This is a genomic window from Gimesia algae, from assembly GCF_007746795.1.
Lineage (GTDB): Bacteria > Planctomycetota > Planctomycetia > Planctomycetales > Planctomycetaceae > Gimesia > Gimesia algae.
The window spans coordinates 1,005,851-1,058,333 of record NZ_CP036343.1; the positions used below are offsets into that span (position 1 = coordinate 1,005,851).

50 protein-coding genes and 1 tRNA gene (1 of these 51 only partly in view) are annotated in these 52,483 nt (G+C 50.0%); 34 read left to right on the forward strand and 17 right to left on the reverse strand.

All coding sequences use genetic code 11. The annotated features are described in order from the left end of the window. The 4 genes from Pan161_RS03690 to Pan161_RS03705 form a co-directional block, all read right to left on the reverse strand. Positions 1–2,113: the 5' portion of a M16 family metallopeptidase gene (locus Pan161_RS03690; RefSeq protein WP_145224240.1), read on the reverse strand. Its footprint begins 578 nt before the window's first position; 2,113 of the gene's 2,691 nt are visible here — the first part of the coding sequence; the start codon lies at positions 2,111–2,113; its stop codon lies off the left edge, out of view. Between the two features lie 181 nt (positions 2,114–2,294). After that, the gene (locus tag Pan161_RS03695; protein WP_197995680.1) at positions 2,295–3,206 is read right to left on the reverse strand and encodes a rhomboid family intramembrane serine protease; all 912 of its coding nucleotides are present in this window, start codon (positions 3,204–3,206) and stop codon (positions 2,295–2,297) included. A gap of 80 nt (positions 3,207–3,286) precedes the next feature. After that, a complete protein-coding gene (locus Pan161_RS03700; RefSeq protein WP_145224242.1) occupies positions 3,287–4,294 on the reverse strand; it encodes a hypothetical protein in 1,008 nt (335 codons plus the stop codon). Positions 4,295–4,345: 51 nt separating this feature from the next. Further along, a complete protein-coding gene (locus Pan161_RS03705; protein WP_145224243.1) occupies positions 4,346–6,658 on the reverse strand; it encodes a transglutaminase family protein in 2,313 nt (770 codons plus the stop codon). A 631-nt stretch (positions 6,659–7,289) separates the two neighbouring features. Here Pan161_RS03705 and csrA point away from each other — a divergent pair. The 21 genes from csrA (at position 7,290) to Pan161_RS03810 (ending at position 23,525) form a co-directional block, all read left to right on the forward strand. Then, positions 7,290–7,523, forward strand: a complete 234-nt coding sequence (csrA, locus tag Pan161_RS03710; RefSeq protein WP_145224244.1) for a carbon storage regulator CsrA — start codon at positions 7,290–7,292, stop codon at positions 7,521–7,523. 369 nt (positions 7,524–7,892) lie between these two features. Further along, positions 7,893–9,293: a DUF1501 domain-containing protein gene (locus Pan161_RS03715; RefSeq protein WP_145224245.1), complete on the forward strand. Its 1,401-nt coding sequence runs from the start codon at positions 7,893–7,895 to the stop codon at positions 9,291–9,293. A gap of 433 nt (positions 9,294–9,726) precedes the next feature. Then, positions 9,727–10,515 (forward strand): hypothetical protein, encoded by a 789-nt coding sequence (locus Pan161_RS03720; protein ID WP_145224246.1) that lies wholly within the window; start codon positions 9,727–9,729, stop codon positions 10,513–10,515. Between the two features lie 188 nt (positions 10,516–10,703). After that, positions 10,704–10,937 carry a helix-turn-helix domain-containing protein gene (locus Pan161_RS03725; RefSeq protein ID WP_145224247.1) on the forward strand — a complete coding sequence of 78 codons (234 nt, stop codon included), beginning with the start codon at positions 10,704–10,706 and terminating at the stop codon, positions 10,935–10,937. Positions 10,938–11,097: 160 nt separating this feature from the next. Continuing rightward, positions 11,098–13,770 carry a DUF3987 domain-containing protein gene (locus Pan161_RS03730; protein WP_145224248.1) on the forward strand — a complete coding sequence of 891 codons (2,673 nt, stop codon included), beginning with the start codon at positions 11,098–11,100 and terminating at the stop codon, positions 13,768–13,770. Positions 13,771–13,847: 77 nt separating this feature from the next. Then, the gene (locus Pan161_RS03735; RefSeq protein ID WP_145224249.1) at positions 13,848–14,222 is read left to right on the forward strand and encodes a hypothetical protein; all 375 of its coding nucleotides are present in this window, start codon (positions 13,848–13,850) and stop codon (positions 14,220–14,222) included. 54 nt (positions 14,223–14,276) lie between these two features. Then, entirely contained in the window at positions 14,277–14,531 is a 255-nt protein-coding gene (locus Pan161_RS03740) for a hypothetical protein (RefSeq protein ID WP_145224250.1), read from the forward strand. A 195-nt stretch (positions 14,532–14,726) separates the two neighbouring features. Next, positions 14,727–15,185: a terminase small subunit gene (locus tag Pan161_RS03745; RefSeq protein ID WP_145224251.1), complete on the forward strand. Its 459-nt coding sequence runs from the start codon at positions 14,727–14,729 to the stop codon at positions 15,183–15,185. Between the two features lie 183 nt (positions 15,186–15,368). Then, a complete protein-coding gene (locus tag Pan161_RS03750) occupies positions 15,369–15,794 on the forward strand; it encodes a helix-turn-helix domain-containing protein (protein WP_145224252.1) in 426 nt (141 codons plus the stop codon). Between the two features lie 116 nt (positions 15,795–15,910). Further along, a complete protein-coding gene (locus Pan161_RS03755) occupies positions 15,911–16,195 on the forward strand; it encodes a hypothetical protein (RefSeq protein ID WP_145224253.1) in 285 nt (94 codons plus the stop codon). A 6-nt stretch (positions 16,196–16,201) separates the two neighbouring features. Then, the gene (locus Pan161_RS03760) at positions 16,202–16,399 is read left to right on the forward strand and encodes a MerR family transcriptional regulator (protein ID WP_145224254.1); all 198 of its coding nucleotides are present in this window, start codon (positions 16,202–16,204) and stop codon (positions 16,397–16,399) included. Positions 16,400–16,485: 86 nt separating this feature from the next. Next, positions 16,486–17,028, forward strand: a complete 543-nt coding sequence (locus tag Pan161_RS03765) for a hypothetical protein (protein ID WP_145224255.1) — start codon at positions 16,486–16,488, stop codon at positions 17,026–17,028. Positions 17,029–17,039: 11 nt separating this feature from the next. After that, positions 17,040–17,495: a hypothetical protein gene (locus Pan161_RS03770; RefSeq protein WP_145224256.1), complete on the forward strand. Its 456-nt coding sequence runs from the start codon at positions 17,040–17,042 to the stop codon at positions 17,493–17,495. A gap of 112 nt (positions 17,496–17,607) precedes the next feature. Continuing rightward, complete coding sequence (locus Pan161_RS03775) at positions 17,608–18,087, forward strand: hypothetical protein (RefSeq protein WP_145224257.1); 480 nt, start codon at positions 17,608–17,610, stop codon at positions 18,085–18,087. Positions 18,088–18,343: 256 nt separating this feature from the next. Then, entirely contained in the window at positions 18,344–19,663 is a 1,320-nt protein-coding gene (locus Pan161_RS03780; protein ID WP_145224258.1) for a S49 family peptidase, read from the forward strand. 47 nt (positions 19,664–19,710) lie between these two features. Next, a complete protein-coding gene (locus Pan161_RS03785) occupies positions 19,711–19,899 on the forward strand; it encodes a hypothetical protein (RefSeq protein ID WP_145224259.1) in 189 nt (62 codons plus the stop codon). A 2-nt stretch (positions 19,900–19,901) separates the two neighbouring features. Further along, positions 19,902–20,144: a hypothetical protein gene (locus tag Pan161_RS03790; protein WP_145224260.1), complete on the forward strand. Its 243-nt coding sequence runs from the start codon at positions 19,902–19,904 to the stop codon at positions 20,142–20,144. A 76-nt stretch (positions 20,145–20,220) separates the two neighbouring features. Continuing rightward, positions 20,221–20,625 (forward strand): hypothetical protein, encoded by a 405-nt coding sequence (locus tag Pan161_RS03795; RefSeq protein ID WP_145224261.1) that lies wholly within the window; start codon positions 20,221–20,223, stop codon positions 20,623–20,625. 89 nt (positions 20,626–20,714) lie between these two features. Beyond that, a complete protein-coding gene (locus Pan161_RS03800) occupies positions 20,715–21,380 on the forward strand; it encodes a hypothetical protein (RefSeq protein WP_145224262.1) in 666 nt (221 codons plus the stop codon). Then, on the forward strand, positions 21,370–23,100 hold the full coding sequence (locus Pan161_RS03805) for a hypothetical protein (RefSeq protein WP_145224263.1): 1,731 nt from the start codon (positions 21,370–21,372) through the stop codon (positions 23,098–23,100). The genes Pan161_RS03800 and Pan161_RS03805 overlap by 11 nt, the downstream gene beginning before the upstream one ends. After that, complete coding sequence (locus Pan161_RS03810) at positions 23,100–23,525, forward strand: hypothetical protein (protein WP_145224264.1); 426 nt, start codon at positions 23,100–23,102, stop codon at positions 23,523–23,525. Before Pan161_RS03805 ends, Pan161_RS03810 begins: the two co-directional genes overlap by 1 nt. A gap of 1 nt (position 23,526) precedes the next feature. On the opposite strand, the gene Pan161_RS03815 is transcribed toward Pan161_RS03810, so the two are convergent. Continuing rightward, positions 23,527–23,727 (reverse strand): hypothetical protein, encoded by a 201-nt coding sequence (locus Pan161_RS03815; protein WP_145224265.1) that lies wholly within the window; start codon positions 23,725–23,727, stop codon positions 23,527–23,529. Positions 23,728–24,008: 281 nt separating this feature from the next. On the opposite strand from Pan161_RS03815, the gene Pan161_RS03820 reads away from it, so the two are divergent. The 4 genes from Pan161_RS03820 to Pan161_RS03835 all read left to right on the forward strand — a co-directional run bounded on the left by Pan161_RS03820 (position 24,009) and on the right by Pan161_RS03835 (position 27,561). Beyond that, entirely contained in the window at positions 24,009–24,839 is an 831-nt protein-coding gene (locus tag Pan161_RS03820; protein WP_145224266.1) for a hypothetical protein, read from the forward strand. A 73-nt stretch (positions 24,840–24,912) separates the two neighbouring features. Next, on the forward strand, positions 24,913–25,680 hold the full coding sequence (locus tag Pan161_RS03825; protein ID WP_145224267.1) for a hypothetical protein: 768 nt from the start codon (positions 24,913–24,915) through the stop codon (positions 25,678–25,680). Positions 25,681–25,847: 167 nt separating this feature from the next. Then, positions 25,848–26,240 carry a hypothetical protein gene (locus Pan161_RS03830; protein ID WP_145224268.1) on the forward strand — a complete coding sequence of 131 codons (393 nt, stop codon included), beginning with the start codon at positions 25,848–25,850 and terminating at the stop codon, positions 26,238–26,240. A gap of 157 nt (positions 26,241–26,397) precedes the next feature. Continuing rightward, positions 26,398–27,561 carry a tyrosine-type recombinase/integrase gene (locus Pan161_RS03835; protein ID WP_145224269.1) on the forward strand — a complete coding sequence of 388 codons (1,164 nt, stop codon included), beginning with the start codon at positions 26,398–26,400 and terminating at the stop codon, positions 27,559–27,561. Positions 27,562–27,641: 80 nt separating this feature from the next. On the opposite strand, the gene Pan161_RS03840 is transcribed toward Pan161_RS03835, so the two are convergent. Then, positions 27,642–27,715: transfer RNA gene (locus Pan161_RS03840), tRNA-Arg, on the reverse strand. Between the two features lie 300 nt (positions 27,716–28,015). On the opposite strand from Pan161_RS03840, the gene Pan161_RS03845 reads away from it, so the two are divergent. Continuing rightward, positions 28,016–29,671: a Na/Pi cotransporter family protein gene (locus tag Pan161_RS03845; protein ID WP_232103610.1), complete on the forward strand. Its 1,656-nt coding sequence runs from the start codon at positions 28,016–28,018 to the stop codon at positions 29,669–29,671. A gap of 22 nt (positions 29,672–29,693) precedes the next feature. Here the strand turns inward: Pan161_RS03845 and Pan161_RS03850 are convergent, their stop codons facing one another. Continuing rightward, the gene (locus Pan161_RS03850; RefSeq protein ID WP_145224271.1) at positions 29,694–30,794 is read right to left on the reverse strand and encodes an acyl-CoA dehydrogenase family protein; all 1,101 of its coding nucleotides are present in this window, start codon (positions 30,792–30,794) and stop codon (positions 29,694–29,696) included. Between the two features lie 129 nt (positions 30,795–30,923). Continuing rightward, complete coding sequence (locus tag Pan161_RS03855; protein ID WP_145224272.1) at positions 30,924–32,246, reverse strand: hypothetical protein; 1,323 nt, start codon at positions 32,244–32,246, stop codon at positions 30,924–30,926. A gap of 205 nt (positions 32,247–32,451) precedes the next feature. Here Pan161_RS03855 and Pan161_RS03860 point away from each other — a divergent pair, with 205 nt between their 5' ends. From Pan161_RS03860 to Pan161_RS03870, 3 genes are all read left to right on the forward strand, one after another. Continuing rightward, positions 32,452–33,546, forward strand: coding sequence for a tetratricopeptide repeat protein (locus Pan161_RS03860; protein ID WP_145224273.1), 1,095 nt, complete (start codon positions 32,452–32,454; stop codon positions 33,544–33,546). 567 nt (positions 33,547–34,113) lie between these two features. Then, the gene (locus Pan161_RS03865) at positions 34,114–35,292 is read left to right on the forward strand and encodes a trypsin-like peptidase domain-containing protein (protein WP_232103611.1); all 1,179 of its coding nucleotides are present in this window, start codon (positions 34,114–34,116) and stop codon (positions 35,290–35,292) included. 224 nt (positions 35,293–35,516) lie between these two features. Further along, positions 35,517–36,440: a thiamine-phosphate kinase gene (locus Pan161_RS03870; RefSeq protein ID WP_145224274.1), complete on the forward strand. Its 924-nt coding sequence runs from the start codon at positions 35,517–35,519 to the stop codon at positions 36,438–36,440. A 21-nt stretch (positions 36,441–36,461) separates the two neighbouring features. Here Pan161_RS03870 and rpoN read toward each other — a convergent pair whose 3' ends face one another. From rpoN to dnaX, 4 genes are all read right to left on the reverse strand, one after another. Continuing rightward, positions 36,462–37,952, reverse strand: a complete 1,491-nt coding sequence (gene rpoN, locus Pan161_RS03875) for an RNA polymerase factor sigma-54 (protein ID WP_145224275.1) — start codon at positions 37,950–37,952, stop codon at positions 36,462–36,464. A gap of 64 nt (positions 37,953–38,016) precedes the next feature. Further along, complete coding sequence (recR, locus tag Pan161_RS03880) at positions 38,017–38,643, reverse strand: recombination mediator RecR (protein ID WP_145224276.1); 627 nt, start codon at positions 38,641–38,643, stop codon at positions 38,017–38,019. A gap of 80 nt (positions 38,644–38,723) precedes the next feature. Beyond that, positions 38,724–39,077, reverse strand: a complete 354-nt coding sequence (locus Pan161_RS03885) for a YbaB/EbfC family nucleoid-associated protein (protein WP_145224277.1) — start codon at positions 39,075–39,077, stop codon at positions 38,724–38,726. 2 nt (positions 39,078–39,079) lie between these two features. After that, the gene (dnaX, locus tag Pan161_RS03890) at positions 39,080–40,873 is read right to left on the reverse strand and encodes a DNA polymerase III subunit gamma/tau (protein ID WP_197995681.1); all 1,794 of its coding nucleotides are present in this window, start codon (positions 40,871–40,873) and stop codon (positions 39,080–39,082) included. A 512-nt stretch (positions 40,874–41,385) separates the two neighbouring features. On the opposite strand from dnaX, the gene Pan161_RS03895 reads away from it, so the two are divergent. Beyond that, complete coding sequence (locus Pan161_RS03895; RefSeq protein ID WP_145224278.1) at positions 41,386–42,711, forward strand: amidase; 1,326 nt, start codon at positions 41,386–41,388, stop codon at positions 42,709–42,711. Positions 42,712–42,802: 91 nt separating this feature from the next. Here the strand turns inward: Pan161_RS03895 and Pan161_RS03900 are convergent, their stop codons facing one another. The 3 genes from Pan161_RS03900 to Pan161_RS03910 all read right to left on the reverse strand — a co-directional run bounded on the left by Pan161_RS03900 (position 42,803) and on the right by Pan161_RS03910 (position 45,768). Next, the gene (locus Pan161_RS03900; RefSeq protein WP_145224279.1) at positions 42,803–43,810 is read right to left on the reverse strand and encodes an acyl-CoA desaturase; all 1,008 of its coding nucleotides are present in this window, start codon (positions 43,808–43,810) and stop codon (positions 42,803–42,805) included. A gap of 225 nt (positions 43,811–44,035) precedes the next feature. Further along, the gene (locus tag Pan161_RS03905; protein WP_145224280.1) at positions 44,036–44,770 is read right to left on the reverse strand and encodes a response regulator transcription factor; all 735 of its coding nucleotides are present in this window, start codon (positions 44,768–44,770) and stop codon (positions 44,036–44,038) included. Beyond that, on the reverse strand, positions 44,767–45,768 hold the full coding sequence (locus tag Pan161_RS03910) for a sensor histidine kinase (protein ID WP_145224281.1): 1,002 nt from the start codon (positions 45,766–45,768) through the stop codon (positions 44,767–44,769). Before Pan161_RS03910 ends, Pan161_RS03905 begins: the two co-directional genes overlap by 4 nt. Positions 45,769–46,082: 314 nt before the next feature. Here Pan161_RS03910 and Pan161_RS03915 point away from each other — a divergent pair, with 314 nt between their 5' ends. From Pan161_RS03915 to Pan161_RS03925, 3 genes are all read left to right on the forward strand, one after another. Further along, the gene (locus tag Pan161_RS03915; protein WP_145224282.1) at positions 46,083–46,526 is read left to right on the forward strand and encodes a DUF2784 domain-containing protein; all 444 of its coding nucleotides are present in this window, start codon (positions 46,083–46,085) and stop codon (positions 46,524–46,526) included. A gap of 132 nt (positions 46,527–46,658) precedes the next feature. Next, on the forward strand, positions 46,659–47,387 hold the full coding sequence (locus tag Pan161_RS03920; protein WP_145224283.1) for an SDR family oxidoreductase: 729 nt from the start codon (positions 46,659–46,661) through the stop codon (positions 47,385–47,387). A gap of 38 nt (positions 47,388–47,425) precedes the next feature. After that, entirely contained in the window at positions 47,426–48,481 is a 1,056-nt protein-coding gene (locus Pan161_RS03925) for a YheT family hydrolase (RefSeq protein WP_145224284.1), read from the forward strand. 27 nt (positions 48,482–48,508) lie between these two features. Here the strand turns inward: Pan161_RS03925 and Pan161_RS03930 are convergent, their stop codons facing one another. Then, complete coding sequence (locus Pan161_RS03930; protein WP_145224285.1) at positions 48,509–49,945, reverse strand: aldehyde dehydrogenase family protein; 1,437 nt, start codon at positions 49,943–49,945, stop codon at positions 48,509–48,511. A 141-nt stretch (positions 49,946–50,086) separates the two neighbouring features. Continuing rightward, positions 50,087–51,163, reverse strand: a complete 1,077-nt coding sequence (locus Pan161_RS03935) for a phenylacetate--CoA ligase family protein (RefSeq protein ID WP_145232494.1) — start codon at positions 51,161–51,163, stop codon at positions 50,087–50,089. Between the two features lie 497 nt (positions 51,164–51,660). Here Pan161_RS03935 and Pan161_RS03940 point away from each other — a divergent pair, with 497 nt between their 5' ends. After that, the gene (locus Pan161_RS03940; RefSeq protein ID WP_145224286.1) at positions 51,661–52,200 is read left to right on the forward strand and encodes a GNAT family N-acetyltransferase; all 540 of its coding nucleotides are present in this window, start codon (positions 51,661–51,663) and stop codon (positions 52,198–52,200) included. The last annotated feature ends 283 nt before the right edge of the window (positions 52,201–52,483 follow it).

The following is a 52,483-nucleotide window of genomic DNA, read 5'->3' on the forward strand; positions in this document are numbered from 1 at the left end:
TCTTATGTGGTTCTGAAGGAATATGCTTGTAAGCAGCGGGGGACTTCCAGTCATCCAGTATGGATCCCAGCTGGGTATACACTTCGTCTTCAGAGAAGTCACCTACAACAGCAATTTCCCCTGCAGAGCCACCGATGAAATTTTCATACAGCGACTGCAGATCACTCTGTGACAGCGCTTTGATCCGTTCAATTTCCTGTTCGATCGTCGGCACATAGCGGGGATCCGCTTCCGGGTAGGGACGCAGTTGACTTCGCACCGAAAGAATGGCCCGTGACTGGGGATCGGTTTTCTGTTTTTCCAGAGTCGCAATCTGCTGTGATTTCAGCACATCCAGTTCGGTTTCCGGCAAGGTTGGCTCGCGGAGAATTTCCTTGAGAATGCTTAATACTTTCGGAAGACTCTCGCTGCGGGTTTTGATCCCGATATTTAATTCTCCGGGTGAACCGGAAATGCTCAGCTGGGCACGCAGTTTATTGAGTTCGTCTTCTATCTGCTGACGTGTCCGATTTTTAGTGCCCCGCTTCATGACAGCAGGCAGAAACTCACAGGCTGTCTTTTTCTCCTGCAGGCTTTCCAGGTCTCCGTAGCGGAGCGTCATCTTCAGATTGACTTCTTCGCCGCGGGTCTTTTTGGAGAGCAATGCCACTTTCACGCCACTGGCCAGCGTTTTGACAGTCGTGCGTTTATTGATATTCTCGGGCGAAACATCAAAATCTTCTCCCATCGCAACCGTTTCGCGTCCCTGGTAGTCGCCAATCATTTTGGCAACATCGTCGATCTGCGGAATCGTAACCTTCTGGCTTTCTTCAACGGGAACAAATATTCCCACGGTCCGATTGTTCTCTTTCAGGTATTCGTCCGCGACGCGTTTGACATCTTCGGGAGTCACTTTTTCCAGAGCATCGCGATACAGGAATCGCAGACGCCAGTCGCCCATCGAAACCCACTCTGAAAGCTCCACAGCCAGCCGCGAACTGTTATTCTCGGCCTGCTCATACTGTTTCAGAAGTTTTTCTTTAGCGCGTGTCACATCTTCGGCGGGGATTCCTTTTTCTCTGACGGTCTGCAGCGTATCAAACATGATTCCCAGAATGACCTGTGGATCATTGCCTTTGACAACTTCCACCATCAGTCGCAGTACGCCGGGATCGTGTAATGCAAACAGCGATCCGGAAACGCTGGAGGCCTTTTTTGTCTTCACGAGGGCCTGATACAAGACGCCTGAAGGATCATCAGTCAGCGTCGATTCCAATACGTCAATGGCAGCCATGTCTTTGTGAGCAGCTGCCGGGATGTGATAAACCACTCCCACAGCGGGGACTTCACCAATCCGCCGCAGCGTTACGATGCGTTCCCCTTCCTGTGGAGGCTCTTCGGTATAGGTTTTATCCAGTTTTCGTTCCGGGCGGGGAATAGTACCAAAATACTGATTGATCAGCTTCAGTGCTTCTTCCTGCTCGAATTTTCCTGCGACAATCAACACGGCGTTATCGGGCTGATAATATTTTTTGTAGAAGCTTTTCAGACGGTCTATGGGCACTCGCTCGATATCAGCCCGGTTACCAATGGTCGATTTCCCGTAATTATGCCATTCAAAGGCGGAGGACATCACTTTCTGCATCAGCATGCGTGAGGGGCTGTTTTCGCCCCGTTCGAATTCGTTGCGGACCACTGTCATCTCCGAGGCCAGATCTTCGGCTTTCACATAACTGTTCATCATGCGATCGGCTTCCATCTTCAGCGCGAATTCCAGGTTGTCCTCAGTCGCCGGCAGCGTTTCGTAGTAATTCGTGCGGTCGTACCAGGTGGTTCCGTTGAACTGGGCACCGCGGGCCTGCAAGTCTTTGGGAATATTCTGATGGGTGGGCGTTCCCTTGAACAACATATGCTCCAGCAGGTGCGCCATCCCGGTTTCGCCGTAGCCTTCATGCCGGGAACCAACGAGTAATGTCAGATTCACGGTCACTTTGGGGCTGGAGGCATCCGGAAACAGCAGTACTTTCATGCCGTTGGCCAGGGAATATTCGGTAATGCCTTCTACGGTCCGAATTTTTTCCGGTGGGGCAGGGGCATCAGCGGCTGCCAGAAATGATTGGGAAGCAAAGCTCATTACGAAAAGTACCCCTGCGGTTAAACTCCATTTTTGTCGATTCATCATCCGATATTTCGCTCCACTAGAGAGGGTCAGCAATTTAGTCAGTCCTTAACTCAACAGCATCTTCAATTCATTGTTCGAATTATAGGCGATTCCCGAAAGGGCAACAATCACTGACTCCGAGAATTCACCGAGTTCACGTCGATTTACGTGCCTGCTTTAAAAAGGTTGTCCCCACACCAAGCAGCATGCCCATCCCGAGGCCCCCCGCGTGAGCCATGTTAGCCACGGGCCCCATCACACCTGTCATACAGAGAAAAAACCAGCCAATGAGAATCACCACCATGTTGGGAGGGATAAAAAATGAAGACTGCGGGTCAAACTGGCTCTTCATCCACATATAGCCAAACATGCCATAGACCACGCCTGATAGACCTCCAAAGGAAGGGCCCGACCAGTAAAACTGAGCCACATTAGACGGAATTGCCGTCAACAACACGAGTAAGGCCAGCTTGACACTGCCCCGGTTGAATTCTATCGCACCCCCCAGTTGGTAACACATCATGCAGTTAAACAGAATATGTAAGATCGAAAAATGCAGGAAAATCGGAGTCACGAGACGCCAGACTTCCCCTTCGCGAATATCCAGCAGGTAAGGGCTGTAGCGGATCATATTACCTGAAACCTGAAATGAGCTGATGCTCAATTCCTGCCTGATCTCGCTGTTAAATTCATTCGACTGCATCAGTAGGAACACGACCACAGACACGCCGATCAGCATCGATGTGACCGGACAGCGGCTGGTGAAAGGCTGATTCCAGGTATCGCGGACATTGACCTGTTTACGGGCAGTATCTGCGGCTTTTTTGATTTTCGATTCACGAATGGCATCCGCCTTTCGCGCGGCGCCCTGGAATTTTTCGGCATCAGGATTCGCAGAAAATTCCTGCAATTCCTGTTTGGCGTGTTCGATCTGATCTTCATCGAAGACCCAGATCGACCATTGGTCGACTGACTGTTCCACCTTGATTTCCACGCCTGTGGTAAGCAGATAGTCTTCGAACTGTTTTGCCTGCTGCCCGGAAGGAAGGGAGCCGATTTTTCTCATTCTATTTTCAATCCATGCCTGATAAGTACAAGACTGGCTCCATCCTGAAACCAGACGATCCCCTGAAACGCCAGAGATCATTAATCTTGTGCTAAAGCAGATAAATGTTTTTGAACCGATTTTTGTAACGTTGCATGATCAGACCACGGAGCATAATGCACCCGCATCACAAACCCATAAGCTTCGCCTGGCTGATAGTCAGGAATAAACCACTGAAAGTCCCAGGCAGGATTTTTGCCTCCGCCTCCGGTGGGCGACTGCGCCAACCAGATCTGATCACGGTCTCTGAAGAGTTGAGTATAGGAATAATTATCACGAATGCCATAGTACCACGGCTGGGAATACCGGTAAGCAGACGGATGATTCACCAGGGTCAAAGGGAAATCTGCAGCCAGTTCAGGAAAGAAGGTCGCGTGGTCAGGAGGATGCGTGCTGTCTACACCATGCGCGGGAGTTCGCGCGTGCAGCAGCGTTTCGGGCTGATTCAATTGCTTCGCCGGTTTCCCATAAAAGTGGATGCGACGATCTTCCGGAGCCTGTATATAACTGGCCCAGAACAGTCCAATGTATCCATTCTTGAACAGATCTGCGTGCGGGATACACTCGAACGTATACTCCAGAGCCCCATCTTCCAGTATCTGATAGCGACCGCAGCTTTCCAGCTTCCAGTTCGCGGTCGGAGGCTGATACAACTCCACGGTGTCTGCAGAAATAATCCGCAGTTCCATCGGAAATTTGCGTGGCTCAAACTTTTCCTTCAGTTCAGGGGTGCCATCATGTATGTGCTCAAAATTCAAGCCCGCCAGGGCAGGAACGAACAGATTCTCATCCTGCCCTGCGTACTTTAGTGAAGCCACTCCATTATATCCGGCGCGATGGCCGGGTAACGCTTTTGTATTAACGGCAGCATTATCGACAATGATCGCCGTCACGTTTCCCCGTTTGAGCATTACCGTATGCTGATCTGTCAGCTGATATTTGATTTGCGGATTGGTGAGGCTCGTTCGCTTTGGTGCAGCCAGTGGATGCGTGGCAAAGAGCAGAGGAACCTCGACCATCAACGCTAACAGGCATAATCCCAGTTTCATCCAGCTCAATTCACATCTCCGATCTTCTCTCAAACAGCCTGACCATTCAGATTATTCCGTTGGCTTCACGGTCTCCAGATAATTGCGAAACTCATGGATGCGGCGCAGGTCAAATCCTTCGGGAGATTTTTCCAGCAGGAAATCCGCATCGGCCATCGCTTCGGTAATCCGTCCTGTCTGATATCGCAAAACCGCCCGCAACCAGCGTTCCTGCAACAGATCTTCATCGATGGCAATCATCGTTTCGACATACCGCAACATGGACTGGATGTCTTCATCATCCCGCGCCAGATTTAACAGATTCCGCAGCATGCGTTTGATGATTTCTTTTTTGGGCTGAGCCTTCAGAAACTCTTCGTCAAACTGCCCACTGTTGGCAGAAACAATAATGGCTCTGGCAGCTTCCTCACTCACCACTTCGCCACGTTCAAAGACATCAACCAGCTCTCCTTTTTCGGCGGTGGAGTTCACGCGAACCACGAAATGCCCGGGGAGGCCCACACCTTCAATATCGAGTCCCAGCTTGCGTCCGAGTTCCATGTACAAGATCGCCAGGGTAATCGGCAGCCCCTCACGATCTTCGATTGTTTCGTTGATATAACTGTTGGAACGGCTGTAATAATTTGTTCGGCTTCCATGAAAACCGGTTTCACGGAACAGATAATCATTGAGGGCTTTCAGCTTTGCTTTGGGATTCGCATCTGCCGGCAGCGTTGACTGGATTTCATTTACCATAGCGGCGATCTGGTTGAGATAGGTTTTGACTTCCACTTCTGCATTATCCAGTCGCGCGATCAGCAGGGCAGCAGTCAGTAAATCGATTTCCGATTCTTTCTGCTTTTTTAACAGTTGCTGTAGATCATCCCGAACGGCTCGCTCATGGATCGACTGAGCCATCTGCTGTAGACGCTCCGCCTGCTTCTTGAGTAAACGCGCCCGCTCCTGCAACGCCTGTTGTGCCTGTTTCTCATCCGTTTCTTTGACGACTTCTGCAATCAGAGCAGCATGAGGCGGACGATCTACGCGCAGATCTTCGGTCAGATCGAGAATTTTCTGTGCGGTTTCTTTGGAAGGGCGATAGGGGGCGATCTCGCGGGCCACCTGAAATCCTCGAAACGCGGCCACCGTATTACGGAACTTGGCCAGACCTGCTTTTCCTTGTGTATAGCGCTGGTCTTTAATTTCGAATACCTGCTCATCGTTCACAAAACATAACACCCGCTCCGCTTCGAGACGCACCTTGAGCTGATTCCATTCTCCTTCGCGATACGAGTTGGATTTCTTCTCTTCCAGAACCCGCCATAAAAACACATCGGAACCGTCAAAGCGGCTGATTCTCAAACTCTGGTTGCTGGGATAAAAGCCATAATGCTTCGTGTTTTCATCGGAATAAAAAATCAGTCCCGCAGCACCCGACTCATCATCCAGTTTGACCTCGACTGCAATTTCATAAGGAAGCTCGGGCAGGGCTTCCTGCGAGACACACAAAGAACGACTGCCTAAACCGCTTCCGAAACCTTCCACCATGATTCGACCGGCACGCTGTCGCCAGCGCGATCCGAACAGTGGTTTCCAGAGTCGCTCGTCGAGTGTACCGATTGTCAGCCAGCGGTTCATCGGCACGGGGTTCGGTTTTTCCAGCAGCACTTTGAGCGCACTGATATTCACAGCGTAACCCAGATTCCGCGTGACTGCAGATTTCAATGTCACAATCCCCTGGACGTATCCCTGTGCATCCAGAACCGGCCCACCACTGTTTCCCGGTTCAATCGGAATCGCCAGTTGAATCATCGGTTTGCCATCGATTTCACGGGTTCCGGAGTTCACTCCTTTCACAACGCTGTAACGTAACCCCTGAGGATTACCCAGCGCAATGACTTCCGCCCCCTGTTTCAGAGAATCGGGTTCTGCCAGAGGTAATGGCGTCAAACCTTCGGCGTCTACCTTGAGGACCGCCAGATCCATCTGGCGATCGGTCGCGTGTACTTCGTTGACGTCGTATTTCTTTCCGTCTGTAAACTGCACAGAAATAGGACGGGCCTCGCCAATCACATGCAGGTTCGTGGCGATCAGACCATCAGCGCTGATCACAAAGCCGGTTCCCAGCCCTGCCTGCTGACCATCGCGGCCTGCAAATGAGACGGCAACCACAGATGACTTCGCCTGCTCTGCGAGCGCTTCTGCTGACAGCGTCTGTGCGGTGTCAAAGCCTGAGACCTCAGGGCGGCGCGCAGCGATCGGCTCTTCGGAATCAGAACCCGCTGAAATGACCGGCGGCATCAACAAAAGCAGCATCAAACCAGACAGGATAAACATAACCCGTCTGTAACAGAACCTGGCGGTTCCTTTCTGGCATCCGATCATTTCTTATTTCCCTTCAAAAGGAATTACATCAGCCTGGATCCGGTTCCTGCTGTACAGCCGCCTGCAGATGCATGTCATTGCAGGCAGTTAAATTCTGTGCTCCAGAAACCAGAAGCGCTGAGTCAGGCTCAGTTGTTCTCTGCATTGTATTTCCCCCGGGTCGAGAATGCAAAAAAGAACAGACAGATTCAATTTATTCTAAAATGCTTTCAGGAAATCACTTTCGCACTGTCGACGAAGAGTGACTTGTGTGAAACCTGTACCAGAACCAATAATTTTGTAAAAAAGTAAAAACTGGTATTGCATTAAAAATGAGTAAGAGCTAAATTTAGCGCCAGCAATCAACTACTTGCCCGGCAGGTGCCGGCCGCATGCTCGCCGCTGGAGGTGCGAGCGCATAGTCATACATTGAGAGACACAACAGCAAATTACTGCTGAATTGAGTTGAACAACTAGCTCAATAATGCCCTTGGTTGCCTGATTCTACCCACCGAACCTGAGAAAATTTCGGTGACAAGCGGAACGACCCCACGATTGCAAAATCGAACCGTTTCGAGCCCCACTGCAGGCGATCTACAAGATTGTTTCACACACACACTACAATTCCACATTCATTAGAAGGAGTCTACAAATGTTGGTCTTATCCCGCAAAATCAACGAAACGATTCAAATTGGAGACAACATCCAGATCACCATTCTGGAAACCAAAAAAGGAGCCGTTCGTATCGGCATCGCAGCGCCTCGGGAGATTCAGATTTCCCGTCCCGAGCAGGCCAAGCAAACGGTAACTCAGGAAGACTCTACTCAGGAAACAGCGCGGAAAAACTCGCAGTTTTCTCTCGCCTTTTGTGGCACGATTTCCTGATCGGTTCCGCAGATCGGACAGCCAGAGGAAGCGCTCCCGCGCTTTCCTGCTCCTGTCCGGGCGGAGCCCATCCCAAAACCTCCTGATATCCCACCACGACTGAATACACCCGCCGACACCTGGAAATCACTTTCTGAATACGTTCCCGTACTCCCTGTCAGGCCCAAATTGCGCGCCTGCGGGGAAGGGCCAGCGCAGCAAATCTGCTGGAAACCTGTGGACGCATCAATTTTTGCTTGTGTGTATCCTGTAAACCGGCTAGAATCTAAACTTAACAATCCTGTGAAATTCCTGAACCAAAAGCTCCTCCAGGATCTCCCTGAAGTCATTTGATTTTCCTGCCCGTTTCCGCTTGCCAGAGGTAACTCAATGAGTGCTGATCGTTCCGTCTACTGTCCCGGCCCGATGTCACGACGCAGTTTTCTGGAAGCGGGTTACATGGCGCTGGGGGGACTGGGACTCGCCGACCTGCTGCGAACGCGCGCTCTGGCAAATACCGCAGGAACCTCCTCGCACAGCAACGATGATACTGCCGTGATTTTCATCTGGCTGCTCGGCGGTCCCAGTCATATGGAAACGTATGACATGAAACCGAACGCTCCCAGCGACTACCGCGGTCAGCTCAATCCGATCGCAACGAACACACCAGGCATGGAGATTTGCGAGTTGCTGCCTCATCATGCGAAGGTCGCCGACAAATTTTCGATTATCCGTTCGATTTCACATGAAGATTCGCAGCATGCGCGTGGTTCGGTCCGCTTTCTCAGTGGCCGCAAAACAAAGAGTGTCAGTCCCATTTCAGAATTTCCGACAGTCGGGCCCGTTGTTGCCAAAATGCGCGAGCATCGAAAAGTGGGAGTTCCCAACTACGTCGCCAGTTCCGCTCGCGCTTATGGCGGCGGTAGTGCTTATCTTGGTGAATCAGCGATGCCCTTTGTAGTCGGAGGCAATCCGGGTGCCCCGGGCTACAAGGTACCGAATCTGTCCGTTTCAAATACATTGAAAGATCGTCTTGATGATCGACTCGGACTGCTGAAAGCATTTGACAGTTTCCGCCGAGACGTCGATCTGAATGGTTCCATGCAGGCGATGGACAATATCAATCAGCAGGCACTGGGCATGCTGACCAGTGACAAAGCCCGCGCAGCCTTCGATCTATCACAGGAGAGTGACGCCACCCGCGACCGTTACGGTCGGCATAAATGGGGCCAGCGTGCGTTACTCGCGCGACGACTGGTTGAAGCGGGCAGCAGTGTTGTCACCATGTTTATGAATAACCCGGATGTACCCGGCACCCAGAAAAACCGCATCCATGGTAACTGGGATATCCACGCGATCAACGGTGACCTGTATTATGATCTGGGCGTGCGGATGCCCCATTTTGACCGGGCCGTTGCAGCTTTAATAGAAGATATTTATAGTCGCGGTCTCGACAAAAAAGTCATGCTCGTCGTCTCAGGAGAATTCGGCCGGACGCCCCGCATCACAGTCCAACCAGGAACGAAAAGCAAGGTCATGCAGCCAGGCCGCGATCACTGGCCAGGTGCGATGTCCGTTCTGGTCTCCGGCGGCGGTGCTCCCATGGGTCAGGTGATCGGCTCAACGACTGCCAAAGGGGAATACGCCAAAGACAACAAGCTTGATCCGAATGACCTGCTGGCGACCGTCTACCGCTTCCTGGGCATCGACCAGAACCACGAGTTCCTCGACCTCAGCGGCCGCCCCATGCCCATCCTGCCTCACGGCGCACCGATCAAAGAGCTGATCTGAAACACGTAGCATCGCTTGTTGCATCGCTTGTTTCTGAAATACCCCCGGCTGGGCTACTGTTGTTTCACCTAACCATTTTACCTATAATACGTTATGGTAAATTGATTATTGAGGCGACGCATATTCCGACGAATATTCATTTTCACTTTACCGGGTTCAGGGTAGCTCCCTGTTCAGGCTGGTTTATATTGCGTTCTGTTGTCCCGTGATATCGATCAGCCTGCCCGGTGCTTTTAAGGACAGCAGACCGATGAACGATGCAGAGAAACTAGGGAAGCGAGACCAGGCATTCGACGACATTACCCGGGCTGATTTATGGGCGCGTGAATGTATCGGACGTATCAACCAGATCACGCGACACTTCAAATTTCTGACCACAGAATTCTCAGACCCTGACAAAATCTTTTATGGCCCGGTTTACCCGGCAGGAAAGATGTTTGTATCAGAAACAATTGCCGTTAATCGGTTGAAGGAACTATTTGAGAAAGACCATCTTAAACCGATCGGTCTGGAACAGTCGCTAAAGGACTTCAGCAGAGAAGATATCTTTAAGGCCCTGCGACATTACGAGCTAGCAAACGCGCACGACTTGAAGCCTGTTGAATTCCGTGGTGCTTCTCACGTTACTGCCTTGGCTGCGGTCTTTGAGGTTGGCAAGTTTATTGCAAACGAGGTTCTAGGGCATATTCAGTTGCTGTCTGCTTACTGGAAACAGGAAGAAACCAGCGAGGAGCTGGTCAGGCATAACATAACCCAAATTCAAGCAATCGCAAAAATTGCGGCCATGGTTGACGATCCGCTATTAAGGCGGCTTTTATCCCAGATGGAAATGGAGTCAATCCGGGCTGAAAGATGGCTATATGACGTCTACGGGTACGATGGGTACGAGTCTGCAGAACCAGACACAAATCAGACAGAATACACGGTTGATAATGGCCGGTTCATTACATCAACCACTATCAGAAAGACAGTCAGGGAGTTGCGGCAACTGGACCCAGATAACCCCGGCTACAGTTGGTTTCACAGTAAGAAGAAAGGATGGCCCGATCCATCCATAAAACATGGTGAGGGCAACCCTGATGTGTGGAGACTGGAAGACATTCTCGATCATTTAACCCAGACATTCAGCGACGTTGATAAACAGACTTGGATTAACCTCTCGGAGAGTCTGCCGGAAATCGTGGAGAATGATTCAGATTGCACTGAAACAGACGACGAATAAGCAATCTGTAAATAAATTCACCTTCACGAAACCCTTCATTACCCCTTCACTTTTTAATGAAGGGTTCAAACTTAAATGTAAATTGTTGGTGCTGTTGTCTTTGTGTGGTAATGATTGAAATCGCAAGCAGTAAGTTTCTGTATTGCGTTATCTCATACCGTATTTAACCACATATTGAAGGAGAAGCCATGACAACCACACTGCAGGATCAGCCGTTGTTACTCACAGAACGCCAGGTGGCACAGTTACTCAACTGCTGCGAAAAAACAGTCTACACGCTACGCAAAACCGGAAAACTTAATTGTGTCCGTCTTATGAAATCGGTTCGGTATTCACGTGAGGACGTAATGAGTTTCATCGAGGCTCAGACCGAGACAGCAGAAGAAACCCCAGATAATAAAAATAGCCCTGAAGCGGTCTAGACTTCAGGGCTATTGTTTTTCCGTTCGGCAACAAACAGAAAGGAAGCAAGGTATTGATGATAATATCATATGCGCGGAGTAATTCAAGGTCGATTTATGGCATGATGGCCATGAACGGTCTTCAAGTTGTTATCTCTCCTGATTGGATCGGGGGGAAACAATGATAACACCACACTACGACAAAACAGAAGTTGAGGTAAAATCCAGGGGTAGAGGCAGGGAGATTCTGACTCACTTCGGACTATCCCCAGAAGCCTTAGACGGTAAGCATGGCGAGTGTCCCCATTGCGGCGGTAAAGACCGATTCAGGGCAATCGATCCTGATAACGGCGTTCTGTACTGCAATCAGTGTTTCTATGAAAAGAATGGTGATCTGCCTGCAGCGGTTCAATGGATGCTCGGGTGTTCCTTCAGTGAAGCCGTTAATAAAATCGGTGAGTATCTGAACGCGACACCAGCAGCGAAACGGAAGCAGGCAGCACCAAAGAAACCGCCAACCCCGTTTAATGATCAGATCAGGTTCTTAGATCCAGATCCGGCAAAGTTTGCAGAGTGGGCAGACCATAAGTCGCCAGTGTCAGTGGAAGCAATGCAGGATGCAGGTGTGAGGCTTGTTAGCTGGCCGGCAAAGGCTCTGGTGAAGTATCAGCAGGAATGTGTTGCTATTCCTGCCTATCGAACCTCAGACGATCCGTCAGGCTGGATCCTGTACCGTGTTGACGGTCAACCATTTCCAGCCATGAAGGACGGACCGGGCGAACGTAAGACGCATTTACTGCGGGGTTCAAATGATGGTTGGGTGTATCTGGGTGGTCGATCTGCTGTTGAGGCAGCTCATACCATTATCAAGTGTGAGGGGGCAGCTGACATGTTTTCTATCGCTCCCTATCTCCCTGAAGGCGTTATCGCGGTAACAAATACCCATGGGGCAAAGTCTGCTAAGAATTGCCCGATTGATATCTTCACTGGTAAACGCGTTATTGTGATCGGTGACACTGACAAGTCAGGCGTTGACGGTGCTTATTCTCTGGCCGGTGAGGTTCTCCCATATGCCGATGAAGTCAAAGTGATATTCCCTTATGGTGAAATCACAGAATCAAACGGTAGAGATATCAGAGATGAGATGAACGACAACCAGCAGGCCGGTATTGATTATCAGGAGACTGTTGACAGGTTCATTCAGCAGGCAGCAGAGGCCCCAGTCTTTCGACTGCCACAGGATGAACCACAGCAGGACGACACCAGCGACCACAGCGAGGATGACGACCAGGAAGAGTATCAGCCGTTTCCAGTCGACTGTCTGCCTGCCCCAATGCGCGACTATGTGAAAGCGGGTAGGGAATCCCTTAAATGCGATCTGTCTTTTATTGCAGGCCCGCTATTGGTGGTGATTGCTTCCCTGATTGGTGCCTCTCGAGTTCTGAGAATAACGGACGAATGGCGAGTACCGGCTATTCTCTGGCTGGTTACGATTGCCGACAGTGGCAGCATGAAAACACCAACGCAGAGCCTTGCAACAAAACCCCTTTACAAACTGCAGGCCAGAGCACATGCCCAAAACCGGGAAACACTTGAAACCTATAAATTGAACATGGAAATCTACGAAGCCAGACGGAAAGAGTATATCAAGGAACTGGCGAAGGCAGACGGCCCCCCACCAGACGAACCGATAAGGCCAGACGATCCTAAAATCATCAATAAGGTGGCAGGAGATGTGACTATCGAGGCGGTAGCGCCGATGATGAAGAATAACCCGAAGTGCGTAACAATTGTAAATGATGAGTTGTCTAAAATGATCGGGAATCTGAATAAATACAGCGGTGCAAAAGGATCTGACGAAGCCGTTCTATTAGAGGGCTACAACCTAGGCACAATGCAGGTTGCCAGAAAACACGACCCGGTTGATATCTTCGTACCCAATGCAGCAATCTGCATTCTCGGAAATACCCAGCCTCAAATATACAGACGCATGATGAATACCAGCTATCGCGAAAGCGGTTTTATGTCGCGATTCTTGAAGATATACCCCCGTAAAACAATGAAGCAGTTTCCCGGTAAAGGAATACCAGAAGACGTCAAAGAAGCCTTAATGAATCTGGTGGAGTCTCTTGACCTGTTTCAACCTATGGAAAAGGAAGAAGGCGAATATGAACCTATCCCCGTTTATATGACCAACGAAGCACACCAGGCTTACCGGGCGTTCCACCAGTACCACAACGAGGAGGCAGTGAGCCTATCGGGTGATCTGGCTGCAGAATGGTCGAAACTGGAAGAGATACCGGCAAGGCTTGCCCTGATCTTTCATTGTGTCGAGTGTGTTGCTTCGGGTGGAGTGGACGAGAAAGTAAGCCTAGAGACGATGCAGAAGGCCATTGAGCTGACGGACTGGTTTAAATCCGAGTCTTTACGCGTGTACCGTCTATTCGATTCTGAAGGGGATACAGGATCATCACACAACAAAGCAGAGCAACGGCTAGTCAGGTTCATCAGAGATCAGGGCGGCAGTGTATCTGTTCGGGATACTCAGCGGCGTATGAGTTTTAAGACTGCTGACGATACCGAAAGAGCATTAGGCGAGTTGGTTAAAAAAGGCGTAGCCGAATGGGTGAACATTCCAACGAAGAAAAGAGGACGGCCAGCGCGGGGAATTTCGCTCCGACACTCTGACACTCTGACACAATCGGAAAACCCGCTTGATTCTGGCGATTGTGTTTTTACGAAACCACAGGATTCTGATTCGCGACCTATCTCAGAACCACAGATGATACCTGAACAATACGAAGATACAGCGCCTGATGATCTGGGTGAATTCATGGATTTTATGGACGACTAAACAAACGTTTTACGGTGCCTTGCTTATGTCATGGCCGGGCGCTTTTCAATCTCTTTTCGGCAACGGGAGACAGTTAAATGGTAAAGGCAGTATTTCAGATCGAAGTTGAAACAGTGGGTGATCTTATCACGCTTGATGGCATGGAAGGGAAACTACAACGAATGGTCGGTTGTGTGGGGCTGCGGGCGTTATCAGTGAAACAGGTTGATTCTGATCAGGCTGAAAGCGTACAGGCCCGATTGATCGACTGGATAGGTCAACAGGGCGGCAGTGCTTCTGTCAGTGACATTCAACGGGCGTTCGGGTTCGATACCACAGACGACGTTGTAAGGGTGCTGCAGGCATTGGTAGACGGTGGGTGTGGCAGCTGGGTGAATCTCACCATGATTAAACCAGGGCAATCGATACGGGCATTCGAACTGGCTGCCTGCTTTGATCAGGTGGAACAGTAACCGCGCGGCGTTCGTGTGGGGATGCAACAGCACTTTTCAAAAGGAATCAAGGTTATGAGTTCAGCAACAACGGAAAACGAGACAGTAGAGCAGGAAACAGCGGACGGATACATCATTGATCCAGCAGCTGAATTGATAAAAAAACAATTCCATGAATATGTGGATTCAGAATTAAGGAAAGCGGTTGAGTCACTCGCAAAGTGTGAATCGTTATATGCATTGATCGGATGCCCCCAAGTTGACGGTATATCTGTTGCCTTATGTTCGATTCAAAATTTTCAGGAATCATTGAGTGAGTTTGAATTCTGATCGACTGTGAGCGGTAGCCAGCTGGGGGAAGCGGTCTTCTCTGGCTGGTGTCTGCCATCGAACCGGAAGCAATCGAGCGTGAATGATAGCGGTTGAGTGGGTGTCTGGTGTACTTTTGATAGGTTCTTTTTCAGGCAAAACTATAACGCGGCGTGTGGCTTGCATGGCGCAAATTTTCGTCGATAGGGTGTGAAAATGGGTTCGTCTTCTTCTGGTTTGAATGAGCGGTTTGAGGTAGCAACTCAAGCTGAATGCGCGCGGTTTTTCGGTCTGTCTGCTCGGACTATCCAGCTATGGATCAGCGCTGGCTGCCCGGGTGTTAGTGGGTGCTATCCACTGGCTGACATGCTGGAGTGGGCGAAGGTCAACCGTTGGTACAAGTCTTCTGATCCAATGCTGGCCGGTGGTAGCGAGAGTGACAATCTGGAACGCTACAGGGGATTCAGAGCAGACCTCGCAGAGATCGACCTGCAGGAACGGGAATCAACGATGATCAATCCAGCTAAGGTTCGTGATACCTACTTGGGTTCACTCCAGTTTTTCAGGGAGGCAGCAGGACAGCTGACACAACGGTTCGGCAATGGTGCAGGCAAGATCCTATCGGAAGCAATCGAGAATGCAGAGCGACAGGTTGAAAGTGTCAATGAAGAATAAGGACTTACGGCAGGTGGAATGGCAAGGTGTGTACAGAATTCCATGTGTCCTTCTGAACAGTATTAACGCGCGTAGTTTCGCCTTGGCAAAAATCGGTTGCTTAGAATCATTTTCAGGGGCTACACCACCACCATATATCAACTATTTACCAGTAAAGTATCATTTGTTCAGGAGATCAACGAAATGGGAAGACCACAAAAGGAAAGACCAGCATTGCCCCCCGGTATCGTCGGGAGTGTAGACGAGTTGGCAGCGGCAATCGGGGTTCATCGTCGAACTGTCCAGGAATGGAAGGCGAAGCATGATTTTCCCAGTTGGTCGAATGGCCGGTACAACATCGTAAAGGTTGACCGATGGCGACACGGTTACAACTTCATTGAGAACGACAACCCTTCAAGCCTGCTTGACGATATGGACCACAGAACGCAGGCCCTGATTGAGTCTCTGAAGTCTCTCCAGTCAGGCCTAGTTCAGAAGCTGTCAGAGGCTCACCAGGACGATTACGCGTCGATACTCGATGAAGCAATCGGCGGGGCTGTTAAAGACGCGTACAGCGAAGGTGACAGCGATTACTTTTATACAGACTTCTACAAAGGCGAATCAACTTGATACCGTTCCGGCCAGCAGAAAAAAGCGACATCGGGCAAATTCAGTTTTTCGCGAAATAAAAAATCAGGGCATTGAACACCGCCACAAAAACAGTGGAGACAAAAGGAGGTCAACACGTGAGACCAGCAGACGACGAAGCAAGGCAGGTTCCAGAGGGCTTGCTCTCAGAGCCATTGACGCTAAAAGCACTGGCGCAGCTGTTCAAGACGAACCGTAACAAAATGAAATCCATGCTCACACATATGGCCGGTGCTGAACCTTTCGCGGGCAAGTGGCGTGTGCCTCTTATGAAATGCCCCCCTCAGTATTTCACTGACAGAAATATTTCTACTTTCAATGCAATCGAATGCCATCCATTGCACAGGCTGTCTACCGAAAAACAAAAAAATGATGAGAATTGAAAAATCATGAATACCTTACTCAATGAAAACGCGGTCGCTTATTGCCTGCAGACGACACCATCAAAAGTAAAACGATGGGTGAAGACTGCAGGTTTACGAGCGGTGGTACTTCCAGATGGCGAGTATCTGATTGACCGGGCAGACCTGCAGTTGTGGGTGTCTGCTCGTAAGGTTCCTTTACAGGTGGAAGAGATCAGGGCGTAAGGTGTTTTTACTCTGGGGAGAGACAACCATTTTAGACACGGGAGGCAGTAATGCCAGCGACAGCGACAAAAACAAAACGTGAGGAAATGCAGGATGCAGTCAGGAGATTGCCTGATCTGATGGAGGAACGAAAACAGATCCAAGCTGATATCGAGAGTATCGATCGAAGTCTGGCCGTTTGTCGTCCATCGGATGCAGATTTGCAGCTGGTGAAGGATCGATTAGAGACCACCATCGCGAAACGTCGACGCAATGAAGTTGCAATCGATCAGGCGAGTAACAAGTTTCCTCAGACCCTACTTGAAACTTGCCCTGATAAAAGCCTGAATAAAAAACGGCTCGAGTTGTTGCAGGAGAAGAAAACCATGATTGCGGCGGTTGCTGCTGTGAAAAAAGAAATCGAGATCACAGAAACCAATATTGTGCGGACCGAAGACCAAATCCGGCGTGATACTGAATCTAAGAATGTGGATTTGCATACTGATCGAATTGCAGAGTCAAAGGCGACTCTTAGCAGGTTCCGTGAAGTGTTGGAACGCCAGCAGGCAGCGCTTGTATCTGTTCAATCCAGTTCTGACGAAGTGGTTCAGGAAATCCAGCAGGTTAAACAAGAAATGATTTTCGCATAAGGGGAGATGTTGTGAATAACATAAATACCCTCGGTTTTTTTGCTATTTCGGAAATGTCAGACGGATTAACGCCAGCGCAACGGCGGCAATACATCGCAAACCGAAAACAGCAGACTCATGAATATTTAGAAAGCAGAAAACCAATGATATCAGAATTAAAATATGAGAAGCAGTACCAGGCCGATTTAAAAGCAATGGGCGGCAATCTCTCAGTCTCAAAAGAGGATTACATCGCTTCACTCAAGGCCACTGACGCAGGCGGCTTTATTGGCATGGCCGGTGTTGAATACCAGCCAGCAGCGAGCACAGCGACTCTGGAAGCGAAACCAGATCCAATGGACGACAAGTATCGTCAACAGTTCAGAGCTGATAAGGCGGTCTTAGGCGCGCAGCTCACAGCGACTGAAGAAGAATACATCTTTTCTCTTAAAGCGACGGATGCAGGCGGCGTGCTGAATCTTCACTAATACATCATGGCTACCCGGTTTTTTCAGACATTACCGGGTGGCGTTCTCCCTCCTGTCTCACCTTGTAAACTGGTTTTTCGGTGGGGCAGGAGTTTTAAAAGGAATTGTCTGAATGAGCTACACTCCCAGAAACAGACTGACGCAATATTTCGCAGAACTGAAGACCAAGCCAGAGATAGTAAACCTGACCGGGTATGAAGAGATATTTCCTGGCGCTGGCGAGATGGCGATTGTACGCGACTGCAGACAGCTGGGAATCATCATCAGGCGGCATACTCTCACAGGCCGGTTTTATCTTTCTGTTTTTGATCTGGAGAAATGCGAAGTGATTGCCAGCAAAACACCAGCGACAAGAAGCGAATTGATTCTGAACGCGAGGACCATGATTCCCGGTTTTGAATTTGAAGATATCGAAATGGTGGAAGACGTTTCCCCAGTCAGTAACGTAAATCCTCTTTACCTTGAATTGTCAGAGATGCCAGGCGTGAAACTAGGCCAGGTGCATTATTCGTTCGGGGAAAAGATTGTATTAGATATTGCAGGTGTCGAGAGTATCAACCCATGTGAGTTGATCGGGCAGCAGTTATTTTAACTAAGGAGATGCGAGACGTGGAGAAGTACAGATTTTGCGTAGTTGGTCATACCAACCTAGACCCCAAATACAAAACGGTAACGGGTGAGATACTGCAGTTTATTAGAGACAGTGGCCCGATTCAGTGTATCTATCGGCTGACTGATGGCGCTGTCAAACATGCTCAATTATCTGCCATTCGTGTATTTGAAACGGCAGAGGAGGCAGACAAGCTATCGAAGGCCCACAACAGAGCATTAAACAAAGGCGGTGCATAGTGAGTGATCAAATCGACTTGTCTGCAGTGAGTAACGGCATACAAAACATTAGTCAATATTTCGGTGTCTGGGCGGTCGACGATACGCAATTTCTGCAGACGTTCAAGCAGGTTGCCAGTATGGATCTGGTTTCACATGTGAACTCAGGCCCTGCAGTACCTCAGGTATCGTTGACGGTATCCGAACAGGACGAACGGTCAATCGCCATCGTCAACATTTCGGGACTGATGACTAAATACGGCTCGAGTTTAAGCAATGCGGGTTCTACGGTCGCAATCCGGCAGGCAGTACGCAAAGCGGGCAATGACCCGGGCATTGCTGCCATCATTCTGAGAATCGACTCTCCAGGTGGTACGGTGTCGGGAACGGTCGACCTTGCCAACGAAGTGAGAGTGGCCAATACAAAGAAGCCAGTCTACACGTATGCAGAAGACTTAACGGCGTCTGCTGGCTACTGGGTGGGTTCGCAGGCACGCAAGATTTACGCGAATAACAGCACAGCTCAGATCGGCTCTATCGGTACTTACATTGGTACTTATGACTTATCAGGTAAAGCCGAGAAAGAAGGCATTAAGGCAGTGGTGATTAAGTCAGGCAATCTGAAGGGCGGCGGATTTCCGGGCGCTGAGATCACCGAAGAACAGATTAACAACTGGCAGGGAATTGTGAATAAGATTCAGACGCAATTTTCTGCGGCAGTATCCAAGGGGCGTAGACTCTCATTAAGTCGAGTCAACGAGCTGGCAACGGGACAAGTTTATATGGCAGACGACGCGTTGTCGTTTGGACTGATCGACAAGATTGGTAGTTTTAGTGAAATGCTTGCTGATATTCGGGGGACGTTAGCAGGCCAGACCGGAAGGAGAATTTCCGCAATGAGTACAGGTGAATCAATGGCAGCGACAATTGAAGAGATTCAGGCAGCATGCCCGAAAGCAGACGACACGTTTGTTCTCGATGTTTTGAAAAGCGGGCTGACAATTGGCGAAGTAAAAACCCGCTACATCGAAAATTTGAATGCACAGATTGAGATGCGAGAACAGGAGACAGCAGAAGTAAGACAGCACAATGAGACACTGTCGAAGAATGGGCGGCGACCGGGTGTCGATGCTTCCCTGGGTTCCAACGGCAGACCATCACAGAACTACTCTGGCAGTTTTGAAGAGCTGGTACGGGAACTGGTGGAGAGTGGCGAGCAACGGCAGACAGCTGTGATTAAGGCAGCGAAACGCGATCCTCAAGGCCATCGTGAATATCTGATTCAGAACAACCCCGGTTCTAAAATGCAACGTCTGATCAATGAACGATTCGACATGTAGCCTATCGAACCTCTTTCACACAATCACTTATTAAGGAACTCACAATCATGGCGGACATTAGATGTAATTTTGAAAGACTGGTAGACAGTTTTAAGCAGCGGGGAAAGACACACATACAAGCGTCTCAGGCTGCAGCGCGGCAAGACCCCGAAGCACACAAAGAATTCTTACTGGCCAGGAATACAAACCCGGCACAGCGGCAAATCATCGAAAAAGCATATGGAAAGGATGTGTAAGCGTGGAAAAGAAACCTTGCGTAGTTACGTACGACAAAGCGCCTGCAGTTGTAGCGACCCTGATTGATATCGTTGTCATTCAGGATAAAGCCTGCGGCGTGGTGCTGATGCGTGGTGAAACTCACCACGAAGCCAGCGAACTGCAACACTACCCGTTTAATAAAATCAAGGTATTTGACGCGCAGTCTGATGCGATTACAGAAGCCGATCGACTCAATACACCAGCGGAAGCGGTGACCGTTTAAGCCTGCCCGGTTCCCTTGTCTGGTGATCGTATCAGGCAGGGGAATTCCAGCACACAAACCAGAAGGATAAGCAAACATGTTGACTAAAGAAGATTTACCCCATGCCGGACAAATAACAACGGCGACCAGCCAGGGCAATTACATAATTTCAATAGAGGGCAATGACGGCTCGAGTTGTTTTGTCTCAGTCTACCAGATACCAGCTCGGGCGCTGATTGCTGTCAAAGATCCGATTCAGAATGACAAGCTGAATAGCAAGCTCACGATGATGATTCAGGGATTGAATAACCGTGAACATGCCATCGAAAAGAAGTCTGTAGAGTATTACAGTGAGAACGACGTGAATCAGTTCTATCTGTTTGCAGTAGCGCAGGGCGGCAACGTCGACGAAAGCACAGCGACATGCACAAAGCGCAATCTGCATCATGAACAACTGGGATTCTGTAACAAAAAAATGTTTAGCCAGGTTCTGCCTGTCTGATTTTGATAAATGCCCTGTATCCTGTCGTACTGTTTGTGGACCTCCTTTCCCCAGTGCGGCAGGATACTTTTTAAAAGGATTGGTTTAAGATGGCGAGATATCAAGTATTTATTCCACACGATGAATCTCAAAGGCTGGACGACATGCAGCCTGCTGTACCACTGGCGCGCGTTGGTCTGTCTGACATCATCGGCGGTAGTTCGGCTCAACTGTCAGTAGGTCCTGAAGGAAAGAATGGTGTAATCATCAGTTGGACCACAGCGGGCGATACGATTACCGGCTACCATCCAGACGAACAGACGTGGATTCCTGCAGCGCCTTCTGATGAGATGCCAGCAGGCCGGTATCACGTAGGGATCTGGAACGCTAAGAAGCCGATGCCGAAAGAACTACAGCGGCCCAAAATGCACAGAGGACAGTTGCTGGTGCTGGGCGATGGCTGGGAATGGTTGATGCCTAATATAGCCAGCCTTGATAAGGTGATGGTTCTCAGTGAATCTGGGGAATGGGTATTTGAATCCTGTGAGGAATACAAAGAGATTGAGGCAGAGTCTCAGCGATGGCTTGAGATACTGCAGACATTAAGTGAAGGCGACATCTTAAACTGGTCGGATGCGTTCGGTTTTGTTGTCTCTGTTCTGAAAATGAATTACCGGTTGACTGATGAAGTCGTGTCTCATTTAAAACTGTTTAACCAGACTGATATTCTCAAGTCCCTGATTGCGATCTGTGAGGTGCCTGCTTATGTCCGGTAACAATGTTGATATTTCGATAACGGGATCTGATGCGGGAATGATGCAGGTTTGGCAGCGCGAACAGCGGGAAATGCAAAAGAGCATAGACCGTATGGAGAAGCTGTCACGTACCGGCAAGAAAGCCAGTAAGGATACCAAGCGCGGTTTCGATTCTGCCCTGGGATCTGTGAAACAGTTTTCTCACAATCTGCTGGGCACTATTGGTGCGGTCGGTGGTGTAACCTCAGGAATCGCCTTGCTTCGGGCTGAACTGGAAAACCTGCGACGACTCAATAAGAAAGACGCAAATGTACAAGTCCCATTCCAAGACTCGATGGTACAGGCTTATAAAAACTCAGGCGGATTGTTTGAGCCTAAAGAGTTGGAACGCAAAGTGATTGCAATTGAGAAAAAAACTGGTGTGAGCCCTGCCAAGATTGCAGAGGCGATCAGTTCAGCATTTTCTGCAAAGGGACCAAAGAACCAGGCAGAAGCAGAAGACGCGATTAAGTCAACAATTGCGGCCCTGAAGTTTTCACCGAAGATATCAGGCGGTGATCTGGCAGACTTGACCGGCGCGGGTATCGACCTATCAAAACGGTTTGGATTTACCCCTGAACAATCTCTAGGATTCCTGCAGAGTGTTGGCGGACAGGCCCGTGTTGTAGAGCCTAACATGCTCGCAAATAACGCGGCCCCGGCTATTGCGAATTTGTCAAGTTTCGGGAACACGGCTACGGAATCAGGTGCATTGATTGCAGCACTGACGCAGGGAGCGACCGATAAAACGGCTGCCATGACTGGTACTTCTGCTATCTCTCTTGCTGCTCAGTTGAAAGAACGTGGTATCGGCAAAACCACTGCGGAAGGAATCGAACTACTGGCAGCAGACCCAGAGTTGAGAAAACGATTCCTTGAAGGTGGTAAGTTTGACGGAAAGAAACATCCAAAGGCCAGTTTCGAAAAAAATGCGTCAGTCGCCATTCAACAGCTATTTGATCCAGGTTCGGTCACACGTGATGCGTACCTTGGTGCTAAGAACGCGATCGGCGGCAAGAAAGAAGCACAGGCCACATATGATTTAAATGTTAAGGCAGCGGGGATACTGGCCCCTACCAGTGACCTGCGGCGAGAATCAGAAGCAGCGTCAGAAACTGCCTCAATCGGTTCAAAGATATCAGCGCTTAAAGCAGAGTCACGCGACGTAGTTAGCCGTGCTTTAGATGATGCGAAGTATGGTTGGTTTGATCAGAAGTTTCTAAAAACTGAATTTGAGGCAAAACTTTTAACCAGCGACCAGGACCCCCGATTGGTTGCTTCTGAGTTTTTGAAGTTGGAACGAGACCGTAATTTAATGCAAGGCCGGTTTAAAATGGACCGGATGTTACCACAGTCTAGTGGACTATTTGACATTTCCGGCAGTATCCCCGATGCACTAAATCAGAAAGCATTAGAGGGAACGAATTTTCTTTCTAGTGGTTTCCTGAAAATGCCAGAGGAAAAGGGACCACCAGCACACGCGGTTGTGGCAGCTGACAAACTGCAGCGTCAAATTGTGATTCTGCTTGATTCTCTCCAGCGCGACCGAGACCAACAGAAAAAAGCAACTGAAGCAATGGAGGATGTTGCCAAGGCTTTGAAGCAGCAGCCTTCACCAGCGACATCTACAGCAGTTCCACCACCACGCAGACGTGAACCATTCAAGTTACCAGCCGAGAAACTCAACAGGGGGGATCGATAGTGAATACAATAACTTTACCCGACGTGATGTATCCTGACTGGTATCGGGAATTGTTCGCCATCAATGTTCCTGCAGGGTATGCGGCAGCGATCACACGTTGTATTGATCCTGATCAGTATTATCTGAAGTTGATTCACTTCGACAGTGGGACCGTCCAGGCGTTTAAAGATCCTGTCGAAAAGTCAGAACTGTATCGGCTGATATGTGTGGTCTGCCCTGATTTTATTCTCACTGAAACGGAAAACATCACAGATACGGCAGGCCCTGCGATGGCAGGAGACAGCAAAGACTATACGGAACTGATGAAATGGGGCGCGGATGAAATGCAGTTGACCTATGAATTGGACGATGGACCGAAAGCGGTTGAACTGGCGATGGTAACGGGCGTTCCTATCATGGCGATGATGTTTCCAGAACGGAACTGATTCAAGGCGTTTCCTGTTCTGGCTGGAAGACTGTTTTAGCATATTCGATAATGAGAATTATGATGATTCCAACCGGCCCCAATAACAGACAAATCGTCATTGAATACGCTTTATTCCCGGTGCCGATTTCGGACGAGACAAACAAGGCAGGCATGATCCAGAACATTAGAATCAGTACAAGAATACCGGCAAGCATTTCCATTCTGGCGACCCTTTAAAACAGACGGTGAAAGGAATAACCGTACAGTGTACCGGATTTTGTATTGCATTCAACGGGGCGAATTGGTAAAAATGCAATCCCGAAAGCCGTTAAGGCATGAAATACTTAATCCGAAAATCAATGAAATAACAAATAATCTATGCTCTTGCGCAGAGTGGTCTAACCGTGAGGCGACCAAGGCAGCATTTCACTGCCTCGGATCTGTGCGTGAGAGCATAGGTTTTTTGCTTTGTACTTCGGTGCAAGCTGAAAGGTGCCTCATTATGAGCACTACACAAAACCCCTCTTGCGTTTGTGACGTTACGTCCTCTTCTCCAGTTGATCAATTGTTCCAGCGGTCAACCACGTTCCAGGCGGCAGACGTTGCCGAGTCTGTAGCAATCGGCCCGGGCTTCACTGATGAAGTGTTGAAGCTCAGGAGAACGTCACACCTATGGCGAGTCTATTTGGTCAACATTCCAGAGGGATTTGATTCGAAGTCATGGCGAACGGCTCCCCCTCACACAAAGCATTTCAAAACGGCAAGGATGGCGGCCCGTGTTGCGGCGATGCTGAATTGTGAACTGATCGAAAACAGCAAGGATGGTACTGTCAGAACGTGGAATATCCGCATTAAGGCCGGCAGCGGCTACGGTGTTGTTTCCATGGTACTGCGGGATTCTGGAGACTGGACCCCGCGCGATGAATACGACCTACCCCCCGCATTTATCCGTTTGGATGGTGACCGGCAGTATTCAAGGGAAATCGTCGGTCAGTTGAATGCCAAGCTGGAGAACTGCCCACCACAGGAGAAGCGTCTGCGGGCTTACATTGCGCGTTCAATCCATCCCGGTGATATGGAACCATACGAGAAGGAAGCAACACCAGAGCCACAGGCAGTACCTCAGACGGATCCTGCAGAAGATAAGCCGATCAAGCGGTATCAGTTTACCGGCGAGCTGGTTTCTGTCAGCGATCCAGCCAGAACGATTAAGGATGATCCAAAACGGGAAACGGCAGACGCGCTGTTGAACCGTCATGGACTCGAGATCCAGCAGGTTAAAGCAGACCAGCGGGAAAAACGGATTGAACGATTTTTAAGTGAGATGAAGTAAGCGTGATTCTCCCCAGTCTGGCCGGTGCTGGGCTGGGGTTTTCTTTTTGGGCATTATGGGGAAAGGCTTACAGATGACAACCAATAAAAACGCATTACCAAAACGCGGTGAATCATACTTGTATAAAAACGAGGGGAGCGGGGAAGCCGTATCGCTTCGGGCTGGCATTGATGCAGACGTGTATTTTCTCGAGTTGCTTTCCGGTTCACCAGACAGAAAAGCCACTAAGCTGATTATCCGTGAATCAATGGATAGTGAGAACGCAATCACAAACATTCTGAAATTTACAGCAGTTGATTCGCTGTCTGATCTGCAACTGAGTGTCCATGGTGACGAATTCCCACCAGTCACAAGGGATAACCCGGATTATTTCGAAGTGGTCAACCGTGGACATTTAAAGGGATCGTATGAAATTTCCCTGAATGGATCTAATGTCCTTTGTGATGTTGCAGAGGTAACAACTGGAATGGATCTGACAGAAGAGAAATACCTGCCCTGCAGCGGTGAGGAGATAACAGCAGAGTCTGAGGAAATAACGATCACTATTGAAGGGCATGAAGATTCTGGAATGTGTTACCTGACACTGTCTGTTCTGAGTGATTCAGAGATAGCTTTTAAAGACCCTGTACCAAAGGGCAATCTGTTTTTCTATCTAATGGCTGTTCTCCCAGAGATTATCAATCATGAAGTTGTGATTAAGAAACAGCAGTCTGATCACGCAAGTATCGACGGTATTAACTTCAGATATCAAAACGCGGTGCTATCTGAATGTGATATTACGGAATTTGAAATACTGTCTCAGACAGTGGAAGCCTCTCTACTGAATATTTCTAGTCCCTGACTGGGTTTTTCTTCATACCCTTCAGATCGTCACAGTATGCCCTGTATCGCGATGGACCGACAAGACGACGAATACCATTCACAAAAGCGACTATTCAGGGCAGGATTGAAGCAGCAACGGCAGGCAGTACCAGGAACGGCAACAACATTCAACAGAAAGCAGATGAGATGACAAACGCAATATTCAAGATTGAGATTGAGTCCATCGACCCAGACGCGAAGATTGACGACATCGCGAAAGATATTATCAGGCTGGCGCCATCGGCAGGCGTTCGGGTGGTCGACATCGAAGGCTCAAGCGCAAGGGCAAGCAAGATCGTTGATTCCATGCTCCCCACACTGGCAAAGCAGGGAATCATTGACGGTAAGGAGCAGACCCCGGAAGAGATGCAATCAGAGATACATATTCTGATCAGCAAACTGGCGGGGAATCCACTTAAGGAGGATCCAAACCCGGCCATAGATCAGGAATTCATATTGCGACTGCTGGAAGAGATCGAGGCGCAGTTATCCCGGGTGGTTGTGAATCGATCGGTAAAGGTGTCTGAAGAGTGGGAATGATACCGGGTGTCATTTGTACAGAAGCAAGTAGAATCAGAAAACAGCTATGACGTAATGCCATAAAACAAGGCGTTTTTTGCATTGTGTCAGTGTCAGAAAGTGTCAGGACAGAAAAAACAAAAACCAAGGCAGTAGACTAGGCAAGAAAGGTAAAGTTATGGCAAGTGTCTGTAAGCAATCCAGCAACGGAAAACTGAACGGGCGAAAGTCCATCCAGTTTAAAGGGCATGACGGAAAACGGAAAACGTTAAGACTTGGCAAGGTGTCGATGAAAACGGCGGAAGGCGTTCGCGCTCAGGTTGAGCACCTTCTAGCGCATCGCATCACAAAGCATTCTCTTGACCGATCAACGGCCCAATGGTTGACAGAGATCGAACCAGAGTTGCGCAATCGTCTTGTGAGTGTCGGTCTTATTGATGCGCGGGAATCGACCAGACTGGAAGACTACTGTGAAGCGTATTACAAGATGAGAGAGACCGATACCAAGCCAAACACGCAAAAGAAATACCGTAACGCGTTGAATTACATCTATGAATTCTTTACCCGTGAAAAGCTCTTGAAAGATATTACCCCGGGTGATTGCGACGAATGGCGGTTGTGGTTGGTTCAAAAGAAACTGGCAGAGAACACGGTTCGCAAACACTGTGCAGTTGCGAAAGTGTTTTTCAATAACGCAGTCAGAAGAAAGCTGATTGAGGAAAACCCGTTCCAGGATCTGAAAGCAACATCGGTTCCCAACAAATCCCGGGAATACTTCATCACAGCTGAGGAAACGGAAAAGGTGCTCACAGCCTGCCCGGATGCGGAATGGCGGTTGATCGTCGCACTGGCCCGGTATGGTGGCTTGAGAATCCCCTCAGAGCCATACGCGTTACGCTGGAGTGACATCAATTGGGCTGATGATCGGTTTTATGTGTCGAGTCCGAAGACCGAACATCACGAAGGCAAAGAGGGTAGAATGGTGCCATTGTTCCCACAGCTCAGGCCCTATCTTGAGGATTGCAGGGAACTGGCAGAGGATGACGCAGAGTTTGTGATTGTGAAGCACAGACACGGCAGTTGTAACCTGCGCACGACCATGCAGAAGATTGTAAAACGGGCAGGTTTGAACCAGTGGCCGAGACTCTTTCAGAACCTCAGATCATCACGCGAAACAGAGCTGTTGAGCGAGGGTTTTCAACTACAAACGGTTGTTGCATGGCTGGGAAATTCGGCAGTTGTAGCGCTGAAAAACTACTTGCAAGTCAGGGAAGACGACTACAAAAAAGCGACGCAAAATACAGCGCAGTACACTACTGTTAGCAGGGGTGCAGTCGGGTAAATCTTAAATTGATACAGAATGAAATTTCCATAATGCTAAGTGCCTTACTCGACGTTACCCGTTGTTACATAAGGACTTACTACCCCCGGCTGGGCTCGAACCAGCAACCTCTGGCTTCGGAAGCCAGCACTCTATCCAATTGAGCTACGGGGGCTCATCTTTTTACACCTGAACAGGTTTCCCTGTTCCTGTACCTGATTTGGTGTGAACCGGTCTTAGAACGGTCTATGAACTGATTTACCGTCAGAGACTCCAACACACAAGGATCAGCGCCATAATTTTAGTTCTGTCTTGAAAGACAGTCCGTTCGGACCCTTGTATTATTAACAGATCTTCATAATAAATAGGCACAATCTTAACATGAATCAATTCATATGAACACCTGCCAGTTGCCCCGATCAGAATCTTTGGGGGTAAATCCCAATACGATAGGTTCAGAGACACAATGTTTGAAATGACGACCACCCTCATTGGAGGTCTGGGGATCTTCCTCCTGGGAATGAAATACATGTCCCAGGGGCTTCAATCGATTGCCGGCGCCAGTTTGCGGCGGCTGATCGGTGCCGTCACCAATAACCGCATTCTGGCAACACTCGTCGGCTTCCTGGTTACCATCCTGGTCCAGTCCAGTTCTGTGACCACCGTCATGACGGTCGGCTTCGTAAACGGGGGGCTGATGTCTCTGACCCAGGCGATTGGCGTCATCATGGGCGCCAACATCGGGACCACGGTGACAGGCTGGATTCTGGTGCTGAAAATCGGCAAATACGGTCTGCCGATGTTGGGGGTTTCCGCCTTTGTCTACCTGTTTTCAAAAAATGAAAAACTGCGTTACACTGCATTAGCGATCATGGGTGTCGGTATGGTCTTTTTTGGCCTGCAACTCATGAAAGAAGCCTGCGCGTTTCTCAAGGATATGCCAGAATTTAGAGAATGGTTTCTGCAGTTTCAGGCCGACACATTTATAGGTTTATATCAGTGTATGCTCGCGGGCTGCATTTTGACGGTACTCGTACAATCCTCATCTGCAACACTGGGAATTACGATCTCTCTGGCAACAACCGGTTTGATTCCCTTTGAAACGGCAGCCGCTCTGGTTTTGGGTGAGAATATCGGCACCACAGTGACAGCGTTACTGGCTTCCATCGGCACCACCACCAATGCCCGCCGCGCTGCCTATTTCCACTTTCTGTTTAATATTTCCGGTGTCATCTGGATTTCGACGATTTTCTTCTGGTACGTCCAATTTATTCCCTGGATCATAAATGTAGATGTGACACAGACTGCCGTCGTCAATGGAGAAACCATCTATCCCAATGCGGCTCTGGCGATTGCCGCGACCCACTCGGTGTTCAATATCGTCAACACGATTGTATTTCTACCGTTTTCCGGAATGATAGCCACATTTCTTAATCGGATTGTCCATGATCGGTCCCAGGAAATCTCTCATTTGCAAAGTCTGGATATCCGTATTCTGGAAACTCCGGCACTGGCCATTGATCAGTCACGCGGAGAAGTGATTAAAATGGGACTGATGTGTGATGAAATGGCCCAGATTTTATACCGGGTCCTGTCGCAGGAGAAACCGGATCCCGATGATGTCGAGAAGCTGTTTCAGCATGAAGAAGAACTCGACCGGATGCAGGATGAAGTAACCAGCTACATCACCCATCTGCTCGCCATGGATCTGACTCAGGATGTGATTTCCAAAGGACGCTGCCAGTTACGTATGGCGGATGAATATGAATCCATCAGTGACTACCTGCAGCGGATTGCCAAATTCAGGCTGAAATTAAACAAACAGGGCAGGGTCTTTGATGATGTGCATAATCACTCTCTGCTGGATCTGCTCACGATGGTCGAAAAACAGTTGAACCATGTCACCACCGCTTATCAGCAATCTCACACCGACGTTGTTTCCGCCACGATTCGGTCCGGCACGGAAATCAAGCATCGGGTCAAAACGCTGCAGCGAGAACATCTGGACTACCTGTCGGCAGAGAAAGTCGACCCGTATATCAATGTTTCTTACACATCGACGCTGAACGCCCTCAGACGCGTGCGGGACCATGTAATCAATCTGGCAGAAGCACTCGCCGGCGAAAAGTAACGAGCCGCAAGCCTGTATCAGGCTAATCGAGTACGCAGGCAAACTCTTTCATATTGGCATGGACCACCGGCTGCGGGCAGGACCAGACCAGAAAGAACATGGCTTCGCGAATCGCACGCTCGGCGGGATGCCCTTTGACAAAACCGGCTCCTTTGACTGCAGCCAGCAGCGCCTGGGAAGCACGCAGGACCAGTGAGTTTGCTTGCCCGCGAATCTTCTCTGAAAATCCGCCATTGAGGGTTCCGGCTTTGAGGGTCTTGAACATTTCTGCACTGATGCCTTCACATTCGGCATTGAAGGGCTGATAGATTTCCAGCAGATCGGGCCGTTTCACTGCTTCCTCGCCCAGTTTTGCAATCGCCCGTCTGGCGACTCCCAGCGCCAGAGCCGAAGTGGTCAATGAGCCTGCGCCTCCCTGTCCATCGGGGCGTTTCATGACATTCTCGACCGGACCTGCAATCAGAAACTGATCGGGAACGATCACCTGGTTCAGCTTCACAGCGCCGGTTTGAGAGCCTGTCATCGATAACATTTCAATCGGTGACTGAGGATCGACTCCTTCGCAATCAGTCTCGACCAGCGCCAGGATCTGGGTCCCGTCCTGAAAAACGCCCCCGGTAACGATGTAATCTGCATGGACAGCCCCGGTCACCCAGGGCACGAAGCCATCCAGCTTCCAGCCCTCTTTCATTTTCTCAGCAGTCACCGTCGGTTTACTCAAGTGCTGCCTGGAAGTAGTCAGGTGAGAAATCCCGACCGTGGCAAATTTTTCGCCCGCTGCCAGTTCCTGAAAGACGCCCGCTTTCAATTCCGGGTCCTGAGACCAGTTGATCCGCTGACAGGCAGCGTTGAACTGAGTCAGTACGAAGGTGGTGGTCAGGCAGGCCTCGGCGAGTCTGATGTACCCGTAAGTCATCTCCACAGAATTCAAATCGGCCCCGCCGAATTCCCGAGGAACATTCCAGCCCAGAACACCCGCCTGTCTGATCGCATTCCAGGCTTCTGCGGGCCAGCCTGTCTCGGAATCACTGCTTTCAGACAGCTTCGAGATGGTCTGAAGCAGACAGTCAAACTCGTCATGAAATCGTGCTGGTCGGTATAAGTTCAAAGCAGAATCAGTCATCAATCTTCTCGTTGCTGGAATAGTCCGGAAAGCGCCCTGTCATCCAGTCTATAAAAAAAGCCTCATACTCGAAAGTATGAGGCTGATCATCATCTGAATGAAACAGGATCAGGAAACCTGATTCACGTGTTAATTGCAGGTAGGGCAACCTGTTGCACAGGGAGCACAGTCAGGCACCTGAACTGTGATTTTCTTTGCCACCTGTCGACAGACCTGAACCTGAATTTCTTTCTGTACCGTGTAAGGGACGCAGACAGTGAAAGACTGCTGCACGACTTTAGGGACACATTTATAAACGGTCACTTTGCGTGTGCAGGTTTTCTGTTGAGGCACACAGACGGTGAAGTTCACCTGTCGCGTTTTTTCCTCTTTGACGAGCGAGCAGACCTTCACATCACAGGTTCTTGTTTCCTGTCGGCACTTTTGCACCTGGTAGGTGAATTCCTGAGGAACGCATTTCACCTCACAGACTTTAACCATACGGGTCTTAACTTCCTGTTTGCAGAGCTGGATATCATAACTGTATGTTTCAGGCACGCAGACGGTTTCGCAGACCTTGACGGTTCTGGTTTTCCTGACCGGTTTGCAAAGTTGAACTTCATAAGTATAGGGCACCTGTTCGCATTGCTGGCGATAGGAAGTGTACTCTACTTTTTTCTGAACGACTTTGGGAACCCAGACGCGTTGTGTGCAGACGGGTGCACAGGCGGTCTGGCAACAGTCACCACAAGTTCCACAACTACCACATGCCGGAGCAGGGCAAGCTGCTTGAATGGGACGGTCTTCCCAATGCCCCTGATCTTCACAGACAGTGTGATACTGCTTCACGGGGACGCATTTCATCACAGTCCGCATTCCCTGACGCTTTTCCGTGTAAGGTTCATTCACCGTGTATTCCTGAACCACATCTTTCATGACCACTTTCTGAACCTGACGGGTAGCAGTCCGTTTTTCAGTATAGGGGACATTGACCGTATATTGCTGTTCAACATCCTTCCAGAATGTTTTCTTAACCTGACGGACTCCGGTCTGTGTTTCGTAATAAGGCACATTGACCGTGTAAGTTTTTTGAGAGGTCTGCCAGACTGGTTTGCAGACCACGTACTTTTCTTCGCGGGTCCGCACCTCAGGTACCATTACCGTATAAGTATGGTCGACCTCCTGGATCTCAGGAACTTTTTCATAGATTGTGACATTCCGCTGACGTGTCTCCGTGCGATAAGCAGTGCAGTTGACTTTGCGGACTTCGGTGACCATTTCCGGAACCAGTACCGTTCGTTCCACTGTTTTACATGTCGGTTTACATGCGACCGTTGCGCACGGGTTGCAGCCGCTCACACAGGGTGCTGCACTCACACAACACTGCTGTGAGTGACACTTTCCCGCCTGGGCTGCTGATGTCATCATCATGATGGCTCCCACAGCACAGAGTAACTTAAACGTTGGTTTCACTTTCCTCCCCTTTCATGTTGTTTTGAAATTCATGATTCGAAAAAATGAATATTCTCCGTTTTCTAATTCCCTTTAGTTTGGGAAAGAGTCGAACACCAGTATAGAATAACATGTTAATATAGGAATTCTACGAATTATATCAATTATATCGAAAAACTAACAATTCTCCGAAATATGTCGTTAAGTCAATATTGGGCAACCACCTATGAACACAACAATTAAATCCAGCTGGTACAAGCTGACTCTGCTTTTGGCATTCAGTTTATATGCTCATAATTACACTTATCCCGAGCAGCCTGAAATTTTTTCTCAGACGATGATCGTGGCGACCAAAGGGGCTGAGCTCAAGACGGGCAGTGGGGTCTTACGTCAGTTGAACCCGGGGGAAGTCCTGGTCGCGACACAGCGAAACCAGGAATGGCTCTGGATTCCATTACGGGGAGGCTGGATTAGCGCCGCTGACCTGAAAGCACCAGAGGAACTGATTTCTATTCTGGATCAGTTCATTGAGACCAAGCCTACCGCCGAGCGATATCATTTAAGAGGAATTGCTCAACAGGTTCTGAAGAATTATCCCGCAGCGCTAACTGACTTTGCCGCCTCACTGAAACTCAAACCGGAGAATGCCCACATCTATGTCAATCGGGGTAACATCCGACGGCTACAGAGAGAGTACGATCTGGCTCTGGATGACCTGAATCGCGCCGTTCAACTTAATGACAATGATGCCAATGCGTACTACATTCGGGGCCTGATCAGACTGGAACAGAAACAACTGCAGTCCGCAGTAGATGATCTGACGAAAGCAATTCAGCAGAATCCACATATGGTAGCGGCTCTGAATGCCCGTGGAATCACCTATCGCGAATTGAACCAGTTTGATCGAGCGCTGCAGGATTTCAATCAGGCAATCAAAGCCAACAACTTCGTATCCGAAGTATTCAGCAATCGCGCTGCGATTTGGGAACTGCAGGCTCAATTTGAATCCGCGATCAAAGACTATCAACGAGCGCTGGAGCTGAACCCTGCTTCCGCTGTGGCACATAACGATTTGGCCTGGCTGTATGCAACCTGTGCTGAGGAGAAACTTCAAAACCCGGGACTGGCAGTCTCTCATGCTGAAAAAGCGTGTGAACTGACCCGTTTTGAAGACTGGAATCTACTGGACACCATGGCGACCGCATATCAGGCAGACCAGCAGCTGGACAAAGCATCCCGTACTCTCACTCAGGCAATTCAGAAAGCTCCTGATGAGCAGAAAAAAGCGTTAAAAAAGAAACTCGAGAAAATCACTAATTAGTGAAATCAATCTCAAGATTCACATCGCAGGAGCCTGCAGTCGCTCCACTTACGTCTATCTCACTGAATCCCGCAGCATTCTGCAGCACCAGCCCGCTCAGGCATGAGACATTTTCGTAACCCCGCCTTATTTTCCCATAACTGCAGACCATTTAACCGGCACGCTTTACCCAGAATAACGACTTGTGAACTAGGTAAACTATTCCACAGAGTTTGGCCATGATTAAGGCGCTCATGAAAACATTCCGATATGCAGTTCTACGGAGCATTGATGGATCGCCTCCGGTCGGTAGATGGAACTAGGACTCGCGAGCAATCGCACCGCCACCTCGATGAACTGAGCCACCGAATGATTAAGTGCTTTTATAAACTCACTGTGTGCACTGTTCTGATCGTAACAGGATCAGTCGCATTTTGTGAGAACAGTGTTGCATCCGACGTACGGAAAACACCCCTTGTTCGCGCCATTGAACGTGCTAAAACGTCTGTGGTTAACATTCACAGCGAGAAAACTGCGCGTTCAGAAGACTCACTTTTCGGTTCCGGAAAAAACCGTAAAGTCAATGGGATGGGAACCGGTATTGTCGTTGACCCCCGTGGATACATCGTCACGAATCACCATGTGATCGATGGAGTGGACTCGTTGCGCGTCACGATGCTGGATGGCAGCACTTACAATGCGCGGATCATATCTTCCAATCAGAGTGAAGACCTGGCGATCATCAAGATCAATCCCAACAAAAAACTGACGGTCATGCCTCCAGGCACCTCATCGGACCTGATGCTGGGCGAAACCGTAATTGCTGTGGGCAACGCGTTTGGATACGAACACACAGTCACTTCCGGCATTATCAGTTCGCTTTCGCGTGATGTGGAAGTGAACGAAAAACAATCATACAAAAATCTGATCCAGACCGATGCCAGCATTAACCCCGGCAACAGCGGTGGTCCTCTGTTGAACCTTGATGGTGAAGTTGTGGGAATTAACGTGGCGATCCGTGCCGGTGCCCAGAGAATTGGCTTTGCCATTCCTATTGACGATGCCCGCAAAATCATTGCCGACCTGATCAGCACGGAATTACTTGATCATACCTACCATGGTATCCTGGCCAACGATATCAAACAGGGTGACAAGCAGATGCTGGTGCTTGGTCAGCCTGCCAAGGACAGCCCCGCTGACAAATCCGGTCTGCAGAAAGATGACATCGTCATGAAAGCCGGTTCAGTCAACGTTGTGGATCGTGTTGACCTGGAACGTGCCCTTATGGGACACAAGCCCGGTGATACCATTGACCTGCTGATACGTCGCGAAGAGAAGACTCAGACTGTTCAAATCACACTGGCTGACAGTGGTTCTGTGGTTCGCACGACTCCTGTCAGTGCTCCTATTGTACGGGCACAGAATAACGAAATCTCGAACGACCCCACACTCGAAAAGACATGGGAAGTACTGGGAATCCGCATCAGCAAAGTTCCAGAAACCCAAAAGCATCTGCTGAACCCCCGCTACGAAGGTGGCATGATGATTGAAGAAGTTCGCCCCCAGAGCCCGGCAGCCATGAACGGCATGCGTCGCGGTGACATTCTGGTGGGACTGCATATCTGGGAAACTGTGAATCTCAGCAATGTCTCTTATGTCTTAAGCAACTCGAAGCTCCCCAGCTTCAACCCACTGAAGTTTTACATTCTCCGCAAGAATGAAACCCTCTATGGCCATCTGCCACTCAATCTGACCAGTACGCCGTAGTTTATAATAGATCCATCAATCAGTTCATACTGATCCATCAGACCCGACACTCTTTCCACGAGTGCCGGGTTCTTTTTTTTGGCAGCGGTCTGATCCTGCCTGCGTCATAAAAACGAGATCACGCACACTCGCAGCACGGTAACGGAACCTGTTATGATAGTCTGTCGACAGGAAAGCATTGTTTACCCTTCGTACAAACTCTCATTGCCCCCGACTGTATCCAAATGACTGCATTTCACGAATTTGAACTTATTGAATGGATTCGATCACAGACGGGAATGTCGCATACAGACCTGCTGGGGATAGGTGACGATACAGCGATACTGCAACCTCCGGTCGACTCAGAACTGCTGCTGGCGACCGACATGCTGATGGAGGGGGCTCATTTCACTTTTCCTCCCGCAACGCCGGATCTTGCCGGCCGCAAAGCGCTGGCGGTCAACCTGAGTGATATCGCGGCGATGGGCGGAACTCCTCATTCAGCACTGGTCAGTCTGGCGCTGCCTCGATCACGAGGACCTGAATTTGCCAAATCAGTGATGCAGGGGATCATGGAACTGGCAGCAGAATTCCAGACCCAACTTGCCGGTGGTGATACCAACAGCTGGGACGGCCCCCTGGTCATCAATGTCGCCATCATCGGAACCGCGGACCAGTCACACTCCATCAAACGTTCTGGGGCTCAACCAGGCGACTGGATCTTTGTGACCGGCGCTCTCGGCGGAAGCCTGGAATCCCATCATTTGACGTTTCAACCTCGCGTCAGGGAAGCTGTCACTCTGAGGGAAACCGTTACGATCAAATCCATGATTGATGTGAGTGACGGACTGGCATCGGATCTGCAGCATATTCTGACGGAATCGGGAGTCGGTGCGATGATCCAGTCGAATCAGATCCCGATCAGCCAGCACGTCTCCCCTGAGTCGACAGATGCTGAGCGTTTACAACAGGCGCTTTCAGACGGAGAGGACTTCGAGTTGCTGTTTACTGTCTCAGCGGAAGAGGGGCAGCGACTGCGGGATCTTAATCCACTGTCGATCCCTTTGACTCACATCGGTGAAATCACGGCAGAGCAGGGTGCGAAACTGCAGCACCCAGACGATTCAACGACCCCACTGGAAAGTACCGGCTGGAAACATCAGTTTTAACTCTGTGAGAACCAGGGACGCTTAATATTCGCGCCGTTGACGTGATGACGGGATATTCATTGCTTTGCGATACTTGGTCACTGTTCTGCGGGCCAGGTTATAGCCTTCCCGAGATAAGGCATCCACCAGGGCATCGTCGCTAAGGGGCTTATTCTTATCTTCCCCATCAATGATTTCCTTGAGCTTCAGACGAATAATACCCCAGGCGACGTCTTCACCGTCGGAGGTCTTGGTTCCGCCGCCAAAGAAGCGTTTGAGCGGATACAGCCCGCGGGGAGTCTGGATCCATTTGTCATCGACTGCGCGGGAGACGGTTGTCACGTGCACTCCGACGACGTCGGCAATCTGCTGCATTTTTAACGGGATGATAAACTCAGGGCCGTTATCCAGGAACTCAGTCTGGAAGTCTACAATCGCCTGAGCGACCCGTTTCAGCGTACTGTGTCGCTGTTCGATGGCTTCGATCAACCATTTGGCAGCATCAATTTTCTTCTTGATATAGTCTTTGGTCTGATCGTCGGTTTTGTTACGCAGTATCTCGGCGTAACGTCTGCTGATACGCAGGGGAGGCGTGTATTCGTTTTCCAGTTCAACCACGTATTTGCCGTCTTTATCCAGTTTGACAAATACATCCGGCGTCACCTTAAGTACCGGTTCTGATTCAAAACCACGACCGGGAAACGGGTCCAGATAACGCAGATATGACATGGCGTTCTTAATCATGTCGATCGAATAACCGGTTTTCCGCTGAATGACGGGCAGGCGATTCTGTCCCAGGTCATCCAGGTGGGAAGTGATCAGAGTGACCAGAACATCGCGATACGGGGCATCTGGCTTCAATTGCAACAGCAGGCATTCCTGCAGGTCTCGGGCACCGACACCGGGCGGATCACATTTTTGAATCAGTTGCAGCGCAGTTTCGGCCTCTTCCTGTGTAATTTTCTGTCCATAAACCTGCACGATTTCGGGCAGGGAACTCTGTAGACGGCCGTTATGGTCCAGGTTCTGAATCAGGTATTCGCCAAATTCTTTGACTTCCGGAGAGCAGCTGAAGTAATGAAACTGTTCGACCAGGTATTCGTTGATCGTCTGCTGTCGTTCGGTAATATTAGCGACCGCATCGTTATTGCGTTCAATATCATCGCTGATACGGTTGGAAGAAGGTTTGGTCGCGGAGGTCACATTGTCTTCAGGCCACTGCTCGGCCATCTCCAGCAGTCGTTCAAAATCGGATTCGTTATTCTGATCTTTGCCGGCGTCGATTTCTCTTTCGTCTATTTCATGGCTGTTGGAATCAGAGTTAGCCTGATCCCGCATGAATTCAGTCTCTGTATCAGGTGTATTTTCTTCTTCGCTGATCCGTTCCAGGCAGACATTCTCTTCCAGTTCCTGATCAATGCGTTCTTCCAGCGCCTGTAAAGGGAGCTGCAGGATCTCCATGGACTGGATCATCCTGGGGGCCAGCTTCATCTGCTGGCCCAGTTTCATTTGTTGCGAAATATTCAGATGCATGTATTATCCGAATCCAAACCTGTTGTTGTCTTACAAAAATTTAACAAATGAATGACGAACGATTTTAAAATCTCTGTCGCCCCTGTAAGGCATCAGATAACATCTCTTTATTAGCAAACTCTAGCACACTCCCGGAGGCAATACCGCGGGCAAGTCGGGTGATTTCCACATTTTCATGTTCCAGGAGATTGGAAATATAAAGCGCGGTTCCATCACCTTCAAGAGTCGGGTTGGTTGCCATAATAATTTCGGACACACCATCCTGTTTAACACGTCGAACCAGGGCATTAATCGTCAGATTTTCCGGCCCGATCCCTTCCAGTGGTGAAATCCGTCCCTGCAATACGTGATAAACGCCTTGAAACGAACTGGTCGCTTCCAGCGAAACCACATCCCGAGGCGACTCGACCACACAGACCAGCTTCTTATCACGCCGAGAATCCGAACAGATCGTACAGACTTCCTGTTCGGTAAGATTGTAACAGACAGAACAGGGCCGAACGGACTGCTTGACGGCATTGATCGCATCGGCCAGCTGGCGGGCTTCCGGTTCGGGAATTGACAGGATGTAGTGTGCAAGCCGCTCAGCCGATTTACGACCGATTCCGGGTAATGTCGCGAACTGATCAATCAGTTGCCCCACACTGGAACCATAAGGATGAGACTGACTTTCTCTTCCACGTAGCGACATAGAATGACTCTTCAAAAAACGGGAAATAGACGGATTTCTATCCGTAATGAAAACCGAATCAAATGGCCCTGGGCGCCAGCTCAGGAATTAGGATTGAATTTCGAAAGCGCTTCATCCAGTCCGGGAATATTCAAACCTCCCGTGATTTGTGACATTTCTTCTGCAGCTCCTTCGCGCGCTTTGTCTAATGCCTGATTGGTGGCTGCTGTGATCAGGTCTTCCAGCATTTCCCGGTCGCCGCTCTCCAGCAGGGTCTGGTCAATTTTCACTCCCAGAATCTTCTGCTGGCCGTTCGCTTCTACGTTAACCATTCCACCACCGGCAGAGCCTTCAAAGCGAAGTTTCCCCAGTTTGTCCTGCATCTCCGTCATTTTGCCCTGCATATCTGAAAACTGCTTCATCATGCCGGCGATATTTCCCAGTCCTTTGAACATGGTCACGAATCCTCTTTTTTCTCTTCTGCCTGGACTTTTAAAACATCGACTCTCACACTCTGCGCGTTAAATACGGAAAGGGCTTCCTGCAGAAAATCATCAGTGGCAGGGGCCAGTTCACGCTGTTCAGCTCGCTGTTGAGCTATCGATGGTCTGTCTTGTTTGTTCTCTGCATTCTCGGTTTCCGTCGCTGGTTCCAGAACAATCAAACGAATTTTGATCCGTTCTCCTGCCACCTTTTCCAGCGATTTTTCGAGTCGGGCCAGCATTTCCGGCCGTTCGCAGTATTGCTTTGAGAAATTATAGCTCTTTGAGAATTGTAAATCCAGCTGTTTCGGCCCAGAAATTGCTATTGACGTCACTCCTTTCACCGAGTCTTTTAACAAATCCTCAGTGTTTTCAATGAGTTGCGACAACAATAAACTTTCCATTCCAGCCCGAAAAGGAACAGTTTCTACTGCAGGAGCTGGACCATCAATCGATTCTGATGCTACAGACGATTGAATTTCATTTTTTTTTTCAATTTTTTTTTGATCAGACGGGGGTTCAGTGCTCACTGCAGGAGGAGCTGGCGCCTCAGAAACGGGTGGAGAAACCACAGGTTTAGAGAGGGAAGGAGGGGCTTGTCGCACCGCTGCGGGCGCTGCAGGAATCTGTCCCCCTGACGACAGAAAACGGCTCAACAGGTCCAGATCTTCCAGGAGTGACATTCGTATTAATGCCAGTTCAACCAGAGCACGACCGTGACTGGCACGAAACATTCGATTACGCGCTTCATTCAGAATCTGAAAAGCGGCCAGACAGGTTTGTATCCCCCAGGCATCAGACTGACGCTGCAGGCTGCTGCGATTCGCTTCTGAGATCGAGAGCAGAGTCACCTGTGTTGCGCCTGTTGCTACCACCGATAAATCCCGCAGATAATTCAGCAGTTGATCCACCAACTCGTTCAACTGCACGCCTGCATTCAATGCAGCATCGAAGTGTGTCAACGCCACGTCCCGCTGCTGTTCAATCAAGGCGTCAATGAGTTCAATCAGCCGTTCATCACTGGCCGTTCCCAGAATTCGGTGCACGCTTTCCGCCGTCAGATGAGACTCGCCAAATGACAGCAGTTGGTCAAAAATAGACTGGCTGTCACGCATCGACCCACCCGCGCGACGTGCGACCAGCTGAATGGCATCATCCGCCACGCTGACCTGTTCGGCTTCTGCAATCTGCTTCAGCCGATCACAGATACTGTTCTCTTCGATGTAGCCAAAATCAAATCGCTGACAACGTGAGAGAATCGTATCGGGTAACTTATTCGGCTCGGTCGTACAGAAGATAAACTTCACATTCGGAGGCGGCTCTTCCAGCGTTTTCAGCAAGGCGTTAAACGCTTCCTTGGTCAACATGTGAACTTCGTCGATGATATAGATCTTATATTTTGATCGCATCGAACGGACATTCACATTCGCTCTGAGCGAACGGATGTCATCAATACCACGATTGGAGGCGCCGTCAATTTCCAGCACATCTACATCGCTGCCCACGGCTATATTCTGACAGACTTCACACTCGCCACAGGGGATCCCGTCATTTGAATTGGGGCAATTCAAAGCTTTAGCCAGGATCCGGGCCATCGAAGTTTTGCCCACGCCGCGTGCGCCGGTAAATAAATAAGCGTGTGCCACGCGGTCACCGCGAATGGCATTCTGCAGCGCCTGGGCAACCATTCCCTGACCTACGACTTCCGAGAAATTCTGAGGCCGGAAGCGACGGGCCAACACTGTATACTGCATCGATTTACTGGACATACCTGTTATCAGACATCGAAATCAGAAAGAGACAAAGAAACGGGGAAACGAAGAGCAACAAACTGCTCAGTCACTTACAATAAGTGACTCTGATCCGTTTATCCAGTGAGAGGTGGTAATCAATTTACGATCGAAACGTGAATGAGGAGCTTTTAGAGCGTATCGCATTGAACCATAGCGCTCGCAATCGATTAGACTCGGTCCAAATGGCCCTCGAGACGCGACAGTAAAACTGGACACAGTCCAATAAAAAGGGGCGAAAAGCTGCCTCCTCGTACACCTGGAATAAACCAATGTGGGCTGCTTCGGTTAAGATCTGACCCGGTCAATGACTACCCCACCATACTCGGAGACAGCTTTTCGCCCCTGATTGATAGCGATTCAACGCCTGAACCATACATTATGGAGCTAAATTCCTGATCGTCAACCCACTGCCATTTGATTTCCTGCACTGAATCGCCGAAAATCATAAAATACTGCGATAATCCACTCATCCACATCAGAAACGAATTATGAATCTGTACCAGACACCTCCCCGAACCATTGCCGATGTGCAGCAGGCGATTAAAGCCGGTGAACTCTCCTGTCGTGAACTCCTGGTAGAATGCTTCCAGAATATTGAAGAAAAAGAACCTGTCATTCACGCCTGGGCTCACCTCGATCGTGAGGCTGCCTTTCAGCGAGCCGACTTACTGGACCAGGAACTGCAGCGGGGACGCTGGCGCGGGCCTTTACATGGGATCCCGGTAGGCATCAAAGATATCATCGATGTCAAAGGCATGCCCACCCGTGGTGGACTGGAGAGCCGTGATCAATCACCTGCGTCCCAGGATGCCACCCTCGTAGAAAATCTGCGTCTGGAAGGGGCGATCTTCCCCGGCAAAACCGAAACCACACAATTAGCCTGTTTCGATCCTCCGCCCACACTGAACCCCTGGAACCAGGAGCATACGCCCGGCGGTTCCTCCAGCGGGTCCGCCGCCGCTGTCGCAGCCGGCATGTGCCTGGCCGCCATCGGAACGCAAACAGGTGGCTCCATCACCAGGCCCGCTTCGTTCTGCGGCGTAGCCGGTCTGAAACCGACTTTCGGCATGGTCGAGCGCCGGGGATCGATCATGCTTTCCGATCATCTGGATCATATCGGCCCTCTCGCACACACCGTCGCTGACCTGGTCATCCTGCTGGATGGCATGACCGATCAGGCCACCTATCTGCCGCTGTTGATTGAACCGGTGACCGCTGCACCTCGCATCGGCTGGTTGACTGACTTCTTTGAAAGCAGGGCAGATACAGCAATGCAAGAGGCACTTAAATCAGTCAGAACCAGACTGGAAACCGCCGGCGCCCCGATCAGAGATTGCCCGCTGCCCAAGGAATTTGAATCGATCCTGGAATTCCATCGGGACATGATGCAGTTTGAAATGGTACAGAATATGGGCGCCGACTACGATCAGAACGGGAAATTCTACGGCCCTGCCATCAGCCAGGTACTCGACGCGGGCAGGAAACTTTCGCAGGAACGCTTTGAAGCCTGTCTGGACTATCAGAATCTGATCTCGCAAGTCATGCGAAGGTGCTTTGCGCGTGCGGAAATACTGATTTCCCCCGCAACCGTGGGACCGGCCCCCGACCCTGCAACAACCGGTAACCCCTGTATGAACTCCCCCTGGAGTCTGACCGGCTTTCCCACTCTTTCCATCCCTGTCTCAGTCACAGAGGATGGCTTACCGCTGGCAATTCAAATCATCGGGCATCCCGACAAATTTGATGATCTGCTGCTGGCTTCACAGTGGTGCGAAAACGTTTTACGGCCTGGTTTCCTGGAACAATGCCCTTAAACATCAGACCTGCTGAATGTCATTCCGGATATAAAAAAAGCCCTGACCGGTTTTCACCAGCCAAGGCTTTCAGTTTCGTTATCTGTCTCGATTATTTGGTAACGAGGATTCCGTTTTTGCCGGGTTCCGGATCAACTTCCGGTTCCGCATGCTTCTCTGGAATCCGATCATTGACGTCGTAGGCCATACCAATAGCTCTCAAGGCTTTGATCGACCACCAGGTAATATCGATTTCCCATTTGCGGTGACCTGCGGGTGCCACGGAGGGGTGTGCATGGTGATTGTTGTGCCAGCCTTCGCCGTAAGCAACGATGGCAACCCACCACAGGTTCTTGGACTGATCTGTGGTTTCATAGTTACGATAGCCCCACAGGTGAGTCGCCGAGTTCACGAACCAGGTGGAGTTGTAGACAAAGGCCATCCGGGCACACAGGCCCCAGAGCAGCATCGACCAGCCCATGTAATTGCCACCCATGGCGTAGCCAATTCCGTACATGGCAAAGCCGGAACCAATCAACCACAGCGGATAGGTTTTTTCGAAGAACTGAATCATCGGACGATTTTTAAAATCGGGGATATAGTGATCGGCGAATTTATCGTTGAGTTCTTTATCACGGTAGACGAACAGCCACAGCAGGTGAGACCACCAGTTTCCTTCAAACGGGGAGTGGGGATCGCCGTGCTTGTCTGATTTCTGATGATGCAAACGGTGTGTCGCAGCCCAGGTCAGGGGAGAGCCTTCACCGGATAGAACTCCACACAGCAGAACAAAGAATTCTGCAGGTGCTCTGAGTTTGAATGATTTGTGGGACAGATAACGGTGGTAACCCAGGCAGATCCCGATACTGGCCGTAGCCCAGTGCAGCACCAGACAGGTCACAATTGCCTGCCAGGAGATAAAGAACAGCGCTGCGACGGCGCCAATGTGAATTCCAGCCATCCAGATCAGGACGACCCAGTCGACATTGCCCCAATGCAAATGTTCTTTATGAAATTTGGCAATGATCTGTTCCCGCTCTTCGCGTTTTTTTGATTTCTTAGGTTGGGATGCCGCAGCTGTTTGTTCTTCAGCAGGTTGATCCAGAATGACACTCGACATGATTGCCCTCATCTTATATTTAACAGGACCTGATATTTTATAGTTGCAGGAAATCAGGCTTTAACGATCTCCTCACTTGTCCGGAATTCTACCCATGAAGTCGGAATCAGGTGTCTGGTAAGCGTCATATAATTGTCAAAGTTGTGTCAAAGTGACAAAAAACATGGTTTTCAAAGCCTTTCTGGCAAAAAACAGTGAAGAAACCACGACACATGTTCACAGAAACTACTCAGCGGCTTCTTCCGGCATAAAGCGATAGCCGGCGCCACGCACCGAGACAATGTGCACGGGTTCAGCAGGATTGCTCTCGACCAGTTTGCGGAGTCTCAGTACAAAATTGTCGATGGTGCGTGTTGTCACAAAGGCGGATTGCTCGCCCCAGACGTCTTCCAGGATCTGGCTGCGGGTCAGAACCATGCCTTCATGCTCAATGAAATATTTGAGCAACCGCAGTTCCAGATTGGTCAGGCTTTTGCGTTCTCCCCCGACTTCGATCTCAAACGATTCAAAGTCGACGATGACATTTCCAAATTTGTAGAGAACGGGGAGCTTCTTCGTTTGAGCCAGGGCCGGTTTCACCAGGCTTTTACGTTTGAGCAGATTCTTGACGCGGCTGAGCAGTTCCGGCAATGCAAATGGTTTGGTCATGTATTGATCCGTACCGCAGTCAAAAGCGTATGCTTTATCTTCGCTCAGTTCCCGGGCACTGAGAACAAGAATTGGCACTACTTCATCAGTACGACGGATTTCTTTCGCAATCTCATAACCACTCATACCGGGCAGCATCAGATCCAGTATTACCAGATCCACACTTTCATCGTCGGTCTCGTAACACTCCTGAAAATAGTTGAGTGCGGTCGGTCCATCCTCTGCAGTTAAGACCGTATAGCCTTCCTGTTCGAAGTTGAATTTCAATCCCTGCGCGAGTGCTTTTTCATCTTCGACAACCAGCAACTTCATGTTTCGGCCCTCCCTGGCAAATCGATGGCAAACACACTGCCGGGCTGGTCCAGTCGATCGTGTACTGTGACTTTTCCTCCCAGCAGATGCACCAGGGTCCGCACAATATACAGCCCCAGTCCGGTTCCCGTTTTCCGACGTTCCAACTCACTTTCTCCGCGATAGAAAATCTTAAAAATATCCTTGCGGATTTCAGGATCGACGCCTTCGCCGTTGTCCATCACACGTGTAATCACACGTCCCCCTTTACTCACTCGAATCTGAATCAGAATCTGCGGTTCGCTGCCTCCGTATTTGATGGCATTATCAATGATATTGCGAAAGATCATTTCCAGTAAAATCCGCCGGGTATGGATCACCGCCGGTTCCATGTCAAACTCAAAGATCTGTTCAACTTCCACCTGGCGCCGATTACATTCCACGCGGGCACAATGACGCAGCAGCGGTTCCAGCAGGATGTCTTCAGGGTCCGTTTCCATCCCCAGCGCGTCCAGGCGTTTGACTTCCAGCAGTTGCGTAATCAGATGATCGAGCCGTTCGAGCTCTGTTTTCATGGTCGAATAAAATTCGCTGCGCTGTTCCTCTGCCAGCGTACGCATCTGCAGCGTTTCCAGGTACAGACGGAGGGTTGCGATCGGCGTTTTCAGTTCGTGCGTGACACTGTCGATAAAATCCGACTGTCGTTGACTCAACCTGACTTCTTTAATCGTCAGCACCAGATACAAAGAGAGTCCGACCAGAATCAGAACAAACACGGCCGTACCAATGGCCAGAGCGGTCCACCAGTAAATCTGGGCTGCCAGGATGATCCAGAACACCATCAGCGCGACATTCATCACCATCAATACGACACTCAGCGTGATGGGAAGCCGCAATCGCCCACGACGAACTTTACGCATCAACTGTAAGGTAGACCGATTGCCCGCGCGCATTGTTCCCTCGGCCGCGGGTACCGGATTTTTCTCTTCGTCAAGTTGTTGATGCCTGGTAGAAGACATCGGGAGTTCCTTCAAATTAAGCCACGACAGACAGACAGTAATTTGTACCCGTATTAGTATAGCGAATAACAAATCAGTCGCGTATGCACAAACCAGTGCATCCAAATAACTTCATAATTTGTGGCCTCTCCTGCGAAAACAATTTCTCTGTGATGGACGATCCATTCCCTGACAGAATGATTGTTCACATTTATTTCTTGAGAATTTCCGTTTCTTTTGGGGAATAATACGCACTTTTCCTGTCTCTATTAGAGTAGCTGTCTTCGTCTTTTATTAAACCTCGTTTACTTGTTCTCTCGACCACAGAAACACATATGAATTTTCACGATACACAATTTCTTTCTCGCATCAGCGCTGATTTGATTGTGGTGATTCATTTTGCCTTTGTGATGTTTGTGCTGCTGGGACAGGTTCTGATCACGATTGGTGCATTTGTCGGCTGGAACTGGATTCGCAATTTCAAATTCCGTATTATTCATCTGGCATCCATTCTGTTTGTGGTGATCGAATCCGTGGCAGGCATTATCTGCCCTCTGACCACACTGGAAAAATGGCTACGAAAACAGGCCGGAGAAACCAGTTACCAAGGCGATTTCATCGCGAACTGGGTCCACGAGGTGCTGTTTATCGACAAGGGGACTGTTGAACCCTGGGTATTCACAGCCTGCTATTCTCTGTTTGGCCTGATCGTCCTGCTCGCATTTTTCTTCGCGCCGCCCCGGCGCATATCGAAGGCTCCCACAGCCGAAGAAGTCTGATTTCATCCTCGATTGCACAGGCGCATCATTTCATTTTCCCCTCTGATTCCGTAATATTGAGAGATCAGAGGCGAAAACTTTTCGCGACTATGCATCTCACCTTCCATAGACATCAGAATGAGAACTTCGAACATGCCTGGATTAGAAAATAAAAATATTGTCGTGACCGGCGGAGGCACGGGAATTGGAGAAGCCTGTGCTTTGAGTCTGGCACAGGCCGGAGCCAATGTGGTTGTGGGCGGCAGACGCCAAGCGCCACTGGAAGCCGTTTCTGCACAGGCAGAAGGAAAAATCGGTTTTCATACCATCGACGTCGCAGACCGGGAAAGCGTCACTGCATTTTTTGACTGGGCAAACGAGAAACTGGGACACATTGATATTCTCGTACACTGCGCAGGCATTAACTGTCGAGACCGCTCAATGGAAGTGGTTTCAGGGGAAGACTGGGATAAACTGATGACAGTCAATGCGACCGGTGCATTCAACTGTATGCAGGCAGTTCTACCTCAAATGCGGGAACGGCAGGACGGACTGATTATAAACATATGTTCCGTGTCGGGAATTCGGGCTGGCCTGCTGGGCGGAGTTGCCTATAATGCCTCGAAGTTTGCGATGTCTGCGCTGGGGACAACCGTTGCTCAAGAGGAGAAAGATCGAGGAGTTCGAATTTCAACCATCTATCCAGGGGAAGTGGAAACCCCGATCCTGGACGAGCGTCCGGTTCCTGTCAGCAAAGAACATCGTGCGAAAATACTGCAACCGGAAGACGTAGCCGCTGCAGTGACGATGATTTGCCAGCTTCCTCCACGTGCTCATGTTCCTGATCTGACAATCAAGCCAACCACAGCCGCCTTTGTCTGATCAGTCACAACCGAGAGCGTTTCGCAGGACAATACTTAATGAAGAGTGATTTCGTTTTTCCGCCGTTTGTTCCACATCGACTTTATCGAAACAGGCATCTGCAGACGATTGTCGGTCAGTTTCATTCGCGCGTAAAATCCCCGTATCAGGCGGAGCAGCACAGCTGTCGCCTGCCAGATAATGATATGCTGATCCTGCACGATGACTGCCCCGGCAGTTGGCAACCAGGAGACCGGGTCGTGATTCTGTTGCATGGGCTTTCGGGCTGTCATCGCAGTTCTTACATGATCCGTTTGGCACATAAGTTGAATGCCAGAGGGGTCCGGGTCTTTCGGATGGACCTGCGTGGCTGTGGCGCAGGCACCGGGCTGGCAAAGTCTCCCTACCATGCGGGCAGCTTCCTGGACCTGCAGATCGCGCTGGAACGGATCGAACAAATGTGCCCGCGTTCCCCTATCGGGATTGCCGGATTCTCTTTGGGTGGCACGATCACGCTCAACTATCTGGGACGTCCTTTGGAAACTTCCGGCCTGGTTGACCGAGCCGTGGTCCTGAACCCCCCGATGCAGTTGTCTGAAAGCGTCAGAGTTTTCGGCAAGCCATTATTTGGGCGTTATCAACGACACTTTGTCACGAATTTGATCAAACACGTTCGCAAGTCATACCAGTACAAAAATCACACCCATAAAATTTCCGGGGCCAATTATCCCAAAACTCTGCTGGAATTTGACAATCAGTTTACAGCCCCGATGGCTGGCTTTGATTCGGCGGAAGATTACTACACGCGCTGCAGTCCGACGGAAGTGCTCTCGCATATCAACGTGCCGACTCTGATCATTACATCACAGGATGATCCGCTTGTTCCCGCATTCACATACCAGGAAGTCATCGACCGACTGGTCCATCATGACAAAGTCACCCTGTATCTGACAGAACATGGGGGGCACCTGGGATTTATTGGCGGACCATCGAGTGATCCCGATCCCCGCTGGTCTGACTGGCGAATTATCGACTGGCTGCTGACTGAGTCCCCGGAGGGACTGGCCAATGAGGTCCGTAATCTTTCGAGTGACCCGGTTGAGCAATCCGCCTGATTCCGTAACCGCCATGAGCAAAGCGGCTCAGTGAGCCGCCGGAGTTTCGTTCTGGAATGCCCGGGCACGGTACAGAAATTCGACGATATTTCCTTCGTGAGGCTGCAGCCAGTTCAAGGCATTCGTTTTGACCGCCCCGATATTCAGGCGATCAATATTGGTCGCATCCAGCAGTTGCTGTGACCACTGCTGATCTTCAGTGATCGCCGTGCAGACCAGCGTCGGGCCGATTTTCTTCAGCATGTCTTTCTGCTCGCACTGCACGACGGATGCCATCGGGAACATGTACTCGGTATTCGCCAGAGCAGGGTCGGTGCTGGCACAATGCACGATCGTCGGTCGCAGGTAATCACAACGTTCCATTTCGATCAAACGTTCGCCGTCACGATATTTCGCTGTCACTTCTGTGACCCCCGGTTCCTTCAAACCTTCTTCAATCTGCGTGTGCATCGCTTTGGCGGCGCCCGTCATCGTGAAAGCGGCCAGCGGCGCTTCGGGGTCGGTCATTGAAGTCGGGCCGACCGGTCCGATCCGTTTGGCAATCGCATCTGCAATCGCTTCGGTGTGACGTGATGCCCAGACTCCGGAAGCGTTGATACAACTGCGCCCGCCGTTCTGGTAGATACTGTCGACCATCAGATCGAGATAATCTTCCCAGCGATCGACCACGTCATCACCCAGCAAAATCTTACTGAAACCGGGGCCGTGTGCCTGCACATTAGGATTCGCCTTGTATTTATCAATCGTCTGTTGACCGCCAAACAGCATGACTCGCTGACAGAGTTCGGTCACCGTCGAACCCACATCGTGAGGACCGGGGTACACGGAAATACATTCACGGGGAATGCCCGCCTGACAGAACGCTTCGGTCATCCGATAAGGCGTCCAGGGCTCCGAAGAACCAGGCTTCAGCACCAGGCCAATCTGCATCGGCAGGATCGGCATCCAGAGTGTATGTACGCCCGGAGAATTCGAAGGCAGAACAAGACCGAGTACCGGCGAATTCGCCTGATAGCTCATCATCACGCCTCGTTCTTCTTTGCCGTAACCCCGGGTCAGAATATCCAATGGCAGGCCGCGCGTCAGAGAATCCAGGATCTCGTCCATGTGCTCCAGCACGAACGCAACCTTTTTCATATTGCCGGCACACATCCATTCAGGCATCCCGGTACTGGCGGACTGAATCCGGCAGAACTCTTTGGGAGTCTGTGTGCCGTTGCCCAGCGGTAGTTCCGCCGTCATGTAGAGGTCGGCGGCTTTTTTGCAGATCTCCAGCAGTTTCGAAATCGGAATTTCCCGCAGCAGATCGCGGGCGCGTTGTGCTTTCCGCATGTCCATTTTTACCAGACCGGCATTGGCCTGATGCACTTTGGCTAATGGCTCGCCGGTTTCAAAATGAACGACTTCCTGTTGATCGAAACTTTCGTAAGGTTTTCCCCAGCGAATTACAGGTATTTCCAACACGGCAGTTTTCCTTTTTATAGATAATGCGAATCAGTCTATGATCCCGCATCCCGGCAGAGAGATCAGATCTATCATCAAAGCACACACGAATCGAACGCCAGAAAACCATGCCGACAGACAATTTCGCTGAGCACACGTGGTTTAATAAACGCCCACCGTTGTCGATGAGGCAATTTTGTGGAACGGACGCACGCCGCTCACTCCATCCCAGGGATACTTTGGATGTGGCTTTTCGCGTTCGCCTTCATCCCGTTCGAGGAAGCCGGGAATAAACAGCTCTTTGGTCATGGTAAACAGCTTCACGCGTCCGGTTTCGCCATAAGGCACAACCTTGGTATGGTCATCGAAATCGACGACGCGAATCGCCGCACGCGGCTGTGGAGCATAGTAGGTAATTTTGTAATCATCAGCCGGGTCGAACGGTTTGCCGCAGGCCAGCCCCATCAGTGTGTTACCATAGGTGGGTGTGATATAAACGTTCTCGCCCAGCAGCTCTTCACGGGCGAAGCGATACCACTGCTGAGTGAATTCGGTTCCGCCACAGAAAATACCGGTGATGCCGGCTTCTTCAATGCTTGAACCTTCATCCATCAGCCGCATGGCCAGCGCTTCGAGCAGCTTGGGTGTGGTAAACATACATTTGATCTTATGACCGGCTCCTAAGATCGCCATGGCCTGATCAATCACGTGGGCACTGTATTCTTTGACTTCGTCGATCTTGCCTTTTTTGATCAGCTTGACGACCCAGCGGGGATCGAGATCAACACAAAACGAAATCCCGCCGCGATACTGTGCCATATGTTCCACAGCCAGACGCAGACGACGCGGACCCGAAGGGCCCAGCATCAGCCAGTTAGAGCCTTTGGGGAACGATTCATCAGGCAGGGTATCGCTGAAGTTTTCGTAGTCGATGCGGAAGTCGTCAATCACAACACGTGACTTGGGAATGCCAGTTGTGCCGCCAGTCTCGAAAACGTAGGTCGGTTTTCCCAGCAGTGCTTTGGGAATCCAGCGATCCAGGGGACCGCCGCGCAGTTCGTCGTCTTCGAATAGCGGGAACTTGTTCAGATCTTCGAAGCAGCTGACATCAGTCAGCGGATCGAAGTCGAATGATTTTGCTTTCTCCAGCCAGTAAGGAGAACCGGTTTCCGGGTTGAAGTGCCACTGGACGGACTCGCGGGTATGGGCATCGAGTGCTTCCTGGTTCTGTTTTACCATTTCGTCAAGGTTACTGTTGTCGGTCACTGTGAGACTCACTCCAAACAGGGAAGGAATAGTGGCGGGGAAAAACCATGTTCACCGGGAAACATGAACTCAATCTCTTATGAATCATTCTAGGAGTTCCCGTTGTTTTTTCAACTAAGGGACTTGCTGTCAATTTGAGATCGGCCACAATCCCGACTCCGGTTTTTTCAGCCGACTTGAGTGAATTCAGACCGATTTAAAAGCAATTTGAGAGTTTTTCCCGAGAATCAGACCTAATCTGCATTTTGGGCAGATCAGGCATACCGGATCAATCAGTCACATCAGACACGATGCACGTGTTCTGAGAAGAAAATAGCAGCTTTCGTCGGCAATCAGCGTCCCCAGATTGACAGTAGTATAGAGAATGGTAAAATTAAGTATTGAAAATGAATTGCTCCTTTTCTGTTCGGCTCCTCGTATTCTGCGAGACACTCATGGATTTTACCGAAACATACTTTCGTAGATTTCGCATGGAAATCGAGCTGGCCCACGCGCGACTGGAAGACACCACGCTTCCCGAAGGTTATCGCTGGAGTCCCTGGGAGCTGACCACCGTCGACCGCCACGCTGTCGCCAAGTACCACAGCTTCCGCTCTGAACTGGATGCCCGTGTGTTTCCCTGTCTGGGTGATTATGAAGGCTGCCGCAAGCTGATGCAGGATATCTCCCGTCAGCGTAACTTCCTCTCCCGAGGCACCTGGCTGATTACCTGGGACGGAACCGGCAATGAAGACGCCGTCGATTGCGGCACGATTCAGGCCATTGTTCCCAGCCGCATCATGGGTGCGATCCAGAACGTTGGCATCACCCCCGAACATCGTGGGTTAGGGCTGGGCAGGGCACTGGTAACGAAATGCCTGATCGGTTTCCGCGAAGCCAAAGTCAAACGAGCCTATCTCGAAGTCACCGCCGACAACGAACCTGCCATCAACCTCTACCGGTCCATCGGTTTTCGGCTCACACGGACGCTCTACAAACCGAGTCAGTACGTCGAAACACCTTCTTTATAGGCAGCGGATGACAGGCTCCACAACCAGTTCGTAGTTATGAATGTGATCCGGGAAACCGCTACCTTATACAAATCAGTATTAACCGCGGCTAACGCCTAATGGCTGATCTGGTTTTTGGTGACTTCCGATCCGTAATCACTTATTAGCCGAAGGGCGTTAGCCTAATGGCACTTACTTCAGATCAGTGTGTTTCAATTTTTCTGGAGGTTTTTTTCTTTTTTCGAAATGGTCTCTCTTCGAACGTTTGGGGTAGCATTCTCTTTTTACGCTTCGGTTGGCAGCG

Coding starts and splice junctions, on each gene's coding strand:
- Pan161_RS03910 (WP_145224281.1), bottom strand. CDS start 45,768: ATGTCTTCTACCAGGCATCAACAACTTGACGAAGAGAAAAATCCGGTA.
- Pan161_RS03715 (WP_145224245.1), top strand. CDS start 7,893: ATGAGTGCTGATCGTTCCGTCTACTGTCCCGGCCCGATGTCACGACGC.
- Pan161_RS03895 (WP_145224278.1), top strand. CDS start 41,386: ATGAATCTGTACCAGACACCTCCCCGAACCATTGCCGATGTGCAGCAG.
- Pan161_RS03720 (WP_145224246.1), top strand. CDS start 9,727: ATGTTTGTATCAGAAACAATTGCCGTTAATCGGTTGAAGGAACTATTT.
- Pan161_RS03900 (WP_145224279.1), bottom strand. CDS start 43,810: ATGTCGAGTGTCATTCTGGATCAACCTGCTGAAGAACAAACAGCTGCG.
- Pan161_RS03740 (WP_145224250.1), top strand. CDS start 14,277: ATGAGTTCAGCAACAACGGAAAACGAGACAGTAGAGCAGGAAACAGCG.
- Pan161_RS03830 (WP_145224268.1), top strand. CDS start 25,848: ATGACAAACGCAATATTCAAGATTGAGATTGAGTCCATCGACCCAGAC.
- Pan161_RS03765 (WP_145224255.1), top strand. CDS start 16,486: ATGCAGGATGCAGTCAGGAGATTGCCTGATCTGATGGAGGAACGAAAA.
- Pan161_RS03850 (WP_145224271.1), bottom strand. CDS start 30,794: ATGACTGATTCTGCTTTGAACTTATACCGACCAGCACGATTTCATGAC.
- Pan161_RS03820 (WP_145224266.1), top strand. CDS start 24,009: ATGAGCACTACACAAAACCCCTCTTGCGTTTGTGACGTTACGTCCTCT.
- Pan161_RS03915 (WP_145224282.1), top strand. CDS start 46,083: ATGAATTTTCACGATACACAATTTCTTTCTCGCATCAGCGCTGATTTG.
- Pan161_RS03785 (WP_145224259.1), top strand. CDS start 19,711: ATGGCGGACATTAGATGTAATTTTGAAAGACTGGTAGACAGTTTTAAG.
- Pan161_RS03885 (WP_145224277.1), bottom strand. CDS start 39,077: ATGTTCAAAGGACTGGGAAATATCGCCGGCATGATGAAGCAGTTTTCA.
- Pan161_RS03775 (WP_145224257.1), top strand. CDS start 17,608: ATGAGCTACACTCCCAGAAACAGACTGACGCAATATTTCGCAGAACTG.
- Pan161_RS03735 (WP_145224249.1), top strand. CDS start 13,848: ATGGTAAAGGCAGTATTTCAGATCGAAGTTGAAACAGTGGGTGATCTT.
- Pan161_RS03940 (WP_145224286.1), top strand. CDS start 51,661: ATGGAAATCGAGCTGGCCCACGCGCGACTGGAAGACACCACGCTTCCC.
- Pan161_RS03695 (WP_197995680.1), bottom strand. CDS start 3,206: ATGAGAAAAATCGGCTCCCTTCCTTCCGGGCAGCAGGCAAAACAGTTC.
- Pan161_RS03825 (WP_145224267.1), top strand. CDS start 24,913: ATGACAACCAATAAAAACGCATTACCAAAACGCGGTGAATCATACTTG.
- Pan161_RS03745 (WP_145224251.1), top strand. CDS start 14,727: ATGGGTTCGTCTTCTTCTGGTTTGAATGAGCGGTTTGAGGTAGCAACT.
- Pan161_RS03750 (WP_145224252.1), top strand. CDS start 15,369: ATGGGAAGACCACAAAAGGAAAGACCAGCATTGCCCCCCGGTATCGTC.
- Pan161_RS03925 (WP_145224284.1), top strand. CDS start 47,426: ATGAAGAGTGATTTCGTTTTTCCGCCGTTTGTTCCACATCGACTTTAT.
- Pan161_RS03730 (WP_145224248.1), top strand. CDS start 11,098: ATGATAACACCACACTACGACAAAACAGAAGTTGAGGTAAAATCCAGG.
- csrA (WP_145224244.1), top strand. CDS start 7,290: ATGTTGGTCTTATCCCGCAAAATCAACGAAACGATTCAAATTGGAGAC.
- Pan161_RS03805 (WP_145224263.1), top strand. CDS start 21,370: ATGTCCGGTAACAATGTTGATATTTCGATAACGGGATCTGATGCGGGA.
- Pan161_RS03760 (WP_145224254.1), top strand. CDS start 16,202: ATGAATACCTTACTCAATGAAAACGCGGTCGCTTATTGCCTGCAGACG.
- Pan161_RS03725 (WP_145224247.1), top strand. CDS start 10,704: ATGACAACCACACTGCAGGATCAGCCGTTGTTACTCACAGAACGCCAG.
- Pan161_RS03700 (WP_145224242.1), bottom strand. CDS start 4,294: ATGAAACTGGGATTATGCCTGTTAGCGTTGATGGTCGAGGTTCCTCTG.
- Pan161_RS03860 (WP_145224273.1), top strand. CDS start 32,452: ATGAACACAACAATTAAATCCAGCTGGTACAAGCTGACTCTGCTTTTG.
- recR (WP_145224276.1), bottom strand. CDS start 38,643: ATGTCGCTACGTGGAAGAGAAAGTCAGTCTCATCCTTATGGTTCCAGT.
- Pan161_RS03800 (WP_145224262.1), top strand. CDS start 20,715: ATGGCGAGATATCAAGTATTTATTCCACACGATGAATCTCAAAGGCTG.
- Pan161_RS03795 (WP_145224261.1), top strand. CDS start 20,221: ATGTTGACTAAAGAAGATTTACCCCATGCCGGACAAATAACAACGGCG.
- Pan161_RS03920 (WP_145224283.1), top strand. CDS start 46,659: ATGCCTGGATTAGAAAATAAAAATATTGTCGTGACCGGCGGAGGCACG.
- rpoN (WP_145224275.1), bottom strand. CDS start 37,952: ATGCATCTGAATATTTCGCAACAAATGAAACTGGGCCAGCAGATGAAG.
- Pan161_RS03705 (WP_145224243.1), bottom strand. CDS start 6,658: ATGATCGGATGCCAGAAAGGAACCGCCAGGTTCTGTTACAGACGGGTT.
- Pan161_RS03865 (WP_232103611.1), top strand. CDS start 34,114: ATGGGAACCGGTATTGTCGTTGACCCCCGTGGATACATCGTCACGAAT.
- Pan161_RS03870 (WP_145224274.1), top strand. CDS start 35,517: ATGACTGCATTTCACGAATTTGAACTTATTGAATGGATTCGATCACAG.
- Pan161_RS03815 (WP_145224265.1), bottom strand. CDS start 23,727: ATGGAAATGCTTGCCGGTATTCTTGTACTGATTCTAATGTTCTGGATC.
- Pan161_RS03905 (WP_145224280.1), bottom strand. CDS start 44,770: ATGAAGTTGCTGGTTGTCGAAGATGAAAAAGCACTCGCGCAGGGATTG.
- dnaX (WP_197995681.1), bottom strand. CDS start 40,873: ATGTCCAGTAAATCGATGCAGTATACAGTGTTGGCCCGTCGCTTCCGG.
- Pan161_RS03935 (WP_145232494.1), bottom strand. CDS start 51,163: ATGGTAAAACAGAACCAGGAAGCACTCGATGCCCATACCCGCGAGTCC.
- Pan161_RS03835 (WP_145224269.1), top strand. CDS start 26,398: ATGGCAAGTGTCTGTAAGCAATCCAGCAACGGAAAACTGAACGGGCGA.
- Pan161_RS03845 (WP_232103610.1), top strand. CDS start 28,016: ATGACGACCACCCTCATTGGAGGTCTGGGGATCTTCCTCCTGGGAATG.